Origin of the sequence: Pantoea sp. MT58, from assembly GCF_014495885.1 — a bacterium.
GTDB lineage: Bacteria > Pseudomonadota > Gammaproteobacteria > Enterobacterales > Enterobacteriaceae > Pantoea > Pantoea eucalypti.
The window spans coordinates 455,439-513,109 of the sequence record NZ_CP061084.1 but is presented as its reverse complement, the minus strand read 5'-3'; the positions used below and the strand labels follow the sequence as shown (position 1 = coordinate 513,109).

The window sequence follows — 57,671 nt, the reverse complement described above, 5'->3', positions numbered from 1 at the left end:
GCGAAGGGGTGGCGCTGGCACAGAACGTGCGCGTGGAGGTTAACTTCCAGCGTGGTGTGCCGCCATTAATGAATGACGATCGCCTGATTGATTCACTGGAAGAGATTCTGTCGCATCAGTTTGATAAAGCGATCATCGCGCAGCCCAGCGCCAGCTTTGGCGCCGAAGATTTTTCACTGTTCACCGAACGGGTTCCGGGTTGCCAGATCCATATTGGTTCGGCCACGCCAGGCCGGGACGATCATCTGCATAATTCCGATTATCAGCCTGATGAACGAAGCATTACCGCCGGGACGCAGGCGCTGACCCGCCTTGCAATTGATTTGCTCTCTTAATAATAAATAAATGAGGTTTCTATGATGATGCGCAACCGTCTGTTCACGGCTTCTCTGACCGTGACACTGCTCGCCACTTCCGCATTCAGCCAGGCGAAAGATTTCGGCACACTGAAGTTTGCTACCGAAGCGGCCTATCCTCCGTTTAACCAGACTACGCCGAGCGGTAAAATCGTGGGCTATGAACCGGATATGGTGGCGGAACTGGCAAAGCGTGCAGGCTTTAAATATGAAATCATCGCGCAGAAATGGTCGGGCATGATTCCTGGCCTGATCGACGGTAAATATGATGCAGTGGTCGACGCCGTGACTGTGACGCCAAAGCGTGCTGAAGCTATCGATTTCACCCATCAGTACACCGTCAGCGTCTCAAGTTTTGTGACCGCCAAAAAAAGCCCACTGGCCACGCTGCCAGGCAGTGGCACGGTTGTGACGGCGGATGATGCCGCTGGCATGAAAAAAGCGATCGACGATCTGAAAACCACCTTTAAAGGAAAAACGATCGCGGTACAGGTTGCCACCATTCAGGCGGACTTCCTGCAAAAATATCTGGGCGATGTCGCCACCATTCGCACGTATCAGGCCGGTCCTGAAACCTTCGCCGACCTGATGAATGGCCGCGTCGATGCCGTCATGGCTTCGCGCACCAACCTTAACGCCTTTGTGAAAAAAAACAGCGATGCGATCAGTAGCAGCGGCTACGGCTTCTCCGGTGGCGTGCTGGGTGCGGGATCGGCCATTGGTCTGCGTAAAGGCAACAGCGAGCTGCAGCAGGTGCTGAATCAGGCGCTGGATTCCATGATCAAAGACGGAACGCTGAGCAAACTGTCGATGAAATGGTTTGGCGAAGATGTCGCGCCAAAAGCGTAACCACTGATGCTGATGAATATTGACTGGCAGATACTGGGTTTCGGGGATGAGGGCTGGGGTGGCGTGCTGCTTAGCGCCGCCGCCGTTACTGTCAGCGTATCGCTCTGCGCCTGGTTGCTGGGAGCGATGCTGGGCAGCGTACTTTGCTGGATGCAGATTGCTGGATCGCGCTGGCAGCAGCGGCTTGCGGCAGGCTACATCACACTGTTTCGCGGCGTGCCGGAACTGCTGGTGATCTATCTGTTCTACTTTGGTGGACGCCAGGTGGTCTCCACCGTGGGCACCGCGCTGGGATTCCAGGGACCGTTCGATGTGAACGGTTTTGTCGCGGGTGCGATCGCTATCGGGCTGATCTCCGGCGCCTATCAAAGTGGTGTGTTTCGCGGCGCGTTCTACGCCATTCCGGGCGGTACGCTGGAAGCCGCGACGGTAACCGGCATGGGGCGGCTGATGATGTTTCGCCGCATTATCGTGCCGCAGGCGTTACGCACTGCGCTGCCGGGCATGGGCAACCAGTGGCAATCTGTTATCAAAGAGTCGGCGCTGGTCTCTGTCACCGGGCTGGTCGAAACCATGAATCAGGTTTCCACGGCAGCCAACTCCACCCAAATGTCCTTTTTCTTCTACAGCGTGGGTGCGGTGATCTACCTGATTATCACCACCTGTTCCGATATGGTTTTCCGCTACGTGGAAAAGTTTGCGATGCGCGGTCAACAGCGCGTGAAGGGGTAAGGAGTCCACGTGGATATCATGTTTTTACATCAGACGCTGCTGGCACTGCTGAAAGGATTGCCACTGACGATTAATCTGGCATTGCTCTCGCTGCTGGGCGGCGGCGTGCTGGCACTGCTGCTTAATCTGCTGCGCATGACGCGCACAGGGAGCTTTTTCTGTCGTTTTTACGTCTGGCTGTTTCGTGGTACGCCGTTGCTGATCCAGATTTTTATGGTTTATTACGGCCTCGGCAGTTTACCGGCGGTGCGTGATAGCCTGTTCTGGCCACTGCTACGTGACCCGTACTGGTGTGGTTTGCTGGCGCTGATTCTTAACGATGCTGCTTACACCTCAGAAATCCTGCGCGGCGGTTTGCGTGCCGTCAGCCAGCAGTCGCTGGAGGCCGCTAAAGTGTCGGGCATGTCGTCGTACAAAATCTTTACGCGCATCACCCTGCCGATAGCGATTCGTCAGGCGCTACCTGCCTACAGCAATGAAATCATCTCGATGATCAAAGCAACGTCACTGGTCAGCACCATCAGCCTGATGGAGATGACCGGCATTGCCGACTCCATCGTCTCTTCCACTTTCCGGGCCCTCGAAGTATTCCTGAGCGCAGCGGTGATCTACCTGATACTCACTATGCTGGTGAGTAAAGGCGTCTCGATGCTGGAACGACGCTTATCACCTTACTATTTTGGAGCACGATCATGACCGCACCTACCATCATGCTGAGTCATCTCAGAAAGAGTTATGCGGGACACGAAGTGCTGCACGATATCAGCCTGACCGCGCAGGATGGCGATGTGATTTCGCTGATTGGTGCGAGCGGGTCGGGCAAAAGTACACTGTTGCGCTGTATTCCGTTTCTTGAAGTGCCACAGGCGGGTGAAGTTGCGGTGGGCGACATTAACGTCACGCTGGATAACACCGATGAGAAACTGAGCCGCGAGCAGCGACGTCGCATCAAGCTGATGCGAATGCAGCTCGGCTTTGTGTTTCAGAGCTTCAACCTGTGGCCGCATAAAACCGTGATGCAAAATATCATCGAAGCGCCGGTTCATGTGCAAAAGCGCAGTCATAAAGAGGCGATTGAAGAGGCCGAAGCGCTGCTGCATAAAGTGGGACTCTATGCAAAACGCGACGCCTGGCCGTCGCAACTATCCGGCGGACAGCAGCAGCGCGTGGCAATTGCCCGGGCGCTGGCGCAGCAGCCGAAAGCGATCCTGTTTGATGAGCCGACCTCTGCGCTGGATCCGGAGCTGGTGGGGGAAGTATTACGAGTGATACGTAGCCTGGCAGAAGAGGGACGTACCATGATTATCGTGACGCATGAAATGGGCTTTGCGCGTGACGTGTCGAACAAAGCGGTGTTTCTGCATCAGGGCATGATTGAAGAGTCCGGTTCGCCGGAGCAGGTGTTCCTTGACCCCATCTCGCCACGCTGCCGAACCTTCGTGAACAGCCACTTTGAGCGTAATGCAGGCCAGAGTGACAAGGGCAACGAAATCTGACGGCGGCCCTGAGACTGCGCGTCTTAAAACCAGAAAACCCCGGAAGCATTTCCGGGGTTTTTTTCAGCCAGGCTGGGTGATTCAGATGAGCCTGTAAAGCAGTATCCTGAAATTAAGGATTGAAAACAGGGCGGCCCGCTTCAACCAGTGCCTGCCACTGCTGATAGCTGGGACGGCGCTGGATGTTTGAATACCACGCTTTCAGAGCAGTACATTCGTCAGGCACAGCAAGGTTCACCAGAGCCGCGAAGATCATGCCGCCTGTTACGGCGATATCGGCCATCGTAAACGTATTGCCCGCGACATAAGGCTGTGAGCGTAAAACGCCATCGAAATAGTGCATGCCACGGATGGCCTTTTCACGCATCTTCTCACCCCATTCCGCATTCTGATAGAGCTCAACCTCTGGCCCTAATCCTGCGGTGGCATGGTGGAAATAGACGCTGACCGCATCAAGAAATTCGATTTCAGCCCGTTTGGTCATCATATGGATAACGCCTTTTTCTACCGGCGTGACGCCCGTCAGAACAGGGTTTTCATCCAGCACGTCCAGATATTGCGTAATCGCGGTGCACTCTGCGATCAGCGTTCCATCTTTCAGCGCTAATACTGGCAGGGTTCCTGAGTAATTGATCGCTAAAAATTCAGGCTTTTTGTGCTCGCCTTTCCACAGATTGATCGGAATAAATTTCACCTGAGAAAGTAATCCTTTTTCCGCCAGGGCAATTCTTACCCGAGCAGGATAAGGGCCATCATACCAGTCATAGATTTTCATCGAGGGGAGTGAAGAAGCTGCAGATGCATTGTTGATATCAGTCATGATTAAGCTACCTACCTGTCAATTGGTAGATAGATAGTGGCGCCAGATTTTTATCCTGTCAAGACCTGTCTATCAGTTGGCAGGTAAAATTTTTTCTTTATAATGGGTTTAAACTTCAATAAGGAAAAACGACTGATGAGCCTGAACGCACGTGAAGCTATCCTGGCAGCCGCAAAGAGTGCTGCTCAGAATCATGGGTATAACGGGATTAACTTTCGCAGCATCGCTGATGAGGTGGGGATTAAGAATGCCAGTATCTATTATCATTTCGCCAGCAAAGCCAACCTGGGGGCCGCCGTCGCTAACCGATACTGTCAGGACACGGCGCAGAATTTAAAAACCATCCGCGAACAAAGTGCGTCACCGGATGAGGCGCTGCAGCGTTATCCGCAGATTTTCCGTATGTCGCTGGAAGATGCCAACCGGCTCTGTCTCTCCAGCTTTATGGCAGCGGAATATGACGATCTGCCGGAGGAAGTGAAGCGCGAGGTGCAGTGTTTCGTTGAGGCGAACGTTGAGTGGCTGACGCAGGTCCTTAATGAAAAGGAACCTGATAATACCGGGAAAAATGCTCAGCGCGGACTGGCGATCTACACCGCAGTGGCCGGTGCGCAATTAATTGCCCGCACGCGTCAGGATATTAACCTTTTCGATAGCCTGATTATGACCTATCAGGAGACCAGCCTGATTCCGCTGTCGCGATGAACATTATCCTTCAGGCACATAAATCGACATCTTCAGCGAGGGCGCATCATTCGACATGAAGCTGGAATAACTGAAATTTCGCTTCACGCCATCCTTGCCTGTCAGGCATTTTGTCCCGGAGACAGGAGCAGCTATCACATGCTCGTTCCACCATTCGCTGAATTCCTGACACTCGCGCTCAAGCCGGCTAATGAGTGATGGAAATGCGGGGTTATGCGCATTTCGATCGTAGTCAGCATGAAACAGGCCCAGCATTCTTTGGGCTTCTTTATGCCAGGTGTCTCCGAACAGGGCACGGGCCTCAGCTGTGGTCAGCATGAAAATCAGGATGTTCCTGTCTTTGACCGATAACTGGCCGAAGTCGGTGATCAGCTCTGCAGCAGCGCTGTTCCATATCAGCACATCCCAGTGTGCGTTAGTGACGTAGGCGGGCTCGGCTAAGCTCCGAATCAGTTTGATTACGCCCTCCGGAATAACGCCGTCGTTCTCAGTCTCTGTTTTCCGGCGAGTAAGCGACTGCAGATGCAGCACCTCGACCTTATCAAGCTCCAGCGCCCGGCCCAGCGCGCTGACGATCCGGTCTGAGAGCGTGTCTACCCGGCCCTGTTCGATTTTTGTATACCATTCTGTACTGATGCCAATTCTTGCTGCGACCTCTTCACGCCGTAATCCCGGCGTGCGACGCCTTTCACGGGTTCTTAAATCCCTGCTGTCAGGCCTGGTCCTGGCGCGGCGCGAACGCAGGAAATGACTTAATTCACTTTTTGGCTGCATGAGTTAACCTGGTCGTGATTTATACCCCTATAAAACTAGTCTATTTTCGCCACCGTTAAGCCCTTTTATAGTCGTGTTCTCTACAGCAGATGAGAGGTAACACTATGAAAGCAGCTGTACTCGAATCATTCGGTAATCCACTCAGCATTCAGGATGTCCCGCCGCCGATCCTCGGAACAGGGGAGGTGATCGTGGATGTTGTAGCCGCTCCCGTTCTTTCCTACGCCAGCGAAGTATTCAGTGGCGCCAGAAGATATCTTTTACCTCCACCGGTTATTCCTGGGTGTGGGGCCATTGGCCGGGTGCGCGAAACAGGGCCCGATGCTGCATGGCTTAAACCGGGTGACTGGGTTTTTTGCGATCCCACCGTCCGATCAAGAGATAACGCGCAGTCGCCTGAAATCGTGTTACAGGGCTGGAGTGCACGGGGGGAAGGCGGACAAAAAATCCAGCAATACCATCTGAATGGCAGCTTCGCTGAACAGATTCGTGTGCCCACTGAAAATGCTGTGGCAATGGGTGATATCGATCCTGCTGAAGCCGCTGCATGGTGCGCCATCAATACGTTACTGGTGGCCTATGGTGGTTTACTGGCGATGGAACTTAAAGCCGGTGAGAACTTACTGGTTAGTGGGGCCACCGGTAATTTTGGCAGTTCAGCCGTGCTGGCTGCCCTCGCCATTGGAGTCAGTAAAGTCATCGCGCCCGGACGCAACCCGCGGGTTTTGCAGGAGCTCAGGAAACGGTTTGGCTCGCGGATTGAAACCGTCACGCTCAGCGGTGTCGCTGATGAAGATATTTCTGCAATGAAAAGTGCTGCGGAGGGTCCCATTGATGCGGTGCTGGACTTGCTCCCGCCTTCAGCTCCGGCATCCGCGGCGCGCAATGCCATTATGTCGGTGAGACCCTATGGTCGCGCGGTGCTGATGGGGGGCGTCGGCATGCTGGGTGGGGATGATCTGGCGCTGCCTTATCCGTGGATCATGCGCAATCTCATCACCATTAAAGGACAGTGGATGTATGAACCTCAGGCTGTGTACACGCTCGTGGGGCTGATCCGGGCAGGATTACTGGATCTCAGCCATTACGCGGTTACGGAATTTGCACTGGGTGATATTAATCGCGCCATCACGCATGCCGCTGAAAATAGCGGTCCCTTTAAGCTGACGGTGATTCGCCCGTAACGGTTTCAGAGAAAGCCTGTTGCTTACTTTTAGCTGCGCTATTCATTTACGCTCAATAACGACGCCTCATGGACTAACCCATTAAATGTCGAGTGATTTATAATTTCTGGGCAACTGAATGCGACAGGCAATCCCGGTAAATAACAGAGTTATAATCGTGACTACCCATGGCAGCTAAATAACAGTAACAGGACATTCAGTCAGGTTCAGGCTTAATTACACTGAATCACTAAAATGTGGTTAGTCGAAGACACCATTGATGACGGCGGTTACGATAGCGGTGCTTAGAGCAATAAGCACCAGGTCATCTCCTACGGCTCGCCACTCGTAGCCAGGATAATAGGGCAGTTCATTTATCATTGATGGAGGCAACGTTTTTTTGGCAATACCCGGAGGCAAAGGTTTACCCCGCGTAACTTTTTTAGCTATTCCCGGCGGCAAAGACTGATAGCCGACAAGGCCATAATTGACGGCAAGGTTACGTGCAAGAGAGTAGTTGATATCTGACCCGACGTGATCGGGTCGTCCAGGGTTCTTACGATTTCCATGTTTGTCTTTCGCACCCGCATTCCCATGCCCCTTGTTTCCGTGCTCTCCGCTTTTGCCGTTATTACCCTGGGTTCCGCTATTACCATTACCCTGACCGCCACCACCGTTGCCGTTGCCCGGATTTGCAGAAACTGGTGCAGCAGGCACGGTACAGGATATAACCACCGCAAATGCGGCTTTTAAAGCGCGAGATTTGATCATGTTATCTTTCCTTAATATTATTCAATATTCTGAACCAGGACATTAAAAAGCGATGTAAGGAGATGAAATGAGTTCAACCTCATCACATTATTATTCCACCTGTTCATTATTACCCAGCATTAAACGGTCGACAAGCGCATAGCAATCTTAAGAATTATCTCAAAAAAAATCCTAAAAAGCTGTACCGTGTTTTGATATTTTGTATGAATTTCATGCTGAAGCCTTTGCTTGTAATAGATAAAAATCCGGCTTTAAGCGAGGCGGAATGCCTTTTCATTATTTTTATAATGCTGCAATTCATTGTATATATTTGCGATTACCTGAAATTACTACGACGCTTAATAACTCTGCAATATATGGCACCTTAAGCGAGGTAGAAAAGATGACGATTCATCGAGGCGGATCAGGTAATTTCCTGGAAAACCCGCAGCGGACTGAAGAAGCGGAAAGCAAAGGCGGCTCTGGCCGACACTTCGCACCTGCAAGTTTCATCTCTTTCTACCGTGATTGCCAGCTACCATTTCCTGTATTAAAAATCTGAACGGCTTTAGCAATACGCGAGTTCACGCGCGAACTGATACCTGACTTATTTCACTATCAGGCTGAGCTGAGTTTTCTGATACCGGTCTCCCCATAATATTCAGGAGTTCAAAATGAAAATTAATAAAAGCTATAAAGGATGGCTGGCTGTATCAGCCGTTGTCGCTCTCTTCAGCACTGCCAGCGTGCAGGCTGAGACGCAGACAAGCGCCCCGCAGGGTGGGAATACACCGCAGACCATTAAGAATGACAAGCTCAGTCCTGGTGACGAAAAAGCACTGAAGGATATGGCTCAGGCCAATATCAATGAAATTGCCGCCGCCAAAATTGCGCTGAACACGACACAAAGCGCAGAAGTTAAAACCTTTGCGCAGAAGATGGTTGAAGATCATGGCAGTGCCTTGAAAAAAGTTCAGGCGGTTGCTAAGCAAAAAGAGGTGGCATTACCTACTGCACCAGATGCTAAACATAAGGCCATGGCCGACAAACTGGAAAAGCAGAGCGGTGGTAATTTTGACAAAATGTATATGGAAAATGCCGGTGTAATGGACCATAAGAAGGTGCTGGCGACGTTGAAAAGTGACGCGACGAAGATAAAGGATCCCGATGTGAAGGCGCTGGCCGATGCACACACCCCTGTTGTAGAACAGCATCTGACGTCCGCCCAGCACATGTCGATGTAACGGGGCTGCCCGGTTTCCGAATTATCCGCCAGCGCTGTTACGGGATCAATTAAGCGGATTCACATCTACGTGGATCCCGATTTCGACAGCACGCATGAAGAGCGATTTTTGTGGCGTGCAGTGGATATGACTCGTTCAGGTGACCTCTGGATGATGAAGTGGCATGCGCTCAGACACTGACGTGGAAGCCGTCATTCACGCCATTCCGCTGCCAGCACTCAGTAGCCGGAGATCATTATGACGCGGTGCAAACTGCTATGTCTCTGGTCAACGATACCGGCTTTGAACCCGTGTACTCAGTGCCGATCGCGGAATCATGGCGTCAGCAGCCTTGTTACTGCTGTGACCGGGAAAGCATCCGTTATGCTGCGTACTCAGGTGGTAACCAACGAGGGAGAAGGTCAGGCCCGGTTGCCACTGCTTTACGCCAGCTTCGCAAAGCTGGGTAGTGCACCTTCTCCTCAGGATATTATCGAAAACAACCGCGCCATAAACTGGCCGGTTAGCCCGGTTCCGCTGCTAACATCCAGCCTGAATAAAGCCCCGAAACGAGGCTTAATGATTTTTATTTTCCACCAGGCTTATTCCTGCATGTCGCCAGTATATCGTCCGTCGCAACATACTCCCGAGTCTGAACGCCGGTAATACCCAGCATGGTAGAAAACAGATTGTCCTGAGAGTATTTTTGCGTCGAACCCTGATGGCTCAAACATGTGTAGTCCACGGCATAACGCTGCTGGTAATCGGGCGACAGCCAGATAAGCAGCGGCACGCGGGTCTGGACTTCAGGCGCGATAGCATAGGGCAGGCCATGCAGATAAACACCTTTTTCACCCAGTGACTCACCGTGATCAGACAGGTAAACCAGACTGGTCGTAAACTTCTCCTGATGGGCTTTCAGTAATTCAATCGCTTTATCGACGATATAGTCCGCATACAGGATGGTGTTGTCATAGGTATTAACCAACTGTTCCTGCGAACACTCCTGAATCTGATTAGTTTCACAGGTGGGTTTAAATTTGCCGAATTCCGGAGGATAACGGTGATTGTAGGTCGGGCCATGACTGCCGATAGTGTGCAGCACGATCACGCTACTGCCCTGAAGCTGGTTGATATACTCCTCCAGGCCATGGAAAAGAATCTCATCATAGCACTCGCCTTTGATGCACATTCCCGGAAGATTCAGCGCGGTCATATCCTGATTAGGCACGCGATCGCACGCCCCTTTGCATCCCGCATCGTTCTCATGCCATAGAACACTCAGACCTGCACGCTGAATCACATCCAGCAATCCTTCCTGATGACTGGCCAGGGCATCATCGTAATGCCTGCGTGGCATGTTCGAGAACATGCAGGGAACGGAGACCGCCGTGGAGGTGCCACAGGAGGAGACGTCATGAAAATAGACAACGTCTTCTTCTGCCAGTAAGGGGTTGGTCGGTCGTGGATAACCGCCCAGGGAAAAATTGGCGGCACGAGATGTTTCACCCACCACCAGAATGGTCAGATTCTTTTTGGGGCCATTAAGCATGATCGGAAGTTGACGGGCATCTTCGCCTATTTTCACCAGCGGAAGATTGGCCCGCTCGCGGTGATTGTAGTAAGAGAGCGAGGCGGCAATGAAATTCGATGGACTCAGGGATTTCACCAGCTCATGATTGTTACGAAACAGTGAGGCGTAATCCTTATAAAACAACATGGCTATGATGGCTATCAGTGCAACAGAAATCACCAGACTCACCGCGCGCTGAATCACGCCTTTCCATACCGGAACCGACTTTTTAAACGCAGGCCAGAAGGCCAGAGCAGCCATAAAAATACCGGTAAAAAATATCACCGCAATCATCTTTGGTGTCAGGAGCGCCATACTTTCTGCTGGCGTGGTATCCACCATATTGGTGATCATCGAGCGATCAAGGACGATGCCATAGTGCTGAATAAAGTACTGAGCCGCAGCGGAGACAATGACAAACAGTGCAATGGTTATCCTGTCCAGCCACAAAAATGAGGCAAGCGTCAGCACAATATTAATGACGCAGAAAGCGACGATTGGCATGGAGAGGAAAAAAAGATATTTGCTAAACCCGTTCATCTCTATAAGCGAGTAAGCCTGGCGGTAAAAGGCGAAATTGAGAAAAACAGAAATATAGAGTGAGAATAACAGGATGAATGTAATGCGGGGCAATACAGGCTGACTCATTCTGAAGCGTGCCATAAAGGTATTCCGTAACCTTGAATAAGTGGATCCAAAAAGATTGTTTTTAAAATTGATTAATAAAAATTAATAAAAACTATGTGCTGTATACCACAGATAGATGAAGCTCAGCACAGTAAATACTGAAATAACCAAAGAAAAACATTCGCTTAATGAAAATTTGAGCATGGCGGGTGCCTGAAAGTTTGCGTATTCACATTAGCTAATGTGAAGCTAAAATGAACTTATTGCTACAGTTTGTGCGGTATATCTTGGGTTTTTGTGATCTGTATCTCATTAATTAAACTGAGGTCCTGAAATTGATTAGTGTGGCTGGGGGATTACATAACAATTTGAGAGACGCTGAACGTCTGGTATCTGACAGGAATCTATAAAATAAAAAGAGTCAGCGCCCGTTCAGTCTATCCTCTGTAATATTAGCCCTGCGTCATACGCAATCGGCTTCATCAGAAAAGGCTCAATCCGGATAGAAAGCGAACGGGTTTCCCCGTCCGTTTTTACCAGGAACAGTTACACATCTTTTCGTCCAGAAAAACGCTCTTTCATCAGAGAAAACGCAATGCCGATATCCAGCGCCGGTGAGGGTGGCATAAAACTGGCTTTTCCCAGCGACAGCATATCCGCAATATGCGGGTTATCCTGCTTCATAATGAAATCTGCCAGCAGACTGCCCGCTACGGTCTGTTTAGAAACGCCAGCACCGTTACAGCCACCCGCTGTGCAAACAAATTTGTTCAGCATGCCCCATTCAGGCGCCCCGTTCCGCGTAACGCTGATGCAGTTGAGTTGCCAGGTAAGTCCTGGCGGTACTCACCTGACCTTTAAGCGCGGGTATTACATGCTGGCGAATCAGGAAGCGGCGATCTGTTGTGAAACGGAAGGTTGCTCCGGCAATGGCATTGACGGGCGTCAGCCCCCAACTCTGCATAGGAGGAAGGGTCGCGAGTTGTTCATCTTTCAGTGGATCGGTAATGCTGGCAAACGTGGCCATAGCGGCCTGACGCGAGAGTCCCGGACGCAGCTCTGGCGAGAGTGCATTGGTAGCCAGCATCACTTTTGGTGTTTTGATCACGCCAAATGGCGTCAGCACTTCAGCCACGCTGCCATAACGAATATCCAGTACTGGTGTATTATCGTAACGTTGAACATTTTCAGGTAAATAATGGTTCAGGCCAGCAATCAGCTGCGCCGGATTAACCAACACGCAAACTGGCGTGAATATTCCTTTGCTGTAAAAGCGCGTGCCGAGTTTAGGGTACAGCTCTTCACTGCTTAACATCTGCCACGGCTCATCCATTAAATCGAGATGGCTGGCGTACTCCTTCAATATACGATCATTGCCACGCTCCGCCTGGCAGTGATATTTACCGACCTGTTCCCAGTCGCACTGAAGATCATGCTCTGAAATGACCTGCTCCAGCTGACGAATGCCTTCCTGAAGCAGGTTACGGTAAGCGTTGGCCTTTTTTAATTCGGCCGTTGAGCTGCCAATATTATGAGGCAGCCCGATAACAAACCCGGAGTTGCGTGCGGATGCGCTTTCCCGTGTGGTGTACGCGTCGACGATGATGATTTTCAGGGTGGGATTAATTTCAGCCAGGCGGCGCGCAAAGGCGACACCGGCAAATCCCGCGCCGACAATGACCCAGTCGGCGGTGATATCCCCTCGCAGCATAGGTTGCGAGGGGAAACATGACTCACCCGCAGGTCAGCCTGAATGATTATGATTGAACGGTATTGATGAATAGCGCAATTCCCTGTGCCTTATTTGAAAAATAAAGCAATTTTTATAAGGGAAAGTGGGATAACTGTGCCAGCGGTAATCTGACTATTGTTGATTTCAGACAAGTAAAATTCCGGTGGATGATTATTACTCAACAGGTAAAGAGGGGGAGAGCATCGCAAAGATGCCTGTAGGGCGTCAAAGCACTCTGTTAATTTCAGCGACTACCTGCATTGTGGCCTCTTCAATGCTTCCTTCATTGCGGCATAAAAACCAGCCGTGCCTGGCAACCTCAAGCTCAAAAGCACGGGTACAGGCGACATGTTCTTCCAGGCGGTGAATCACCGTACTTCCCAGACCCCGCGAACGCGCTGCGGCTCTTTCCCATGATACCTCTGGTGCCGTGACCACCCCGACATGCAGGTCTGGTGCTCGCACGTTGTGCTCTATATTTAGCTGCACTATCTCCGCGAAAGGCACCATTCGTCGAAATGCGGCATCCGACGGATACCAGCGATCCATCAGAATAATGCAGTTCTCAGGCTGCTTAGTGAGTACGTTCTGTGAAATCCAGGCACGGCTTAAAGCAAAGCGTTCACAGATCTCCCGTTCCAGATCGACGGAGGGATCTCTGGCTAGCCGGTTAACCAGCGCCATGGATTCCGCCCTGAAGGGATCGCTTTTTTGCTCGCTAAGCCGGATCACCTTCCTGTTATCTGCTCTTAGCACTTGCGTAATGGACTCCAGCAGGGTGGTTTTACCGGTTCCCTTGGGCCCATCCAGAGTCACAAACAGCTGACGATTCATGATCCCAATGACATGGGAGTCGGGGAGTTTATATAGCGGGTACTTGCCAAAAGCATGTTTTTTACCTGATAAAGCTGAGCTTACGTCGTTCGCTGGGGGCCGTATAAGCGCATGGGTTGAGATCAGTACGGTGTAGTTTAAGGGAAGCGTCAATGAAACGGAAAAAATCCCGCGAGTGCCTGTCTCTGGTTTATCTATTCAAATTCACGCCTTCATTGGAAATAACAAGGTGTTAAAGGAAACCTCCAGCACAGGCTGGAGTCTGGTGAGCAATACGCGTCACGATTATGCTCATAGCGCCTCGTTAAATTGCTTCTATTCTAATCCTGCGAAAGGTGGCTTTGATGTCTTATGAAGAGGAAACCAAACTGGAGACCGCTTTAAAACTGGCAGCCGATCATCCAGCAGAACGACCTGGATTTTAACGGATACTTTTGGCGTCAACGCTTTACGTCCCTGGTATTTCCGTACGGGAAGCGGGTGAGGGTAAAGTCGAACTCAAGGCGGGTGAGCATATATCAATTCAGCATTGGGGAAAAACCGGATGGCACGCCAGTCATTCTGGTATTCAGGTCGCAGAGAAGAGAGCCGGGTGTTTGTACTTCTGGTTAATGAATTGCCAGCGACGTACAGGGTTTTAAATGCCGCGCGCGGAACAGAGCTAAAATTCAGTCAGACCCGTAAGCATCCCTTACCCTTAAGGCTGAATCACCTTACCCTGCTCATCAAGCAGATCTGTCAGGAGTGCCGTGCCATCGCTCCCCACCCGGAAGGCTCCGAAACGGGCTTGCGCAAAACGCTCGCCATGGCCTTCCTGAAAGAAATAAGCGTTAGTGCCGACGGTCAGCGAACCATAATGTTGATGGTATTTCACCCGCAGCTGATTTGGTTGCAGAGGTTCACCCTGATCAAACCGGGCCTGAGTCGCATGACGCTGTGCATCGAGATCCACAATCAGGGTTCCGCTGGTGGGCAGGCATGGCGCTGACAGTGTCGCACCGCAGGCCTCAGCCTGTTGATACAACATCACCTCCAGCGGTCGGGTAAGGGCATAATTCAGTGCCATGTAGTCGCCCTGCATCAGGGATCGAGGGTCAACCGGCGCAAGGGGTAGAATCATGACCGCACCCTGTTTCAGCAACTGCTCTTTTTGCCAGATGCTGACATTGACGGCCACCAGCGCCAGCGCTATTACTGCGCCTGCCAGCCATCGGCTCTGTTTACGCATTCTCACGGGCACCTCCAATCTGTGCAGGCAACACTTTTTTGACTCCCCATGCCAGCCCCAGTAAAACCAGACCGCCCGCCAGCAGCAGCAGGGATTTTTGCAACAGCGTCACTTCCATGAAGTAATACCAGCCAATGACGTACAGAACTAAGAAACCGCTACTGACCACCAGCAATCCCGGACTTCCCTGATAACGCGCCATCAGAATCAGCCACAAGCCCAGCCCGATACCCGGTGCGAAAAGAGCAGCAGCACCGCAGATCAGGGCCACGGGCAGTGTGATTATCGAAAACAGCGGCTGGCCGTTCCTTCTCTGACTGAGCACACTCAGCATTAAACCTGCCGCGATCCCTGTGCCCATAGCAGACTGAAGCGTAGCAAACTGCGCAGCGGACCAGAACAAATCCGTGATAAACGCCGCGTTTATTCCCAGGAAACTCAGCATCATCAGACCAGCCGGTATGCCATACAGCAGGGGATGTAGCGCGTCAGCATATGGCCCAGCCTGTAACCTCAGTTGATGGCTGACAATCCCTAGCCACAAAAATATGACCGCCGCCACCAGTATGGAAACAGCAAAGTGACCCGCCATCGGCGACAGGGTCAGCCGGGCCAGTGAATAGCCCGCCAGCACCAGAAAAAAGGTCATGGCCGTGATGGCCATAAAACGGTAGGTGCGGTCAGGCATCGACACGGCCATCACGGCAAGAATCGGCAAGGCAAACAATGAACCAGACATCATAAAGCTGAAGTCACTGCTCTGGATTTGCAGCAGAACGCCGAAGATCAGCCCGCACGTTGCCGCAATAGCCCACGCCAGCCCGAGGTGATGTTTACCATCACGCTCATTGCGTAACAGGCCTCGCGCAATGACGGCGAGCAGCAGTGAAGGCAGAATAAGGGTGGCAGAATTCGGGTCGTCGAGTAAGTCAGCGGCATAGAGCACCAGCGCCATCAGTAACAGAATGATGATGGCTGCGATCCAGCCTCCGACACTCAGCGCGAGCCTCAGATACCAGGGCAGATCCGATGCGTGACCGCGTTGATTAATTTCCTCAATCTGCGAGGCGCTCAGCAAACCCTGCTGACGCAAGGTGCTTGTCAGTAAGGTCAGCCTGGCAGAAACCAGATCGATTGGCCCCTTTTCAGCCAGTTTGCGTTGCCAGTTCAGCAGGATAGAACCATTGACCAATACCCAGCAAATCATTAGTGCACCGGTCAGAAACAGGTCACCCGTATCATAGGCCAGCAGGAATAGCTGCATGATCAGCGCGCAGCCCACAACGGTCAGACTGGCAACACCCAGCGTCAGCATGCAAAGGTCCACGTAGCGATAACGGTACAGGTAATAGCCTGCCAGCAGGGTGATCATCCAGCTGACCGTGACAGACGTAACGTGGTTAGCCCCTTCCCAGTCAGAAAGATTTCCGGCCACGATGGTGGTCAGCAGCAACAGTAAAAATCCTGCCATAACGCGTGATAACCAGCGGCTTGCCAGCCAGCTTTTAGGGCGATGGGTAATCGCCCGCCAGGCCAGCGCTTCCCGGACAATCAGGCAGGCTGCCAGCAGCGCCAGATAGCTGTAAAGCACAGCCGTCGGGAGCCGGGTAACGTTGTCAAAGACAGCGAGATCCAGCAGTGACGTGGGTAACGTGGTGTAATAGAGCTGAAACCCCAGGTTAGCGACCAGCCAGCTGCAAAACCACAGGCTGTTCTGCCGGGCAATCAGCGCCAGCGGCAAAAGAACGCATAACCAGGCCCTGAATAGCTCCCAGCTGTCAGCTCCGGTCTGGTAAATCTGCCCATAGAGTGCAAACAGGGCGCCGAACCCTAAACCTGCCGCCAGCAGTGCGCTGCGAGCCAGCGTGCTATACCATCGCCACCAGACCAACACCGAGAGCGCGACGATCAGCAGTTCGGCCAGGGCAAATTTCGCCATCTTCGGCAGCCAGACCCAGTTCCAGGCAATAAAGAACACCGCGCCAGCAACCAATGACAGTAAGCCCAGAAAGCAAAGCACCGGGATAAGAAACTGACGCCACTGATTATCTGACGGCCTGATACCACAGAAAGTATAGATACGCTGGCAGGTCTCCGGCGTAAGGCTTCCGGCTTTCACCAGGTCAGCGATCTGACGGCAAAGATACGCTGCCGTCCGTGACGGCATTCCGGTTATGCCATCGGGTGCAATCTCCCTCATACTTTCCCTGCCTCTGTTTGCGGTGTGACTTTGATGATGACGTTAACCACTGCTTTTCCCTGTGATCAATCCATGAGTTGCTCTGCTGAGCAGCAGATAATTTTGCAGAACAAATGTAAACATCTTTTCCGGGATATAACAGTGTAAATCAAAGGCGAGGCGTGAACTCTGCGCGATCCGCCGCATGCTTATGATCATGAGTATCGCAGACCAGAAACATCTACATTTACTGATGTAAAAATCCGGACCATTGTGTCTGAACAGACTGTTTTACCCTGCTTCAGTCATGGCGAATTAATCCATCTGATAGCAGCCCATGTTTCCCAAAGATTTCATTTTTCTGTCATTTTTATTCTTTACGATCGTAGCTTCTCTTCATGAATATAAAAATATGAAAATAAAAGCTATTTCTCTGGTTATCGGTTGTGCGATCTCTTTATCAACATTCGCGGCACAGCCAAAGGTCGAACACTATATCGTCAGTTTTCCCGAAGGGACGCGTGTGAGCTACTACGGTGCCTTCGCCAGCGCGTTTCCCCAGGGTTTGCCGGTGGGTATCGGCTCGGGTTTGCTTTTTACAGGCAGGCAGGGGATGCGCTGACCTTTGCGACCATCACCGATCGCGGACCGAATGCCGACTCGCCTGATAGGGGTAAGAAAGAGTCAAAAATTTTTGTCACGCCAGATTTCGCCCCATTGCTGATGAATATTCGTGTACAGAACGGCAAAGCCGAAGCCACGGATGCCCGACCGTTGCATGACGATAAGGGCAACGTAAACGGATTGCCGTTGCAGGATGGCGTCATCGGAGCAACCAATGAAATCGCATTAAGCGATACGCTGAAAGTGCTGCAGGGAGATAACCGCGGTCTGGATACAGAAGGCATTGCGCCGGATGGGAAGGGCGGATACTGGCTGTGCGATGAGTATGGCCCGTTCCTGATTAACGTTGATGAGCACGGTAAAATTCTGGCGATGCATGGCCCTCAGGCAGCAGACGGTGAAAAATCCATCACGGGCGGACTGCCGAACATACTCAAATGGCGTCAGCCTAATCGTGGTTTTGAGGGAATCACCCGCATGCCAGATGGGCGAATCATCGCTGCGGTGCAGTGCAGAGCACGCTGGATATCGACGGTAAAAGTAAAAAGCAGGCGCGCTTTACACGGCTGGTTAGCTTCGATCCGGCGACCGGAAAAACCGCGATGTATGGTTACCCTATCGACGGCGAGGCTTACAGTAAAAACAGTGATGCAAAAATTGGCGATATCGTGGCAATCGACAATCAGCATCTTCTGCTGATAGAGCAAGGCACCAACAAAAATGACGCGATGCGTAACCTTGTCTACAAGGTAGATTTGCGTCCGGCTACCGAGCTTTCAGCATTTGATAAGCCTGGCGACTATCCGGAGTTCGACGACAAGAAAACGCTGGCGCAGCGCGGTATTAAGCTCGCAGCGAAATCGCTGGTGGTCGATTTACGTCAACTCGGCTGGCAGCAGGAAAAGGCCGAAGGACTGGCATTGATCGATAATAGAATGCTGGCGGTCACGAATGATAACGACTTCGGTGTGAAAGCAGTCATGCAAAATCCGGTTGAAGGCAAGAAGCGCAAAGATTATCGGGTGACGGATCAGGGGACACTGACGGTAGATGATAAGCCGGTGGCCACGACAATCGGCCTGAAGCCGCTGAAGAAACCTGAGGTGGATAGCGAGTTGTGGATCGTAACACTAGCGGAACCGCTTAAATAAACGATATCCCTAACCCGGGCTGTGTTCCTTAATTGCATCACCTGCTGTAAAAGAGCCGGATGTAACAGCCCGATTTTAACACCGACAGATATTTCCCGGCCGTTTTGTCACAAGGTGTGGCAGTCCGCTAGTCATTTCTTACCATTCAAATGTTTCTCTGATGCTTTGTGGCGTTAATCTTCATGGGTGAGTTCTGTGCGCCTGCCCGAAACAGAGTAACTTGCAATTGCGAGCGCACTACGGCCATCTGTGAACCTGATGGCATCAGAAAAGTGGTCGTCTGCTGATAGTGCATTTAGTCATCTCAATTTCTCCTGTTAATGATGCTTCCTTCGTTATGTATCCCCCGCTTATCAGCGTATGAAGATGAAAAATTTTGAAAACGACATTCGTTCAGAAGTTTTCAAAAGGGTAATGCCTGCAATTGCCTTTCGGGAAATAACGTTGTTTTTCATTGAGTTGAACAGTAATCTCGATGGTTATTATTTATTGTTACATTATAACGTAACTAAAAATGTCGCATATTTGAACCCTTTCTTTAATCTGTCGTCTCAGGACCAGTGGGTAACTGACTGATTTTTAGAATTTAAGGACGAGGTGCATCATAATGTTTCAAAGGCAGTGGCTAAAGCAATTTTACATGCCAGCATTCATTTCATTTTATATTGGTGTTTTATTAAACACGCCTGTTTTTATCCGCCGTTATAATCAACTGCATTTTGATAATAAACTTGCGTTAACTTTCGAAGTTATAGCCGCCTTCTTTTTTGTCATGTCATTAACGCTGCTGATTTCCCTGACAGGAAAAATTCTGACACGCGTACTCCTGACGTTACTTGTTATTTTTTCTAGTGCTGCCAGTTACTACATGATATTTTATAACGTTGATATTGGTTATGGCATTATTGCTGCCGTTTTAGCAACTGACTCCTTAGATCTTTCAAAAGAGTCTGTTGGATGGCATTTTATTATCTGGTTAGTCTTTGTTAGCATCCTGCCCCTTTGGGCACTCTGGCGCGGATCGCGTACGCTTCCTGCTTCAAAAAATACAAAAAAGCGCGACTGGTATTGCAGAAGTGCAGTATTTTTCATCGCCGCTTTATGTTGCTGGCTGCCCTTAAATGTCATGGGGAAACTTCAGAACGAACAGGATAAAAAAACCAATCGAATGATGGCGAGTTATGGCGGCATTGTTGCAGGTACTTATTCTCCCTCTAACTGGTTGTCAGGCATCGGATTGCTGGCATACAGTTCGCTCAGTCAGGCTGAAGATAATCATAATCTTTTCGATCCTTCCGAACATTTCCGATATGTTGCACCCAAAAAATCAGATGATTTATATATTGTGTTCATTATTGGTGAGAGCGCACGGCGTGACCATATGGGGTTATACGGTTATGCCCGCGATAATACGCCTTATCTCGATCGTGAAAAAAATCTGGTTCACCTGCAGGGTTACTCATGCGATACCTCGACCAAGCTCTCGCTCCGCTGCATGTTTGTCAGAATGGGAGGCGCATCCGAAGCACCACAGCGCACCTTAAAAGAGATGAACGTATTTACGGTAATGAAAAAGCAAGGTTTTACTGAAGACCTATACTCCATGCAAAGTGAGGCATGGTTTTATAACAAGGTCATGGCGGACAGTTACTCGCTCAGGGAATCTATTCAGGCCGAGAAACGTCACACCGGTCAGCCGGTGGATGATATGGCTCTGGTGAGTGAATTAAAGGATTCAATACAACAGCATCCCAAAGGAAAACATATCGTCATTCTGCATACGAAAGGCTCACACTACATGTATACAGAGCGTTATCCGCGTGAATTTGCACGTTTTAAACCTGAATGTCAGGGGATCGATGATGCCTGCAGTACACAGGAGATGGTGAATTCCTATGATAATAGTCTGCTATATATGGACTACTTTATTAAACAGACACTGGACACCCTGAGGGATAAAAATGCCATCGTTTTTTACGCATCAGACCACGGCGAGTCGATTTCTGAGAATATGCATTTCCATGGTACACCGCGCGATCATGCACCCTTAGCTCAGCGCACTATTCCTGTGATGGTCTGGGCCTCTGACAAATTCCTTGAGGATAAAGATAACAACGCCTCTTTTGAAAAATTAAGACAACTGCAGGACAAAAAAACACCGGTATTTCATGAAAAGCTATTTGACAGCATTTTAGGTTGCTCTGGATTTACATCACCTGATGGCGGTATTAATCCCTTAAGAAACTGGTGTTCCCATTCGCAGTAAAAGGGTGGTCAGCGCTTATAAGATCTGACTAAAAATGAAATCATTACGAAAAGGTGAACTGAATACTTTCATTTCACCTTTTTTTACCTGCACTCACACTGTTCTTGCTCCCGGTGATCACCGACTCCACCAGGATTCAGAAGCGTCATCTTTCTCAGACTGCCTTTGTCCGTCATCCCTGCATCAGCATGCTTCAACACAGCCAGCCAGGAAATATCCCGATTACTGTGCTGCCGATCGCGTTATCAGCCATGGCAGCTAAGCTTAGTTGACAATCACCCGGCCGGAAGAGAGTCCACATCCGGACGCAAGCAGGAGAAGATCATGAAAGCAGTAATTTACAACGGTCCCTATGATGTAAAAGTTAAAGACGTACCTGATGCGAAAATTGTTCGTCCTACAGATGTCCTTGTCCGCATTACCACCACTAACATCTGTGGGTCTGACCTGCACATGTATGAGGGCCGGACCAGCTTTGAGCAGGGACGTATTCTGGGGCACGAAAACATGGGTGAGGTGGTTGAAATTGGCTCGGGCGTTGAGCGTATCAAGGTCGGTGACTATGTCTGTCTGCCATTCAATATCGGATGCGGTTTTTGCGAGAATTGTGAAAAAGGTCTGACGGGATATTGCCTTACCGCCAATCCAGGTACAGCGGGAGCGGCCTATGGGTTTGCTGAAATGGGCTCCTGGGAAGGCGGTCAGGCGGAACTGCTTCGGGTTCCTTTTGCAGATTTTAACTGCCTCGTGCTTCCGCCTGACGCAGCAGAGAAAGAAGATGACTATGTGATGCTCTCGGACATTTTCCCTACCGGCTGGCATGCAACAGAACTTGCCGGATTAAAGCCCGGCGAAAGCGTTGCCATTTATGGCGCGGGGCCGGTGGGTTTGATGGCTGCACACTCAGCCATCATAAAAGGTGCTTCACAGGTATTCGTTGTGGATACACATAAAGACCGTTTAGCGCTGGCAGAAAAACTGGGGGCAACGGCCATCAATGCTGTTGGTGATGAGGCCGTGCAGAAAATTCTCGACCTGACGGACGGGCGTGGCACCGACTGTGGCTGTGAATGTGTGGGTTATCAGTGCTGTAACAAACATGGCCATGAAGACAATTCAGTCACCATGAACAGTCTCGTTGCGTCAACGAAAGCAACCGGGGGAATCGGTGTCGTTGGCGTATTTGTCCCTCAGGATCCGGGAGCTTCTTCGGACCTTGCCAAAGAAGGTAAGATGCCCTTTGATTTCGGGAGTTTCTGGTTTAAAGGACAGGCAATCCGCACCGGTCAGGCTAATGTCAAAGCCTATAATCGTCAGTTGTCACGCCTGATTCATCAAGGTAAAGCCAGCCCGGGAGACATAATCTCACACCGTCTTTCGCTTGCAGAAGCGCCTGCGGGATATAAGCATTTTGACGACCGCGATGAAGGATGGACGAAGGTTATACTGAAGCCATAACATAAGTTGGCCGGTAAGCAAAAATCGTAGAAATGCTGAAGTGCCGACGGGATACCATTGCGTATCCCGTCATCATATTTTTCTGCAGCAACCAGCCGCTCTGACTCTCGTCAGCCACTTATTAAACAGGCATTCCGTTCTGTTTTTTTATCATCACATCACATCATGTCGTGTAGCCCTGGAATGCTTCTGTTCTCTGTTTTGAAAGAGACCGGCGCCCTATAACCGGGAGCAGCGTCGGGCCTTGCATTAAATCACCTGCAGCCCATGCCGCTAAAACAAACAATAGAAAATTTAACGATTTATCTCGCTTATATAAGCTGTGATATGGCCGATAACATGACTGTTATTTATTTTTTCTCACCGGGAGCCGTCATGTTAGGTAAATTATTCAAAAAATCACCCTCCGCCGCAGAGGTCATTTCATCCACAGTGCCTGAAGTGTTAATTGAAGAGTTCCAGCCACGTAGTCAGCTACCCGAACGTCTGGACAGCTTTTTGGCCCTGCTGCCAGAAGTGTTATGGATATGTGAGGGTAAAGACATCAACGAGAGCACGCCGCTATGGATTTCATCGGCAGCGTCGTTAGGTTTGTCACGCGGAAGCAGTAATACCACGACGCTCTCAGCGCTCTGTTCCCTTGTTCATGAAGAAGATAAAAGCCATTTCAGGCATCTTTTACGAAACCCGCAGGCCCCTGTTTCTCCCGACGTAAAGCAAAGATGCCGTTTCAAGACAGCGGGCGGAAGTTATGAGTGGTTTCAGGTGGCTATAAAACGTGAGCGCAGTCCGGACAGCCAGAGTCAAAGACTGACTGGAATGTTGCTGAACATTAACGATGATGTTGCGCACGAAAGTGAATACGACATTGCCATGACCCGTTTCAACCTGTCACGTGAAATGCTGAATGACGGCCTCTGGGATCTTCAGATTATTAATGATGACCCTTTACATCCGAAAAATGTGTTCTGGTGGTCTCCACAGTTCAGGAAACTGCTCGGATTCGAAACTGTTGAAGAGTTTCCTGACGTGATAGACAGCTGGGCTTCGCGTCTACACCCGGACGACAGCCATCACACGCTGGATGCCTTTATAAAACACCTTAACGATCATTCAGGCGCAACAGGTTATGACGTTGACTACCGCGTCAAACTCAAAAACGGCAATTACCGATGGTTCCGGGCCCGCGGTCAGACCCGACGCGACAAAGACGGCGTACCTTTGCGGGCGGTCGGGGCCCTGATTGATATCCAGACACTAAAAGACCGGGAAGCCCAGGCTGAGCATGAACGTCAGCGAAGACATGAGGCTGCAGCGTCTGTCAGTGAAATTGCTGATTTGGTCTCCGAAAATGCAAATATCGCTGCTCAGATCAAACTCATCTCATTGAACGCCAGCATTGAGGCCGCAAGAGCAGGGGTACAGGGGCGGGGCTTTTCCGTTATTGCCAGTGAAATTCGCGAACTGGCGGACAGAACCGCTGAGATAACCGAAAACATTAGCCGCCTGCAGGTCCGGCTGGAGGCTCTGTCGCATTAAGGAGCCGTCAGGTAACATGCTGTTTTTTTGTAATGTTGCCGAATATGTCCTTGATCCAAAAATGTTTCCGACGCCTCCATTATCCCGTTGATATTATCGCGCAGTGTGTCCGCTGGTATCTGGCGTACTCACTCAGCCTGCGCAACCTCGAAGAGATGATGGCTGAGCGGGGTATTATTGTTGATCACTCCACACTTCACCGCTGGGTCATCCGCATGGTACCCCGGCTGGACAGGGCGTTTCGCAGATGTAAACGCACAGTGGGTCGTCGATGGCGGATGGATGAAACCTCCATAAAAGTTAAAGGTGAGTGGAAATACCTGTACCGGGCAGTTGACACTGATGGTCAGACCATCGACTTTCTGCTGACGGCTAAACGGGATGCAGCGGCAGCACTACGTTTTTTCCGCAAGGCCATGCGCCACCACGGTGAACCGGAGGTTGTGACCATTGATAAAAGTGGCGCCAATACGGCAGCGTTGACCATACTCAACGCCGGTAAATCAGCAGATGGAAGCAGCAGGGTCAGACAGAGTAAGCACCTGAACAACTGGTGGAACAGGATCACCGAAATATCAAGCGCCGGATACGGCCCATGCTGGGATTCAAATCATTTCGGCGAACGCAGACGATATCGGCTGGCATTGAGTTAATGCACATGATACGCAAGGGGCAATTTCATCATTCAGCCAACAGTGAATTGTCACCGGCAGAGCAATTTTATCTGTTGGCTGTTTAATAAATCGGCAATGCCACTTTTGCTGACTTGTCTACGCTAATGCGACAGAGCCGTTAATACGGTAGAAAGATCAAAACAGATTAATGATCCTCTCTGTACTTTTGTGATGGACTTCATAAGACTCACTGGGCAGCGAGTTTTTCTATGTTGCCAGCGACATGCTTTATCTATCTCTGACCGCCTTGCTCTAATTTATCCGCTAAGCATTTACAATAAAAGGCGGTTCAAGTGGAGAAGTTACTATACGGTGTTGCTTACTATCGTGAATATATGCCCGAAGAAAGGCTGGATGATGACATACGCCTGATGAAGGCGGCAGGCATTAATGTGGTTCGTATTGCTGAAAGCACATGGAGTAGTTATGAACGACAGGATGGGGAATTTAACTTTTCCAGCGTACTGACCGTTCTGAACCGCATGCATGCTAACCATATCGCCGTCATCATCGGCACGCCAACCTATGCCATCCCTGCATGGCTTGCGAAAAAACATCCTTCGGTTATGGCCACCACCCCACAGGGAGTGAACAAGTATGGTCACCGTCAGAAGATGGATATCACCAGCCCGATTTACCTACGATACGCCGAGCGGGTTATTCGCAAATTGTTAGACGCCACTGCCAGCCATCCAGCCGTGATTGGTTATCAAATCGATAATGAGACTAAATATTATGATACCTGCGGAGAACCCGTTCAGCTTGGCTTTGTGGAGCATCTGAAAAAACTGTTTGATAACAATGTTGAAAAAATGAATGCCGAGTATGGACTTGATTACTGGAGTAACAGGGTCGACGCCTGGGAAGATTTCCCACCGCTTGAAAGTACTATTAACGCAAGCCTGGGTGCCGCTTTTCAGCGCTATCAGCGCGGATTGGTCACGGACTTCCTGGCCTGGCAGGCAAAACTTATCAATGAGTATCGTCTCCCTGGTCAGTTTATTACGCATAACTTTGATTTTGAGTGGCGGACCTGGTCCTTTGGCGTTCGTGGTGAAGTTGACCATTTTACGGCCTCTTCAGTGCTGGATATTACAGGGGTAGATATTTATCACCCAGGCCAGCATCAGCTTACCGGTGTGGAAATAGCCTTCTGCGGTGACATTGCGCGTACGACAAAAGACTCGAACTATTTTGTTCTGGAAACGCAGGCGCAAGCGTTTAAGAACTGGACCCCTTACCCCGGCCAGCTCTTTCTCCAGGCTTTCAGCCATATTGCATCTGGTGCCGCGATGATAAGCTACTGGCACTGGCACTCTCTGCACAACTCATATGAAACGTACTGGAAAGGACTGCTCAGCCACGATCTCGAGCCAAACCCTGTCTATAACGAGGCTAAAAACATCGGTCAAACCCTGGCTCGTCTTTCTCCGCAGCTCACGGGCCTGAAAAAACATAATCGTGTCGCACTGCTCGTCAGTCAAGACTCATTGACGGCTATTGACTGGCATCCTCACAAGGGGCACCAGTTTGGCCGTCATAAGGAGCATCAGTATAACGACACAGTACGCGCTTATTATGATGCCCTTTACCGCCTCAACATTGAGGTGGATATTCTTGCGGTTGACGATCCCCGGCTGTCCCGTTATCAATTGCTGATTGCCCCCCTGCTTTACGCCGTTTCTGAATCATCTCTGCAACGTCTGAATCAGTTTACCCAAGAGGGCGGACACATCCTGTACGCCTTCAGATCTGGCTTTGCCAATGAACACCTCAAAGTCAGACATGTCAGACAGCCAGCCGTCATCAGGGAAGCTGTTGGCGCAAATTATCAGCTATTTGTTGAGCCGCACGAAGTGACGCTTCAGTCCGATCAGCTAAACATCCCTTCCGGACAAGCCATTGTGTCTGACTGGATGGAGCTGCTGGAAGCCGATGCCAGCGCTGAAGTCTGGGCCAGTTATAGGCACCCCTACTGGAATAAATATGCGGCTATCGTTCACAACCAGTATGGTGCCGGAACGACAACCTACGTTGGCTGCAGCATCAGTTCTGAAGCCGTGGAAGCGGTGCTTCTCCGACTGATTGAAAAAACAACTCTGGATGTCGCCACTATATCGCTGGACTATCCGGTAACGGTGAGACATACGGTTAACCGTTCAGGCAATACCGTTCTTTTCTTCCTTAACTACTCCAGCCAGCCTCAGACCATGACCCTCACGTTTAATGCTGACGAGTTATTGAGCGGACAGCATTACTTGCAGGGGCAGTCGCTCAACCTGGCGGATTGGGGCGTGGCGATTTTTGAAGTGGAGAAACAATGATGACCTCTAACTCATCAAGTCATGATCTGCAGCGTATTAGCATACGGGAACGTCTGGCCTTTGGCGTGGGTGATTACGGCACCAATTTAACGTATACATTAATGGTGACCTTTCTGGCGTTTTATTACACCGATGTTGTAGGCATTTCTGCTCTGCTGGTTGGATCACTGATGTTCTTTGCCCGTGTTCTGGATGCCATTATCTGTATTTATGTAGGTATACGCATTGATAAAACGCGCTCCAGCCTAGGCAAAGCCCGGCCCTGGGTGCTGTGGACCGCCGTTCCGTTTGGTCTGTCAGCCATTTTAATGTCGACCGTCCCGAACGCCAGTTACACACTGAAAGTGATATACGTCTGCATTACCTATCTGCTAACCAATATTATGTTTACCGCGAATAACATTGCCTACGGTTCGCTCCTCGCTTTAATCACGCGTGATAATTATCAGCGTGGCATGCTGAGCGTCTTTCGGAAGGGATTTTCAACCTGTGGTTCACTTACTGTAGGGGTATTAACATTGCCGCTGGTAGCATTTTTTGGGAACAGCAGCACGTCTTGGATGATCGTATTCGCTATTTTTGGCATATTTACCTCCGTATTTTTGCTTCTAACCGCGCTGGGTACCCGGGAGCGCGTAGAGCCGGTGAACAGCAATAACAGCCAAAGAATTAATGCCAGGCAGGTCACGCGTTCAGTAATGGCAAATCGCTACTGGCTCATCATTTTTTTCTATCTGATGATCACGTTCACCAGCCTTACGGCATTGTCAGCAGTGGGGGTGTATTATTCAAAATATGTTCTTGCCGATATATCACTGATTGCATACATCAGTATGGCCCAGTATATACCAGGGTTGCTTACGCTGATGATCATCCCCGCGCTGCTTAAAAAACTGGGGAAACGGCGCCTTGCCATGCTCGGATTAACCATTTGCTGTGTTGCTTACCTGCTCCCATTGTTCGACAAGCAAAATGCGTTGTTTGTGATAGTGGCAACGGCGGTACGTAGCGTGGGATTTTGCGGCATTGGTGCCACTATGTTCGCCCTTCTGGCAGACACTATCGACTACGGTGAATGGCGAACCGGGTTACGTATTGAAGGCATTCTCTTCAGTGCAGGTACGCTGGGTCAGACACTTGGTATGGGGCTGGGTACGGCAAGTGTAGGCTGGATACTGGGTGCGGCCGGGTTTGTTAGTGGTGGTGGAGCCCATCAGTCTGAAACCGTCATCAACACTATCGAATTTTTGTTTATCTTTTTCCCGCTAATCCTTGCGGCGCTAAACCTGGTACTACTCTGGTTCTACAAGCTCGATGATTTCTATCCCCAGGTAGCACAGGATTTATCTGCCGGCCGTTATCAGCAATCTGAGGGAGCGAACCCTGCGGCCATGAGTGACGGTTTGCTAAATCCGAAGTGATTTCTGCTGCATAAGATTACATCTCCCCTTCAGCAAGGGGGACAATATAGTATCTAAAATTTTGAAACAGGAACGGGTGAAAATGGAAGAAATGAATGAAGCAGATTTGTTAAGCTTTTCGCCGCTAATGAAAAGATTCTCTTTTAATGCATTCATGGTTTCCGGATTCACCCCTATAAACCCTGGCAGTAAACTCGATTTTTTTATCCATCGCCCTAACGGAATGAAAGGTTACATGATTAATCTGACGTTGAAAGGCGAAGGGATTATTTATCATGCAGATGGAGAATTTTATTGTCAGCAAGATGAGATGCTGCTATTTCCTCCTGGTGTTATTCATCACTACGGCCGGGCAAAAGAGAGTATTGCCTGGGATCATCTTTGGATCTATTTTATCCCCCGCCCTTACTGGACTGACTGGCTGCGCTGGGACAATAAACAGGGAGACATCGGCCGCATGAAGCTTCCTGATAATTTGCACAGCAAGGAAATGGTTCAGCTCTTTAAGGAGGTTATATCGGGTAATGCAGTAGGAGCATCCCTGCCGGAAGCACTGGCCATGAATGCGCTTGAGCGTATCATCTTAAAGGCTTTCCAGCTTCAGCCGGCCAGCAACCAGCATAATCGGGATCCGCGTGTTCTGATTGTCTGTGATTACATCAATAAGCACCTGTCCGAAGATACCCGTATCGAAGCGCTTGCGCGCCTGACCTTCCTCTCAGCTTCACGGCTCACTCATATATTCAGAAAAGAGATGGGCAATACCATTTACGGCTGGCGTGAACAACAGCGTATTTCTCGCAGCTGTGATCTCCTTCGATATACCCAGCTGAATATCACTCAGATTGCTCGCGCGGTAGGCTATGAAGACCCACTTTATTTTTCACGCGTGTTCAGTCAGCATAATCAGCTGAGTCCACGCGATTACCGAAAAAATTTTGAAAGAGCTTCCCTATTTTAGCAATGCAGAGCCTTTATGCTCTTCAAGCGTGGCCACAATTTTGCCCTGTTTTAATTAAGGGGTGCCAGTAAGTATTGGAAGCAATAACGAACTCCTGCTTCTCGCTTCTGGAAGACATCAGCTTAGTGCCAAAAGCGGACCTTCATCCGATAAAAACACATCACAGCCGCAAAAGAGCAGGAATGTCATAACAAGCAGACGGTCTGAACAATGATTAATATCCCAGCGTCCGGTCCACTTCATTGACAAGAGGAGTGCCGTTCCTCATCCATTGCAAGTTATCAATGAACTGGTCCACAACCGGCTCTGTTGATGGTTGCGCGGCAATATGAGGTGTCACCAGAATTTTCATGTGGCCCCAGAATGGAATATCGGGGCCTAACGGTTCCGCGGCGAAAACATCCAGTGCAGCGCCGCTGATGTGTCCGTTCTCAACGAGCTCAAGCAGATCCTGCTCTACCAGAATTCCCCCGCGGGCCACGTTGATGACATAACAACCCTTATGCAGCCTGGAAAGCATATGTCTGTTCAAAAGATGACGCGTCTCGTCAGTCAGCGGAAGCAGACATACCAGAAAGTCACACTCTTCCAGAAAGGCGACCAGGTTCTGCTGTCCGACAAACCGCTCAACACTGACATTACGTGATGCAGTGCGGGTCCAGCCGATTACCCGGAATCCGAGCGCAGCGACGGCTTGAGCGACCACCACGCCTGTCTGACCAAGCCCCATGATCCCCACGGTTGACTGACTGGCGCTGGCAACAGGTAAGCGCGACCACTTCGCAGAAGCGTGCTGCCGCTCAAGCGTTCGCAGATCGCGAAAGTGACGCAAAATCTGCATTACGACATACTGAGACATACTGTATCCCAGCCCGATGTCACAGGCGCGGGTCACTTTTACCTCCGGAGGGAGATCGCGTGCCTGAAGTATTCCGTCAGCCCCGGCCCCCACCGACGCCACCAGTCTGAGCTGCGGCAACCGCGGTGCTGTTCCTTCAGGCAGGGAAAAGGTAAAGATGGGGCTCTGTCGCATTAAGGAGCCGTCAGGTAACATGCTGTTTTTTTTGTGATGTTGCCGAATATGTCCTTGATCCAAAAATCTTTCCGACGCCTCCATTATCCCGTTGATATTATCGCGCAGTGTGTCAGCTGGTATCTGGCGTACTCACTCAGCCTGCGCAACCTCGAAGAGATGATGGCTGAGCGGGGTATTATTGTTGATCACTCCACACTTCACCGCTGGGTCATCCGCATGGTACCCCGGCTGGACAGGGCGTTTCGCAGATGTAAACGCACAGTGGGTTGTCGATGGTGGATGGATGAAACCTCCATAAAAGTTAAAGGTGAGTGGAAATACCTGTACCGGGCAGTTGACACTGATGGTCAGACCATCGACTTTCTGCTGACGGCTAAACGGGATGCAGCGGCAGCACTACGTTTTTTCCGCAAGGCCATGCGCCACCACGGTGAACCGGAGGTTGTGACCATTGATAAAAGTGGCGCCAATACGGCAGCGTTGACCATACTCAACGCCGGTAAATCAGCAGATGGAAGCATCAGGGTCAGACAGAGTAAGCACCTGAACAACCTGGTGGAACAGGATCACCGAAATATCAAGCGCCGGATACGGCCCATGCTGGGATTCAAATCATTTGGCGAGCGCAGACGATACTGGCTGGCATTGAGTTAATGCACATGATACGCAAGGGTCAATTTCATCATTCAGCCAACAGTGAATTGTCACCGGCAGAGCAATTTTATCTGTTGGCTGTTTAATAAATCGGCAATGCCACTTTTGCTGACTTGTCTACGCTAATGCGACAGAGCCGTCACAGCGGCGCAGCCATTACCCATGCCTTTCTCATTTCGCTTCTCATAATGGTCGCCTGCCTGACTATCGGGGCAGCACTGTGTACCCGGCTTATCCGGCTCGGATCGCTCCGCGAGCCCGGCCCGCGTATCCCAACGGTAACTAGCAGGCTCAGCTGGCTGCGTTGCAGCGGCCAGCAGATAGACTCTCTGTTTTCACTTAAGTGGTGCACAGCCTATGCATGGGAATCTGATCGCTTCTTCAGTCCGGAACGACAGAAGAGTGGCCACTATTTCAGCAGTCATCGATCAAGCAGACAGGGCAACAGACGCAGTTCGCATTAAGTGAGCAGCAGATGCGCCATCACTGATATCAACCTTACTGACAGGCATCACACACTTATGGAAGGAATTGCGCCGCGAGGCCCGGAGTAATGGTGCATTTCAGAGCCCTGATCGACAACATTGCGTCATCGTCCATTACAGAGCTGGTTAAAAAGCATGCTAAAGCGGGGTTGGTTAAGCTGGCGCAGTAACAAAGCTAACGGGGTGCTTTAATCGGTCAAATGAACTGCACCTCATCAGTCAACAAGGCTTGTAAAAATTTCACAGGATTACGGCCAAAACGCAGTTAAATGGTCTGGTTTTAACAGGCACGTGATGCCTGGACGAAAAAAAATGGGGCCCTGAGGCCCCATGCTACTTAGCGTTTCTTCGGCGTCTGTTATTCAGGCAGGGCGTAAACCACCACCTGATCACCCACCTGATCTTTCAGGATGGTATTACCACCCGCGACAAACGCCACATACTGACGGCCTTTGTACTCGTAGACCGATGGGTTAGCTACCGCAGGGGCTTCTGCCTGATCGGACCATAATTCTTCGCCGCTCTCAACAGAGTAGGCGCGAACTTTTGCATCCATTGAAGCACCGATGAAAATGACGCCACCTGCCGTTACAGCCGGGCCGCCAATCGTCGGGGAGCCCCAGCTTTCTGGCATAAAGAAGCCATACTGCTGTGATGCGCCAACAGGACGACGCCATTTCACGTCACCGGTGTGCATATCAATTGCGACGATTTCACCAAATGGCGGCTGCCAGCACGGCATACCCAGCCAGTTGTTTGCAACCATCAGGCGCAGGCCGTAGGGCGCGCCTTCCTGAGGGGCAAAACCGCTTTCATTGCCGGAACCGTTATCCGCTTTTTCATAATCTTTGCGGCTGTAAAGTTTCACATACTGCACAATGTGAGAGGTGTTAACGATAGCAATCTGTTTTTGTGGATCGAACGCCACGCCGCCCCACTGTACGCCACCGGCACTGTCCGGGTAGGTCAGTGCACCTTCGCCTTTGGTCGTTGGCGGCGTATACATACCCTCATAGGTCAGCTTATCCCACAGTCGTGAACACTGACCGGCACCCACCACATCCGCCAGTTTCCAGATCGCTGGTTTTTTCGACTGATCGAGCAGCGGCGCAGGTTTGGTTGGGAATGGCTGGGTTGGCGAGAGCACTTCACCCTCTACGGATCCATCACCCTGAGGCACCGGTCGCTCTTCAATCGGCCAGACATCCTCGCCGGTCAGACGGTTAACCACAAACAAAAAGCCCTGCTTGGTGGCCTGAATCAGTGCCGGGATCTGTTTACCGTTGACGGTGATATCCATCAGCGTTGGCGCAGAGTTGATGTCGTAATCCCACACATCGTGATGTACCCACTGGCGGGACCAGACAACTTTACCGGTATTAATATCCAGTGCCGTGGTCGAAGTACCTAGTGGAATAGGCGCGGTGCGGTTACCGCCCCAGTAGTTAGGAGACGGCGACGAGACAGGCAGATAGACCAGACCGTGCGCTTCATCGGCAGACATATGGGTCCAGACGTTAGCCGTACCGGTGCGTTTGCGAACCTCCGCCGGAATGGCTTCAAATGTCCATTCACGTTTGCCGGTCTGCGCGTTGACGGCAAAAACGGTGCCTGGAGGGGCTTCAGCATAGGCCCAGTCTTTACCTGCCCAGCCAATCAGAAGATGGTTACCGACAACCGTGGGTGGCTGTAGCACCGACAGCGGGTATTTGGCATTCACAGTGTTCCACTGATTAAGATCTAATATGCCATTTTCCGCAAAATCGCTGCACGGCTTACCGGAATCCGCATCCAGCGCAAAAAGTTTGCCATCCACGGTTCCCATGTAGACGATCTTCTGACAGGCCTGGCCGGCAACCGGATTTTTAGCCTGCCAGTAGGAGACGCCACGGTTTTTCAGAACCGGCTGAGTCAGCGCTTTACGGGATGATTTAGTGTCATAGTGCCACTTCTCTTTACCTGTGCCTGGGTCAAGCGCGATCAGGCGATCAAACGGTGTACCGATATAGAGTGTCTGATTGGCAAAAATGGGTGTTGCTGACCAGACGGTAGCGGGTGTATCGCCTTTACCATCGGAGACATCGCCGGTATGAAACTCCCAGACTTTCTTCAGTTTGCTGACGTTGTCAGCGGTAATCTGTTTAAGAGGACTGTATTTCTGCGCATTCAGCTGACCATGAAAGCTATCCCAGGTGGCAGAGGCGGGAACCAATGGGGTGGCGGGATTATCCGCAGAGACGACATTTTCTGCACTATGCGTACCGCTTGATGCTTCATCAGTCGTTTTTGTCGTGCCTGGCGACTGTTGATTGGCCGCCTCAGCATCGACTTTTTCGCGCGCGCCCATTGAGGCTTCTGCGGCTTTATCCTGCGCATGGAGAGTGAGCGGCGCAAGCAGCAGCGCCAGTGCCGTCATACTGACTTTCATGAGTGGAGAATAGTGATTGTTTTGCACAGGGGGTTCCTCAGGCGTTGACGCGATGGCGGGCGGAGTGATTGTTAAGTGTAATCAGGCCAATCAGGCCGATCACCATCGCTGCGGTAATGATGTACTGATGCAGCAGCGCAGCAGCAAAACCGATACCGATCAACAGGAGTAAAGTCAGCACCATTAACGTAATGCGCGCACCACGCCTGGATGCGCCACGCAAAAGAAACGTCAGCAACGCCAGTACTACGCTGGCAATAGCCACACCCAGCGCTCCGATGGTGCCAGTCACGCCGGTCAGTGGTGTGAGCCACGCATACAAAGCGACCGCGAAGCCAATCACGGCGGCGAGTAGCATGAGTAAGCCGCCCAGGCGGGAAGGTTGAGAGTGCATCATACCGGTAAATCCTTTTTGAATTCGATCAGTCATTAAATATGGCGCACTGACGTAATTTTGCGGATTATTTTTCCTGAACCCGGTAAAGGGAACTATTCACGCAATCCACACAACGATTATTGGTCACTAAACCTCCTGTCGGAAGGTGAGCGCCCAACTGTTTTCCCCGTTCTTCTGTCTTTCAGCCCAAAGCGGTCAGAGAGTACGGGTATCGACGCGGAATTGCGCGTCTTGAGAAGGCGTATATGAAAACTATGCTCATCACCACAGTCGTAATCAGTTAATGCAGCCAGCAGTGTTTTATTTCGACAGGAGAAATGATGTTATGCAACGGATAATTAAGACATCGCTGTGCCCAAATACAGGACGTGCAGGCGCATGACATCTTAAATAAAGGGCAGCATAAAGATCAGTAAAGCGCCGCAGTGAAATGGCCGCTGGTGCGAGCGGCCATCATTATTCAGGGAACGCTTTGTATCAGTAACGGTTTACCCATCCGTTGAGCGGGTGAGGTTTTCCCATTGATCTATTTCCCGACCTAATGCAGCGAGATCCTGCCGTACTAACGTTAATGCATCACTGCCTAATAACAAATGCCTGGGTGGATTCTGACTGTTAATCAATGTCAGGATGGCGTGAGCAGCCTTGACGGGATCACCGGGTTGCTTACCACTTTTTTCCTGACGTGCCTGACGAATGGGGTCGAATAAAGCGTCATAGTCCGGGATACTGCGGTCGCTGCGCACCATTGAACGCCCGGCCCAATCCGTGCGAAACGAGCCGGGCGCCACGGCAGTCACATGTATATTAAAGGGTGCCAGCTCTTTGCTTAATGTCTCCGATATTCCTGCCAGTGCAAATTTGCTGCCACAGTAATAGCTTATGCCGGGCAGGGTAATGAAACTGCCCATTGAGGTGATATTAATGATGTGTCCACGGCGCCGATGGCGCATTCCCGGCAGGACAGCTTTGATCATCGCGACTGCGCCAAACACATTCACGTCAAACTGCCGTCGCATCTCAGCGAGCGGTGATTCTTCCAGAATGCCCTCATGGCCATAACCGGCATTATTTACCAGGACCTCAATGGGCCCGACGTCGGACTCAATCTCATTGACTACTTTATCAATACGCTCAACGTCCGTGACATCAAGCAGTCGTCCAAAGGCGCGCTGTGCATCGAGCGCCTCAAAAGCCTGTCGGGCTTCGCGGTTGCGCACAGTACCGATGACGCGATGGCCTGCGGCAAGTGCTTCCCGTGCCAGCGCGAGACCAAAGCCACTGCTGACGCCGGTGATTAAAATGGTTTTTGCAGATGTCATAAAAAGAACTCCCATACAGTGTGAAGGTTGCATGGTATTCTCAGTATCGCCGCATTCTTAGGCCGTATCTTCTCTTTTTCTTGCCTGATTTTATGAGGTGGCGGGATGTCAGGAATCATTTCTCTGGTGAAAACACTTGCGGTGCAGGAGGGATACAACCTCACTGCCTTACCCGATGTGCGCATTTTGCGCTCCGACCGACCGCTTAGGAGAACGCCTGTCCTTTACGATCCGGGCATTGTGATCGTCTGCCAGGGCAGTAAATGCGGTTATTTCGGTCAGCAGACTTATCTATATGATGAGCAGCACTATCTGGCGGTTTCAGTGCCCGTACCCTTTGTGATGGAAACCGACGCGTCGGCAGAACATCCGTTACTGGCGATGTATCTGCATCTGGACTTTCAGCTTGCCGCTGAACTGATGCTGCAGATTGAGAAGCATGGCACCCCGCATCCCTCGGCAGTGCCGCAAAGCATGATGTCGAGCATGATGGATGACAGGGTAAAAACGGCTGTGCTGCGCTTGCTCGAAGTCCTGAATGATCAGCTTGAGGCGGAGATCCTGGGTCCTGCACGCCTTCGTGAACTCTATTTTCGCGTGCTGACAGGCGCACAGGGCAATGCAATGCGTGCCGCGCTGGCCTTACAGGGCCAGTTTGGCAAAATCGGCAAAGCGTTACAGCGCATCCATGCCACTTACGCTGAGCCGTTAACGCTGACACAACTGGCGATGGAGACGGGAATGAGCGTACCGACGTTCCATCATCATTTTAAAGCGATAACCCGGATGCCGCCGATGCAGTATGTGAAATCGATACGCCTGCATCAGGCGCGCATGCTGATGGTACGCCAGCAGATCACCGCGGCCGCCGCGAGTTATGCCGTTGGTTATGAAAGCCCGTCGCAATTTAATCGCGAGTTCAAACGCCTGTTTGGCTTGCCGCCAGCAGAGGAGATAAAACGTATGCAGCGTCATTTTGTTGTCCCGCCTCCGCAGCCAGCGTCGGTATTCATTTCATCGCATTAAGCTTTCTCAGTTTCGCGGAATAGGGCGTGCGGATTGGCACGCCAGTGATCTCATGTGGATTAATGGCCACCCATTATCCGTTCAACCTCTTCAGGTTTGTCATGCACACCAAAACGGTCAATGAGCGTGCGGGTTGCGTCGTTCATGCCCCGGATTTCCACTTTGGCACCCTCGCGGCGGAATTTAATCACGATGCGGTCCAGCGCGTTGATCGACGTAATGTCCCAGAAATGCGCGAACGTTACGTCAATCACCACTCTTTCCTGAGTTTCCTGAAAATCAAAGTGGCGGGTAAAACGATCTGCTGAGGCAAAAAAGACCTGGCCTGTCACTGTGTAGGTTCGGGTATCACCCTCCATTGACGACCTGACTGTCATAAAATGGGCCACTTTTGTGGCAAAGTTCAGTGACGCAATCAGCACGCCGGTCAGCACACCAAACGCAAGATTGTGGGTTGCCACCACCACGACAACGGTCGCCAGCATTACGATGCTGGTTGAAACCGGATGGGTCCGCAGGTTCGTAATTGATCGCCATGAGAAGGTGCCGATGGAAACCATAATCATCACCGCAACCAGCGCCGCCATGGGTATCTGAGACACCCAATCGCGCAGGAAGATCACCATCAACAGTAGCACCACGCCGGCCGTGAGAGTGGAAAGCCGCCCCCGTCCACCCGACTTCACGTTAATCACTGACTGACCAATCATGGCGCAGCCCGCCATGCCGCCAATAAATGCCGTACAGACGTTGGCAATACCCTGCGCCTTGCACTCGCGGTTTTTATCGCTCGGGGTGTCGGTCATATCGTCCACAATAGTGGCGGTCATCATGGATTCCAGCAGCCCTACAACGGCAAGGCCGGCGGAGTAAGGCAGGATTATCAGCAACGTATCCATGTTCAGAGGAATGTCCGGGATAAGGAACACCGGCAGGCTATCCGGTAGCTTGCCCATGTCGCCTACGGTGCGCACATCTAAATGCAGCCACATGGAGATGGCGGTCAGCACCACGATGCAGACCAGCGGGGAGGGAAGGGTTTTATTGAGGTAGGGAAAGAGGTAGATGATTGCCAGGCCTGCGGCGGTGAGCGCATAGACGTGCCAGGTGACGTTTGTGAGCTCTGGCAGTTGTGCCATAAAGATCAGTATTGCCAGCGCATTGACGAAGCCGGTCACGACCGAACGGGATACGAAGCGCATCAGGCTGCCGAGTTTCAGGTAGCCGGCGAGCAGCTGCAATATGCCGGTCATTACCGAGGCAGCAAGCAGATACTGCAGCCCGTGGTCCTTAACCAGCGTGACCATCAGCAGCGCCATTGCGCCGGTTGAAGAAGAGATCATCGCCGGACGGCCGCCAAAGAAAGCCATGACGATGGGGATACAGAATGCGGAGTAGAGTCCAACCTGCGGATCTACGCCAGCGATAATAGAAAAGGCGATCGCTTCTGGAATGAGTGCGAGCGCGACAACAATACCAGCAAGGACGTCACCACGGACGTTGCCCAGCCAGTCCTTACGCGTCGAGGACAGCAGCATTTTAATTTCTCAGATTTTGAATACAGTCAGCCCGGGAGGGCAAAAAGTTTCAGGTACAAAAAAGCACATCCGCAGACAGGATGTTTTCGAGTGTGCGACTGAGATTACTCAGTGCGACAGGGGAGGGTGAAGACTCAGGGTGGCGTAAGACGCATGATTTTTGAGTTCTCCTTTAAGGCAAAAAGGTGCCTACAGGACTGAATTTAGCCAGCAGAGACGGTGGAGGCTGCGCTGACGGTGATGTCCGTTCTTATCCGGACAGGCAATCAACTATAAACGAAAGGGATGTGAGGTCAACATTTGAGCGCGCAGAAGGGTGTCGGTGACAGCCGCAGAAACGGGCATGCAGGTACGCGCCATCCGGGGCATAGCACAGTAATATGTGAAACCAGCTGAACAATATATATGTGGAATGATGCATGTGTGTTGACGGCACAGAGATAGAAAGTCACACTGTTTTTTTACCCCTGTTATCGGGAGCTCTATCATGCCCCAGCTTTCTCCTCTTCAGCTCTTCAAAGGGCTGTCGGACGAAACGCGTTTAAACCTTGTCCTGCTTTTGCGCGAAAAAGGCGAACTCTGTGTGTGCGAGCTGACGCTTATACTGAAAGAAAGCCAGCCCAAGATATCGCGGCATCTCGCTTTACTCAGAGATACAGGCCTGCTGATTGACAGGCGAGAGGGCAAATGGATTCATTACCGGTTGTCACCTCACATGCCCGCCTGGGCGGCAGCGGTGATTGAACAGGCTTATCTTTGTCAGCGGGATGACATTTTGGATCTCAGCAAGCAGGCTGAACGGGACAACGTGACCACTAACGGCAAATCTGTCTGCATTTAAAAATTTTATACATACACATATGTTTTTTCATATGTATTTTGAATTGCTGTGCCCGTTATGACAGGCGCAGTATTAAAGGAGAGTGTATGTTTCTGGCGGGTGCAGTTTTTATCCTGACACTGGTACTGGTTATCTGGCAGCCGAAAGGGCTCAGTATTGGCTGGAGCGCCGTTATTGGTGCTGCGCTGGCACTGCTCACCGGCGTGGTGCATATCGATGATATTCCGGTTGTCTGGCAGATTGTCTGGAATGCCACGGCCACGTTTATTGCGGTCATCATCATCAGCCTGCTGTTAGATGAGTCTGGCTTTTTTGAGTGGGCGGCTCTGCATGTTTCCCGCTGGGGAGGCGGCAGAGGCAGACTGCTGTTCACCTGCATTATTTTGCTGGGCGCGGCGGTGGCGGCGCTGTTTGCCAATGACGGTGCTGCACTTATCCTGACGCCCATCGTCATCGCTATGCTGCTTGCGCTGGGTTTCAGCCCGGCTGCCACGCTGGCGTTTGTCATAGCGGCCGGCTTTATCGCGGACACGTCCAGCCTGCCGCTTATCGTGTCGAACCTGGTCAACATCGTGACGGCGGATTTCTTTAAGCTGGGCTTTAGTGAGTATGCGTCCGTCATGGTACCGGTGAATATCGCCTCTGTTGCCGCCACGCTGGGAATGCTGCATCTGTTTTTCCGCAAAGAGATTCCGGTCACCTATGACCTGACCAGACTGAAGCTTCCACGGGAAGCTATTCGTGACAGGCGAACCTTTAAAGCCGGCTGGCTGGTTCTGCTCCTGCTGCTGGCCGGCTTTTTTGGTCTGGAGCCACTCGGCGTGCCGGTTAGTCTGGTTGCGGCGGTGGCGGCATTTATCCTCTGGCTGGTTGCCCGAAAAGGGGCGGTTATTGATACCGGTAAAGTGCTGAAAGGTGCGCCCTGGCAGATAGTCATCTTTTCGCTGGGCATGTACCTCGTCGTGTATGGCCTGCGCAATGCCGGACTCACGGATTACCTATCGGCTGCACTGAACCGGTTTGCGGAGCACGGCGTCTGGGGTGCGACGATGGGTACCGGTTTTCTCACAGCCTTTTTGTCATCAGTGATGAACAACATGCCAACGGTCTTAGTCGGAGCGCTCTCCATTGACGGCAGCACCGCTCAGGGTGTGGTGAAGGAGGCGATGATATATGCCAACATCATTGGCTGCGACCTCGGCCCGAAAATCACTCCGATTGGCAGCCTGGCAACCCTGCTGTGGCTGCACGTTCTGGCACAGAAAAACATCAGCGTCAGCTGGGGCTATTACTTTCGCGTGGGCATTATCATGACCCTGCCGGTGCTTTTTGTGACGCTGGCCGCGCTGGCCCTGCGTCTCTCTGTTTAACCTTAATCTGGCGCTGCGTGCACGCACCGTCTTAAAGGAACATCGCTAATGACTGACATAACTATTTATCACAACCCGGCCTGTGGGACGTCTCGTAACACCCTGGCGTTTATCCGCAACAGTGGTGTAGAGCCTTTAGTGATTCTGTATCTGGAGACGCCGCCGACCCGCGACGAGCTGCAAAAACTGATTGCAGATATGGGAATAAGCGTGCGCGAATTACTGCGCAAAAACACGGAACCGTATGAGCAACTGGGGCTGGCAGAGGACAAGTTCAGCGATGATGAACTGCTCGATGCCATGCTGGCTCATCCTGTCCTGATTAATCGTCCGGTGGTGGTGACGCCGCTCGGCACAAAACTTTGTCGTCCGTCGGAGGTGGTTCTGGAGATTCTGCCGGACCCGCAGCAGGGACCGTTTACCAAAGAAGAGGGTGGGAGTAATCAGTGAAACATCAACGCGTCTGATAACGTCAATGTGGGCATCTTCGGTTACGCTTCCGGCAGACCTGAGAACACCTTGTGGGCATGCAAGAGGGCGGATACGGCAGGGCCGCAGAGAGCGATGTTATCCGCAGCGGATAAAAGCGCGAAGGTAACCTGACCGTAAAACGGCTGGTTACTCTCAATTTGATTGTGAAAGGTTCTCAGCTAATGATAAAAAACCCGCCATCTTCAGCGGGTTGAACAGTTAAGTCGTTCAAATTCTATTGCAGACGCCAGCTCCAGCAGTGAAGTGGCACATTTCAGCCTGGAAGAAAACGCAAATTCTGCAAGACGAATTAATAATAAAACAGATTAAAGCGCTGACTCATCAAAAGCTTTGCCAGTTCTGATCACCTGCTGCCGCGACGGCAGGACCCGTGCGCAAAACGGGTGCGGCCGGTACCGGGCGGTTTACATTGCTGTGTGATGGCGACGCAGGGACAGACAATGAAGCGAGCGTGAAAGTATTGACCAGCTGGTTAAGTGACGCTGCCTGCTCCATCAGCGAACGTGAGGCTGCAGAAGCCTCTTCAACCAGCGCGGCGTTTTGCTGTGTTACATCGTCCATCTGATCCACGGCTTGATGAACCTGTCCGATTCCCTGAGACTGCTCACTGGCCGCCACGGATATTTCATCGACCAGATGAGTAACCTGACGAACGGCATCGTTCATTCTGGCAATATTTTCGCCCACACCTTCTGCCTGTGCTGAGCCAGCCTGAACAAAGCCCATAGACGATTCGATAAGCGCCTTGATTTCACGCGCTGAAGACGATGAACGCTGCGCAAGATTGCGGACTTCACCGGCCACGACGGCAAAGCCACGACCCTGCTCACCAGCACGGGCAGCTTCTACAGCGGCGTTGAGGGCCAGAATATTGGTCTGAAAAGCAATCCCCTCGATCAGTGAAATGATATCGGTGATTTTCGATGAGCTTCCCCGGATATCGCTCATTGTTGACAGCAGAGTGTGCACACGACCTGCACTGTCTTCTGAGATTTCATGCGCATTTTTTGCCAGCTGGCTGGCAAGACGCGTGTTTTCTGCGGTCTGACGAACGGTCTCACTCAACTCAGACATGCTGGCAGCCGTTTGCTCCAGTGAGGCAGCCTGCTCCTCAGTACGGGATGAGAGATCTTCGTTACCGGCAGATATCTGCGCCGAGGCTGAGCTGACCGACTGAGCAGAAGCTTCTACTTTTGAAAGCGAGGCTGAGACATTGCCGATGAGCTGATTGAAGGCCTTCGCGGTCATGCCGATTTCATCCCGGCGTGACTCGTCCACCCTGAGGGTAAGGTCAAGCTTCTCGCTGGCTGTTTCCATGGTCTTCCGCATACCATTCAGCTGACTACGGATGGCGAAAATAGTTTTCAACGCAAAGAATGCAAGAATAGTGATAGCCAGCGCGGAGCCACCCATCAGGCTCCAGAGTGTCACCTGATAACTCCGGTCGTTCTCTTTTCTCAGGGCTTTACTGATGTCCACATTAAGCTGAAGCTGTTTCTTGTAACCTGCAATCAACTGGCGTGCCCATTCGCCAAGGCCGTCATTACTTTGAAGCGCGCCTAGCGCAACAGCGTCATTCTGTGCGCGTGAGCCAGCAAGAAACTCCGGAAGTGAGGCGTCATTTTTTTTATGGTAGAGAATGCATCCTCAGTTAACTGCCGGTCTTCCTCATTGGAAATGTCGTTGCTGAGGTAAAACTGATTCATGGATTTGATATTGCTGATAGTTTCATCAATTTTTTTTTCAACTTCAGCCTGGCGCCGGGGTTCTGTTGCACTCTGGTGGCGGTACAGCCAGATAATTAGCGTATTACTGTCGTCAATCAGTTTGCTCAGATCCAGAATCGATGGAACCGTGTTTTCCTGCACATACGTAAAGCGGGACTGAAATCCGCCAGCGACATCGACGGCCACGATAACCATCGCGACCAGCGCGGTAGAGAGAAGTGAAAAGGTGAGCAATAATCGCTGTGTAATTGTCATCTTTATTCCTGCTATTTTAAGTGGTTAATGATCTGGGCTGTCTATTTGAAAATATTCAGCACATCTATCGGCATAAAGATGAACTTAATTAGAAAAAAACTGATGTTTCAGGTAACTGAATTGCAGTGTCTTGACTGGCATAGTCGTCGTCAGGATCAGAAATACAGGTTGGGAGTAACGTCTGCTTCTGGCACAAAGCGAACATTGATGGCATTAGCCATGAGAGGGTGCAATTGTCATACTGGACACAATTATAATTCTGTCCAGACCATGCAAATTGAAATCACAGGAAGAATTATGGACATCCAATTCACAAGCGTTACCCCGGACAGCCCAGGATTTGCTGAGTTAAGATCGCAGAGCATGGCTGAAGGATTTAACATGTTACGCCGACTGCAAGATAACTGGCTTAGCGGACAGAATCGCTTTGATAGACCAGGAGAAAAACTAATTGGGGCATCTATAGATGGATTAATGGTTGGCGTTTGTGGACTTAACATCGATCCATTTACCTCAGAAACTGGCATCGGACGTCTGCGACATCTCTATGTAGACTCAGGATGGAGAAAAAGGCAGATCGGCAGTGCCCTGCTCAGTGAGATAATTAAGGATTCTGACCGCTGGTTTGATTTTATCAACACAAACGCTCCTCCATTGGCATTCATTTTTTATGAACGAGCTGGCTTTGTTGCTTTAACTGGCATAGAAAAAGTCACCCACCATCTCTGCCTCAGAGACCCAGCGCGTTAATACAGTCATCTTGTGGATTGACCACATATTCTGTCCAGTGAACCTTTTTTACAGGAATGCCGGCCAGGGTATAGTCCTGGCGTAATCAAACCGTAAATCAGAGACATTACATTAAATCCATGCCGCCTGGACACACTGCGTTTCTGAGCAGGTTTGCAGAACGGCGACTGGAAAATCTTCAGGATATCAAATGAACTGACTGGCAGCTTTGAGCGAAGAGCGGACCTGTAGGCTAAGAATGTAGGCTGCAATACCATTATGCTGATTTATTGTGCAGTGAGGTATCCTGCATCCTGCATCATGTTAATGAAGACAATATTCATAGCGATTAGCCAATCGGCATTTTTTCTGAAAGAGAGTATGTTAAACCGTCTGCTTTGATTAGAGTTTCAACATTCATAAGGTCCTCTGTTCTCTGCCAACCAGTTTGTCACCTGAACATTCAATCACCGTCGTACTGTTCTCTTGCTACCCGAAAATAGCTGGAGGAGGTGATAATCCAGGACCATAAAGGTAACATCCGCATAAGCATTTCTTTTCCCATATGGGTAATCGCATAAACCACCCGGGGCAATTTTTCCTCGTAATCACAGCGGGATATAAGCCCGTCCCGCTCCAGATGGCGTAATGTTCGCGTCAGCATTCTTTGAGTGACATCCGTAAGGTAGCGGCGTAACTCACCATAGCGAAGAGGTCCGCTGGTACCAAGAATATGCAGCACGCCCAGCGACCAGCGATTACCTGCATGCGCCAGGATCTCACGTTTCAGTCCCTCATCATCGTTGCTTAATTCTTCACAAAACTCCTTTGAAAATTGCAACAGTGCTTCCCGTTCAGACTCCATATCACCTCCGGTATCATGTGTGTGCCTAATTGAACCAGGCTATGTCAGCTGTCAGGATGACGTTTTAATACAACAGGAAGCAAGAATGAATTTCGACATAAAACCTATAAACACTGTTCTTATACTGGGTGCTGGAGAGCTTGGTATTCAGGTACTGAGAGCGATGAGCAATAAAGCGCAGGCGCATACTCATGTAAAAATTAGTGTGTTACTCAGACGCGAAGCCGCTCATGCAGTTTCTGGTTCACGCAGGGCACGGCTGGATGAACTGATGAAGCTTGGGATCGCTGTGGTGGAGGGCGATCTGCAGGAAAACAGTATTGATGAACTGAGTGAGCTATTTGCTTCTTTCGACGCCGTCATCAACTGCAGTGGTTTTGTTGGCGGCCCGGGAACGCAGATAAAAATTACGCAGGCGGTATTGAAAGCGGCTGTAGCTCGCTACTTTCCATGGCAGTTTGGCGTTGATTATGACGTTGTGGGTAAAGGCAGCGGGCAACAAGTCTGGGATGAACAGCTTGAAGTTCGCCACCTTCTCCGCCAGCAGAATGTGACAGGATGGGTCATTGTATCTACAGGTATTTTTACCAGCTATCTGTTTGAGCATGATTTTGGTGTGATTGACGCAAAAAGTAAAACTGTCTGTGCTCTGGGAGACTGGCAGCACGCCGTAACGCTGACCACACCTGAAGATATCGGCCAACTGACAGCGGACATTTTCTTCCATCAGCCCACTTTCCAAAACGAGATTATCTATATTGCAGGTGATACGCTTACTTATAGTGAACTTGCTGATTTAATGCGTGACCACTGGGGTGCTGAAGTAAACAGAAAATTACTGGACAGGCAAAAGCTCCAGGATGATGTGCAACATAATCCGCAGGATGTCGGGGCAAATTACCGACTTGCTTTCGCACGGCCTGACGGAGTAGCCTGGAATAAGAGCGATACTTACAATCAACGTCAGGGGATTGCAACTACAACGGCCCGTCAGTGGCTTGCAAAACAGCATGGAATGTAGCAGTCCGGTACTGACAAAAGCACAACATTACGCGGTGCATGCCAAAGTCTGATACCGATGTCGTTAATATATTGCTCTATATTTCACCGAAAAAAATTTCCTGGCAGTTTTGCTGACAAGACGATTGGCCCACGTATGCTAAAAAGGCCAGAACGTAAAGTGATGGCCCTAACTTAGTTAGGGAGGGCCTTTGTATTGGATCAAGGTTTTAATGTCCGCTTCTGGCACAAAGCGGACTGATGCATGGCCAACGTCCGCTTTAGGCGAGGAGCTGACGCTAACGTTATTTTTTAAAAATTTGGTTTGTATCTTTTTGCATTAGTCTGTAGTCGAAAAATATTGCGTCGGTTATTTACCCTATGTTTTCTGAACATTGTAATAAACGCGCTGCCTGAGCCGTTTTCTATGGGGAAAACTGCTTTTCACCTGCGCCTTCGTTGAAAAGCCCGGCGACCCAGTCAGCAAAAGCACGCACGGCGGGAGAGAGAAAACGCTGATGCGGATAGAGCATCGTCACCGGCACGGAGGGTGGCTGCCAGTCCGCAAGAACCTCGACCAGTTTGCCTTGCTGCAGATTCTTTGAAATCACATTCTCAGCAAGCTGCGCCAGACCAAAACCCTCAAGACACAGTCTGATGTAAAGTCCCGTTTCGTTGACGGCTGTATCCCCCTCAACCGGAACAGAGAAGGCCTCAGCGCCTCGTATAAAACGTAGCTCATTAGTGCGTCTTCCCGAACCGGAAAAGTAATGAATCGCCCTATGCTGCGATAACGCCTCCGGCGTCTCAGGAATACCGTATTCCCTGAGATAGTCCGGCGAGGCGCAGGTCAACCAGCGAAAACGGCCAAGCGGACGTGCAACCAGTGTGGAGTCAGTTAATTCACCGGTTCGTATGACGCAATCCACACCTTCCTGCACAAGATCGACTTGCCGGTCGCTCACACCAATCATCAGGTAAATATCCGGATAAAGTCGGTAAAAGTCTTTCAGGTTGGGCAGGACGATGAAATGCGCGATCCCACCGGGCATATCAACTCTCAGGCGCCCACGGGGCCGCCTGTTCGAATCAGCCAGACTGGCTTCAGTATGTTCAATTAAGGCCAGAATCTCCCGGCATTGCGCCAGATACTGCAGGCCTTCAGGCGTAAGGCTGACCCGTCTTGTCGTGCGGTTCAGCAGACGCACCTGCAGGTATTTCTCCAGGTTTTTAATAGTACTGGTAACAGTGGAAGAAGGCAGTGACAGCGTTTCTGCCGCGCGTACAAAGCTCCCGGCCTCAGCAACCCGTATGAAAATCTGCATAGCCTGAATCCGATCCATCATCCTTCCCATGGGTAAAAATTGAGTCTGATTATTCGCAAATTATGAATTATGAAAACGGTTTAAGCACCTTTTTCAGGATAATGGCGTGGCGTATCGTTTCCACATTGATCAGGAAAGAGGGAAGTTAATGACCGGGTATATCAGAAATATTGTTAGCAATCAGAATGTCACTTCACAGGCTATGTTGATTCGTGGTGCCACGATACTGAGCATGGACGAGAGCGTCGGTAACATTGAGCGCGGTGATATTCTCATCAACGGTTCAACGATTAACGCTGTGGGTCAGAACCTTGACGCTCCGGGCGCTCACGTCATTAATGCCAAAAATATGATTGTCATGCCGGGTATGGTTGATTCCCATCGTCACGCCTGGGAAGGTCAGCTGCGCCGCATTAACCCTAACGCCACCTGTCTGGACGACTACAGCAACGCCACGCACTTCTCGTTCGCTAAATATTACCGCCCTGCAGATATCTATGTCGGTAACCTGCTGACGGCGCTGGGTGCGATTGACGCGGGCATTACCACGATGATTGATAATTCGCATAACAGCCGCACCGCAGAACACGCCGATGCCGCAGTCGAGGCCCTGTTTGATAGCGGTATTCGCGCTATCCATGCTTCCGGCGCACCGGTTGCGGGTGAATGGGATAATGCGCACTGGCCTTGCAACTGGCAGCGTCTGCAGGAAAAATATTTCAGGGATAATCCAGAGAGTCTTGTGACGCTGGGCGTCATGGCTCAGCTGGATCCGGAATTGTGGGCTGAGGCCCGCAGACTGGGGCTGCCGATTGTCACCGAGTTCTTTGGTGCTGAAATGGCCTCCGAGCTCGAATCACTGCATCAGCAGGGTCTTCTTGGCCCGGACAATATCTTTAACCACTGCACAGCCCTGCCTGATGAGGGATGGGAAATCCTGCGCGACGCCGGTGTCCGGGTCAACGTCTGCCCGCGCTCAGATTCGCACTATGGGATCGAAAGCGGGATGTTCGCCATTGAAGCCGCGCAGCGTCATGGCATCAATCCTGGACTTAGCGTGGACAATGAAACGTCTTACAGCACCGATATGTTTACAGAAATGCGCGTGGCGTTCTATCTGCAGCGTGTGATGGGTATGCATAAGCAGCACTGCTGTAATTCAGAGCATTCGCTGACAACGCTTCCGGCTGCTAAGTTGCTGAAATCGGCAACCGTTGATGGCGCGTTTTGTGCCGGACTGCAGGACAAAATCGGGAGCCTGACGCCAGGCAAACAGGCTGACCTGATCCTGATTAACGCGACTGACCTCAACCTCTATCCAAACGGGAATGCGTTTGGCACGGTGGTGCATGCTGCTGAACGCAGCAACATCGATACCGTGATGATCGGCGGTCGCATCGTCAAGCAGAACGGCAAAGTGCTGGGTGTGGACAGCGAGCGCCTTCGCGCAGCGATTGACGAATCACGTGAGCACCTTTTTGCGGCATCAGGGTATGAACCAGACATCTTTGCGGAAAAATTCCTGCCACCTATTCAGTCTGACTGATAGAGACGATCAGCATGATTAATCGCCGGCTTGCAGCATTGTGTCCTGTGGAGTTTCGGATCAACCAGAACTATCACCAGGCCAGCGAAGTGCTGGGCGTTGAACCGAATATTGGGGACAAACTTGTCAGCCCGCAGGTACGACAGTGCTAAAGACCTGAAACCTCACACTTGACTTACAAGACTTCATATTTTTGATTAATTGTCAGAACTTACGGATCAGAGTCATCTGAAGTGCCTCCCTGGCAAGTATGGCTTCAGCGAGCAGCTTCCTGAGGCGTGTATTCTCCTCTTCAAGCGACTTGAGCTGCTTCACTTCAGGAACCTCCAAGCCGCCAAACTTCTTGCGCCAGGTGAAAAAATGACGTCGGAAATAGCTTTTTACGGCAGAATTCACCGGAAGAAAAAACAGCCTCATCTGAGCGGAGGATACTGATGATCTGTTCGTCGGAAAAAGCTTCCTGGTAGGGGTGTACGCAGGTGGCTTATGAGGACATCACTTACATCGCCTGTGTTAATCAGCGGAGGGCAGGTCAGCCTGTTTATGCAGGAGGTTATATTACAAAAGCTTTTCTGGTTTAAGGATAAGGGATGTAAATCAGAACTGCTAATTTGACCTTTATCAGCTAATACAAAGCTGGTGGCGGGGTAGATAGTTAAGCACGGGATTTTGCCTGCGATGTTCATGGCCGTACGGTGTGTTGTTAACCAATCGGCCAGAAAGTATGCAATTGACGCACTTCCTGACCGGCTTAATCATTAAATTACAGGCTGTTTTGCAGGAAATTATTATGTCATCAAACCTTTCTGATGACGTTAAAATACCGGCAACAGATCAAACTCCCTCAGCGCCCATGAAAGGATGTTCAGGGCGGCGAATACCATAATCATGCACAACTGAAGCCCGTCCCACTGGCTGCGCTGATAGCCTGAGTAATGAAGGGATCGCATTTTCAGATGAAGTAATCCCGGAACAATCACTGCCCAAATTGTCGCGATTAGCCCGGCATAACCAATCGCGCTAACAAACCCATCCGGAAAAAGCAGAGATAAACTCAATGGCGGCAGGAACGTGATCGCTGTGGCTTTGAGGCGGCCCGTTCTGGTCCTGGGAAGAGTCAGGCGGTCACTGATGTAATCCACAAGGCCCGCTGTCACCCCAACGAACGAACAGATAACGGCAAAATGCGAAAATATCGAGAACAACAGCGACATTCCGGCCGTATAACCGCGCAGACTAAACGCGTGCATTAGCGCGGCAATGTCGCCGCCCTGGCTGGCAATTTCCGGAAAGGCTGAGCGCGGAAGGTTACCCATCGTGCAGATTATCCAGAAAAGATAGATAACCAGCGCCACGGCGGTGCCTGTGTACAGGCATATTTTCACACGTCGATGATCGCCATTGTAATAGCTAATCAGACCAGAAATGTTTCCATGATAACCGAATGAAGCAAGGCAGAATGGCACGATGCCTAACATATAGGGCCAGTAGGATGCTGCCGAATTCTGACTGTCCAGCAGGTAGTCGACATTCACGGTGGTAAGTAATCCACCAAACAGGATAAGTAACAGAACAATTTTAGTGATGAGCAAAACAGACATTATCCTGCCAATGCTGCTGGTGCCTAACCAGACGATGGCAGCCACGGTCAGGCTTAACATAACTTTGGCTTCGGATGATGAAACCGTTTTGCCGGTCAGTCTGCTCAGTGAGTGATCATAAACAGGCCCGACCGCTGAAATATAGGCGTATGTCAGAATGCCCAGCACGAAAACCAGGCTCAGGCCATTTACTTCAGCCCAGTTACGGCCTAATACATCACGGACGATTTTGTCATAGCCGGTTTCCAGAGGGTAATGCTGGCTCACACGGTGAAACATCAGACCACTGATTAACATACAGACCCAGCTAAACGTCAGTATCAGTAACGCCCATCCAAACCATGCCCCGGCCATCACGACCGGCAGGACGAACATGCCTGCACCCACCACGGTGCCGCAAATGATGGTCGCTCCCCAAAATACCGAAGGAGAACGCCTTGAAATTGCAATATCTGACATAGGGGTTCCTGAAGTGAAAATTTAGCGCTGAAGGATAGCCTCTATAGCCAGGGCATGGCTAATTAACTGACGATCTTCTTTCGGCAACCCATCTGACGATAATCCTACTGACAAATGTCCCCGGCCAGTAACCGGCATTTTATGCTGGGCACACCTGTGCTGCTGGCAATGTCGGTGTTACGAATAAGTTTATTGGAAATATCAGGTAGACCGGCATTACCGATTCGTGGCACTTCACACCACAGAGTCGGATAGACTCAGCCGGTAGCCCTGATCATGCAGGCAGACGAGGGATAACAGCGGGTTCACCCATCACTGCTGCGTCGGGTAGCGACAAGTTGCTGACTGTCGGGGCAACAAATCCAGGGGTATCTTTGGTGAGGGATATAGGAACAATACCCCGGCTGAATAACTTCCCTGCGAAAATGCGCACATACCGGCAGCTACCGATGCGATACTTCCGCCGCTGCTTATAACTACCCGCTCCCGGAGAAATCAGCGACAAAGAGCACCTAAGCAACAGGTTTCACGGCGGGACTGAGCGCTGATTTCAGGCATAGATTATGCAAAATCTGTGGGGTTCAGAGGCGGGCAGGGGGAGTTTAACAGGTTTAATACTTGTTTAGAGAAAGTGTGCTGCTCCGAAGGTCAGGGTTCGCTTTGAGCGATAAGCGGACGTGAAATAGTATCGATAGGGACGTTCTGCTATATCAAATATAACGATACGCTCGCGAACCCTTGTTGGTGTTGATTTTTCAGACAGAAGTGCAGGGCAATATAAACCCCAGGTTTTTAATGCAACCAGCCTATCCACGTTTTACTTTTTTAATTGCCATTTTTACTAACCAATACATGGCTAAAGCGTAAAAAGCGATAACGGTCACAAGGGAAAAGAACGTAACCGGATCCGTACCGGCTTCGTATACGTCATCCTGATAACTGCCGAAAATTTGATGAGAATGTTCAACGAGCCACGCCGTCAGCGGATAGAGTGGCATCCCGTAACGCGATACCATAAAGGCCGCAATAAAGCAGACGAAAAACCCGCTGCTTTTCTAGCGAATTTTGCTGTTTGCAAAATTACTTTCTCCCTGAACGTCAACGTAGCCGTATGCCATTAAGCTGTTTCGCGAACCCGGCACGCGAATTGTTTTTCTCCGGAGCAGTGGCTGTCTTACCGTATAGAAATCAGTGCGCCGCACGAAGGTGATACACCCTTCACTTTCTCCGGAGCCGTCTGGCCGAAGAGGATGCAGGCGGAAACCGCCGCGGGCAACGCCATTGATGAAGATGGAAACACTCATCGTTTCCGAATTAAAGAGCGCAAACCATTCAGAATGATTTGAGTTGTTCCAGGTGTCGACGGCCTATCCTCTGATCCGGTTAGCGATACTGCCTTCAGGACGCGGAACAATCCAGTAGCGCCCGACCGGAATGGCACTGTTAGGCTTGTAAGTACAGTTTGGATCATTGGTATAAGGCTTTTGGCCGGAAAATACCGGGAAGGTACCCACGCCGTAAACGTGTAGCTTTGCTTCGCCGCCGCCCTTTGTCAGATCGTCGTAGGTCATTCTCTTTAACTGCATTAAACGCTCCCTGCAGGTTATAAGGCATGCCAGTGAACCGGGCAATGCTACCATTCATTCATAGAGAAGTTAACGGGCAGGCGGGCGCTTGACAGCCAGTGTTCTTCTGCGAGCCAGACAGCATTATTTATCATAAGACTATTTGCCGCATCCCGTCATAGGCATTCGGCGCGATCCTTCAGCACAAATACGTATGTCCGCTCCTGGCACAAAGCAGAAGTGCGTCTTAGGCAAGGTCCGCTTTTCAGCAAGTCGCGGACGTTGCTAAAAGCGTTCTGTATGAATTAACAGGGAGCAGGTCAGTCGCCTACATCACTTTTACGCATAAAAAGATAAAGTCTGAGGCATGCATCTGCGCGAGCATCCAGATGCGGTTTTTCTCACCTCCTCCAGCCAACTAACCCCCACACGCCGACTTCGATAATGACGTCGCGTAGCCCCGCACCGGTTAAATCTGACGATAGAGAAAGTAATGTTTTTACTGATGATATGCCCTAAAATCATGATCGTTCAGTCAAAGCGATGGCTGCAATCAGTTGCATAGAATCATAAGCCGTGAAACCGTAAAGCTGCATTGCAAATATTTCTACAAAATGAGGTCAAATTGAGGCCTGAAGACAAGCAGCTACGGAGTGACTGGCATGAGTGAATTAGTGACAATGGCTTTGAGGGCCCCACTTAATGACGAATAAACAGGGTGTTTTGATTGTTAACCTTGGAACACCAAATGAACCAACGCCTGCTGCGGTTAAGAAATTTTTATCTAAATTTCTGCATGACTACAGAGTGGTCGACTTACCGAGAATCATTTGGTGCCCCATTCTACATGGCGTGATTATCCCATTACGTGCGAAGCGAGTGGCGAAATTATACTCTTCGATTTGGATGGAGGAAGGTTCCCCTCTCATGGTTTACAGCGTCAGGCAAGCCCGTGCGCTTGAAGAAGTGACAGGTTTGCCCGTCGAGCTGGGGATGAGTTATGGCGAGCCGGGTATAGGTAGTGCAATTGACAGGCTACTGGAAAAAGGCGTCGATAAAATTATCGTCATTCCTTTGTATCCCCAGTTTTCATCTTCGACCGTTTCTTCTGTTTGGGATAGCGTGAGCCGTCACCTGCAGACAATGAAGAACCGCTATACACCCTCCATAAATTTCATCAATGACTATGCCGATCTTCCTGCCTACATTGAAGCGTTAAAAGCATCCGTTCTGGCATCTTTCGAAGCTAACGGCATTCCAGATGCATTGTTGATTTCATATCATGGTATACCGGTAAGGTTTGTCAAAGAGGGGGATCAATACCAGGAAAGATGTGAGTTAACGACAAAGTTACTCATTGAAGCAATCAATATGCCGTCATTGAAAATATTGATGACGTTCCAGTCAAGATTCGGCAGAGAGCCATGGTTAACGCCTTATACTGATGAGACAATTAAAAATCTGCCGAATGAAGGAATAAAAAGCCTGCATGTAATCAGCCCGGGGTTCGCATCAGACTGTTTAGAAACGCTTGAGGAGCTTGATGAGCAGAACAGGGAGATTTTTATGCATGCGGGTGGTAAATCGTTTACTTACATACCGGCGCTTAATGATAAACCGATTCATATCGAGATGCTGCGACAACTTGTGAACCTTAATCGGTTTCAGGCATGATTTTCACATTCTTGTGAGCAGGATGTTGCAGGTGTCAACATTCATAGTGAAACCAGAAGTGGGCCCTCCCGGACATGTATTTGATACGTGCCGGGACGGCCTTATAGGGGCCGCCTGGAAAACCCGCTACGCCAGCTGCAAGCAACTGTCTTATACGTGGGTATGAGTCGAAGATTATTCGAGGGCAGGTCAGCTATAAGCGAGGAGCGGACATTGCTAAAAGCGTTCTGTATGAATCAGCGGGGAGCAGGTTAAACATCGCCTGCTCCCCGTTAATTAATCCTGAGCTTCGTTAAAATTGCGTCCTGTTCAGGCAAACACCCGCGCCATTTACTCTACTAGCGCCACTGCCCGGATTGGCGAAGCCGATGCCCCCTTAATCCTGAGCGGAAATGCCATGAAAATAAATTCGGAAGGCAAGGCTTGAAGATTAGCCAGATTCTCAATGATCAGGCAATCAGAGCCGAGAACGGCAAGGTGAGCCGGGTATGCTTCATTATTATATCTGTCCAGCGACATGGCATCTGTACCGAAAACAGTAACGCCTTTTTCAATCAGATAATCTGCTCCTTCGCCTGATAAGCCTGGCCAGTTTTGCAAAAATGGCGCCTGGTTTGGACGACAGCTCCACTTCTCATCATAACCCGTTCGAAATATCACAATATCTTCTGCAATGATTTTTCCTTTATCAGCTTCCCAGGACTGGATCATTTCTACAGTGATGTCACTGTTCTCTGCCAGATGCGACATATCCAGGCAGCGACCCCGTCCGGTGAGCTGGCGCACGTCAATCTGCTCTATAGTTTTTCCACCTTCAATGAAATGAACAGGCGCATCCACATGAGTACCGCAATGATCGCCGAGGCTAAGTTGACAGTTATAATTGCCATCACCAGCAATGTAGTCTTCGGCACGGCTGCAGAAGAATTTTCCATGGGTTGGCCAGACTGGCATGAACTTTTCATAGAGATGGTTTAACTCAATGAGTTTATGGTGACGTAATAAAGTGATCAGATCACTGGTCATATCAGGCCTTTTTCAACGTTACTGTTTCTTTAATGAACCAAAGTGGAACACCTGAGATAAGTAATACCGCGACAATAACCAAATAGTGCACGGTGAAACCGTAGTTGTGAATAATCCAACCACTAATGGGTGCGACCAGAATACCAGCGATGCCAACTGCGAGGCCGATCATCAATCCCATGCTGGACGCTGCAGCACGAGGAGATGAGTCGATAAGTAAAGCATAAGCCACAGGGTAAGGTGAGTTGCGGAACAGGCCCCAAAAGATAAGAATGGCCCAGCCAAGTGTTGCGGAATGGATGAACATGCAAAGCGCCGCTGCCAGAATCCAGCCCGTAATAATGATGCCCAGAGAGCGTTTACGCCCTTTCAAATCCGAGAAGCTGCCCCACAAAATCTGCCCAATCCAGCCAGTCAATCCGGATGCACCAGAGATGATTGCTGCGGTCGAGAGGTCGAGTCCAACTTCACGCGTCAGTTGCAGCGTCAGAAAGTTAGCTATCCCCATCTCTGCCCATGTAAAACCAAAAATCAGCAGAATACTTAATTGGCAGTTGCGGTTTTTCAGGCAAGAAGCGGCATTAGCCCATACCGAACTCTTTTCAATGGTGTTCTGCAATGATTCCGTAACGGGCGGGGTCAGCTTGTTATCAACAATCCAGTCATTAACTCTCTGATGATTTTTACGTGTACCAACGATTAACTGTGCCACCAAAATAACTAAGCCAATCAGTGGAATAAACAGAAATGCTTCACGCCAGGTCGCAAAAGCCAGAATGGCTGCGATCAGGATAGGACCAATAAATTGTCCTAGCGGAAATCCGGTATGATGTACTCCAATAGCAAATCCACGGTTCTCTTTCTGCCACCACTCTCCGAGCAGAGCAACGTTTATCGGTTCCGACCCCCCGGTTCCCATGCCCATTGTGACACGCAGAACCTGGAACGCTCCCAGCGTCTTACAAAAGGCAGTCGCAACACCTGAGATAATTTCCACAAGCACCGTTACGCACCAGCTGTAACAGCGCTTATGCCCGGCACCTAACCAGTCTGAGAACAAACCGAAAACCACAGCGCCAGCTAAGGTTCCAACAAAGCTAAGTGAGTTGAGCCAACCTGCCTGAACTTCGGTCAGGTTAAATGACTGCATTATTGCCGGAAGCAGAGTAGGAAGAATAATCCTGTCAATTGAGTTCATCAGGATCGCAAGAGTCGTAATGACCAGCATCCACCAGGAGAGAGGATGCGCTTTAGGGAGAAAACGATATAGCCCGGTGCGCGGAGCGTGTTCACCGTCAGTCCAGGTCTCTTTTGGCGACTTTTTCGTCTGTTCAGATGTGGAAGTTGTCATATCTGGTGCCTTAGAAAAATATTTATTGTCAGCAGCCCTACTGATGCCGCTGGCGAGCCCAGCCCCTATTTGTAGTTATTATTGTTATGTTTAAGGAAACAATAGATCAAAATTTAAACACCTTGGTAACATAGCTATCGCGGCTACTACCATACAAGTGACTTGCAGTTGATACTTGACCTTGATCACGGTTAATCAATGATTAAATAAAAAAAGCATTAAAGAGATCACATAACTGGACTGATTTGTCGGGTGATTTATAACCAGGCAGGCTGTTCAGGTATTAAATTGAGTTTAAAGCAGTAAAATCCGAGTGTCCGCTTCTGGCACAAAGCGGACTAAATGCTGCCAGGTCCGCTAAGAGCGAGAAGCGGACATTTGTTTTATACTGATAACATCAAGTGATTGTAATATGTTACGATAATAATCGGGTGTAAATATGTATAATTAGTTATTTTGAATATTGATTCACAGTTGGCATTTTTACTTATCGGTTAATAAAAGGATTTTATAATATGAATTTACAGCTAAATGAGAAGCTGGGTGTTTTATTAAATGAAGTTTGTGATGATGAACCGGGTGTCGTTCTCATGGCCAGATTTGATGACGGCAATGAGTATTATCTGGGGCGCGGTAAGGCTGATGTAGAAAAAGGTATTGATGTTAGTAAAAAAACGGTGTTTAACATCGCCTCACTTTCAAAGCAATTCACTGCTTTTTGTATTCACTTATTAGAAAGCGAAGGTCGAATTTCTTTAAATGATACTATAAAAAAATTCATACCGGAACTTCCTGACTATGCCAGCCTTATAAAAATCGACAATCTAATTCACCATACAAGTGGATTAAAAGATTATATCGACATAGCGGAAGAAAGAGGTATTTCACTATCTGGAAGCTTGTCTCCAACAGAAAGTTTGAAAGACGTCTGCGATTGCAGTAAGCCAGATTTTATCGCAGGGCATAAATTCGCTTACTCCAATACGAACTATTTTCTCCTTTCGATTATAATTGAAAGAGTTACAGGCAGAAAAATATCACAATTTGCGCGTGATATGATTTTCACACCCCTCAATATGAATGATACGTTTTATAACGAATCGTACCCTATCGAAATAGAAACAGCTAAAGGATATAGCCCTTCTGAGTTGACAGGATGTTATGAACATAATGAAAGTTTATGGACACAAACTGGCGATGGGGCTGTTTACTCTACACCAGAAGATTTGATGAAATGGGGTGGGAATTTCTCAACTGTTAAATCAGGAAATAGCAAGATAATAGACATGATTTCTGATCCTTTCAATGAACTGATAGCTGATGTTAATTGTAGGGTTGCGAGTTATCAGGCTTATGGGTCTGGTTTATTTGTTCAGCATGATTTTAAAGAAAAAAGCCTGTTGCACTCAGGAAGTTGGATAGGCTACGCTTCATTTTTCGTTAGACATGTTAATTCAAAGTTAACAGTAGTTGTGCTTTCAAATAGAGATGATTTTAACGC

General features: G+C 50.2%; 43 protein-coding genes and 5 pseudogenes (2 of these 48 cut by a window edge). 27 read left to right on the top strand and 21 right to left on the bottom strand.

The window, feature by feature from the left end; all coding sequences use genetic code 11:
* The 5 genes in view from IAI47_RS21285 to IAI47_RS21265 are tightly spaced (at most 21 nt apart) and all read left to right on the top strand, a layout consistent with a single transcriptional unit that may run on beyond the window.
* Positions 1 to 335, top strand: the end of a protein-coding gene (locus IAI47_RS21285) for a M20 family metallopeptidase (protein WP_008924454.1). Its footprint begins 853 nt before the window's first position; only the last 335 of its 1,188 coding nucleotides appear in the window; the start codon falls outside the window, past its left edge; the stop codon is at positions 333 to 335.
* Between the two features lie 21 nt (positions 336 to 356).
* A complete protein-coding gene (locus IAI47_RS21280) occupies positions 357 to 1,205 on the top strand; it encodes a transporter substrate-binding domain-containing protein (protein WP_008924453.1) in 849 nt (282 codons plus the stop codon).
* A 6-nt stretch (positions 1,206 to 1,211) separates the two neighbouring features.
* Positions 1,212 to 1,937, top strand: coding sequence for an ABC transporter permease (locus IAI47_RS21275; RefSeq protein WP_187513384.1), 726 nt, complete (start codon positions 1,212 to 1,214; stop codon positions 1,935 to 1,937).
* A gap of 9 nt (positions 1,938 to 1,946) precedes the next feature.
* Positions 1,947 to 2,633, top strand: coding sequence for an ABC transporter permease (locus IAI47_RS21270; protein ID WP_008924451.1), 687 nt, complete (start codon positions 1,947 to 1,949; stop codon positions 2,631 to 2,633).
* Positions 2,630 to 3,433 carry an ABC transporter ATP-binding protein gene (locus tag IAI47_RS21265; RefSeq protein WP_008924450.1) on the top strand — a complete coding sequence of 268 codons (804 nt, stop codon included), beginning with the start codon at positions 2,630 to 2,632 and terminating at the stop codon, positions 3,431 to 3,433. Before IAI47_RS21270 ends, IAI47_RS21265 begins: the two co-directional genes overlap by 4 nt.
* Positions 3,434 to 3,545: 112 nt before the next feature.
* Here IAI47_RS21265 and IAI47_RS21260 read toward each other — a convergent pair whose 3' ends face one another.
* A complete protein-coding gene (locus IAI47_RS21260) occupies positions 3,546 to 4,208 on the bottom strand; it encodes a glutathione S-transferase (protein ID WP_187513402.1) in 663 nt (220 codons plus the stop codon).
* A 180-nt stretch (positions 4,209 to 4,388) separates the two neighbouring features.
* On the opposite strand from IAI47_RS21260, the gene IAI47_RS21255 reads away from it, so the two are divergent.
* Positions 4,389 to 4,958 (top strand): TetR/AcrR family transcriptional regulator, encoded by a 570-nt coding sequence (locus IAI47_RS21255; RefSeq protein ID WP_008924448.1) that lies wholly within the window; start codon positions 4,389 to 4,391, stop codon positions 4,956 to 4,958.
* Between the two features lie 3 nt (positions 4,959 to 4,961).
* On the opposite strand, the gene IAI47_RS21250 is transcribed toward IAI47_RS21255, so the two are convergent.
* Complete coding sequence (locus IAI47_RS21250) at positions 4,962 to 5,732, bottom strand: helix-turn-helix transcriptional regulator (RefSeq protein ID WP_008924447.1); 771 nt, start codon at positions 5,730 to 5,732, stop codon at positions 4,962 to 4,964.
* 104 nt (positions 5,733 to 5,836) lie between these two features.
* Here IAI47_RS21250 and IAI47_RS21245 point away from each other — a divergent pair, with 104 nt between their 5' ends.
* Positions 5,837 to 6,916, top strand: a complete 1,080-nt coding sequence (locus tag IAI47_RS21245) for a zinc-binding dehydrogenase (protein WP_008924446.1) — start codon at positions 5,837 to 5,839, stop codon at positions 6,914 to 6,916.
* Positions 6,917 to 7,156: 240 nt separating this feature from the next.
* Here IAI47_RS21245 and IAI47_RS21240 read toward each other — a convergent pair whose 3' ends face one another.
* Positions 7,157 to 7,666, bottom strand: a complete 510-nt coding sequence (locus IAI47_RS21240) for an anti-virulence regulator CigR family protein (RefSeq protein ID WP_008924445.1) — start codon at positions 7,664 to 7,666, stop codon at positions 7,157 to 7,159.
* A gap of 382 nt (positions 7,667 to 8,048) precedes the next feature.
* On the opposite strand from IAI47_RS21240, the gene IAI47_RS21235 reads away from it, so the two are divergent.
* Positions 8,049 to 8,207, top strand: a complete 159-nt coding sequence (locus IAI47_RS21235; protein ID WP_167518484.1) for a general stress protein — start codon at positions 8,049 to 8,051, stop codon at positions 8,205 to 8,207.
* A 112-nt stretch (positions 8,208 to 8,319) separates the two neighbouring features.
* Positions 8,320 to 8,889, top strand: coding sequence for a DUF4142 domain-containing protein (locus tag IAI47_RS21230; RefSeq protein WP_008924444.1), 570 nt, complete (start codon positions 8,320 to 8,322; stop codon positions 8,887 to 8,889).
* 565 nt (positions 8,890 to 9,454) lie between these two features.
* Here the strand turns inward: IAI47_RS21230 and eptA are convergent.
* From eptA to IAI47_RS21205, 5 genes and pseudogenes are all read right to left on the bottom strand, one after another.
* The gene (gene eptA / locus IAI47_RS21225; protein ID WP_008924442.1) at positions 9,455 to 11,104 is read right to left on the bottom strand and encodes a phosphoethanolamine transferase EptA; all 1,650 of its coding nucleotides are present in this window, start codon (positions 11,102 to 11,104) and stop codon (positions 9,455 to 9,457) included.
* 510 nt (positions 11,105 to 11,614) lie between these two features.
* Positions 11,615 to 12,857 (bottom strand): annotated as a pseudogene (locus IAI47_RS21220) (NAD(P)/FAD-dependent oxidoreductase).
* A 168-nt stretch (positions 12,858 to 13,025) separates the two neighbouring features.
* Positions 13,026 to 13,634 carry a dTMP kinase gene (locus tag IAI47_RS21215; protein WP_008924439.1) on the bottom strand — a complete coding sequence of 203 codons (609 nt, stop codon included), beginning with the start codon at positions 13,632 to 13,634 and terminating at the stop codon, positions 13,026 to 13,028.
* A 697-nt stretch (positions 13,635 to 14,331) separates the two neighbouring features.
* Positions 14,332 to 14,862 carry a GDYXXLXY domain-containing protein gene (locus tag IAI47_RS21210; protein WP_008924438.1) on the bottom strand — a complete coding sequence of 177 codons (531 nt, stop codon included), beginning with the start codon at positions 14,860 to 14,862 and terminating at the stop codon, positions 14,332 to 14,334.
* A complete protein-coding gene (locus IAI47_RS21205) occupies positions 14,855 to 17,062 on the bottom strand; it encodes a DUF4401 domain-containing protein (RefSeq protein ID WP_187961293.1) in 2,208 nt (735 codons plus the stop codon). The genes IAI47_RS21210 and IAI47_RS21205 overlap by 8 nt, the downstream gene beginning before the upstream one ends.
* Before the next feature lie 391 nt (positions 17,063 to 17,453).
* Here IAI47_RS21205 and IAI47_RS21200 point away from each other — a divergent pair.
* The 8 genes and pseudogenes from IAI47_RS21200 to araC all read left to right on the top strand — a co-directional run bounded on the left by IAI47_RS21200 (position 17,454) and on the right by araC (position 29,459).
* Positions 17,454 to 18,816 (top strand): annotated as a pseudogene (locus tag IAI47_RS21200) (esterase-like activity of phytase family protein).
* Positions 18,817 to 19,423: 607 nt separating this feature from the next.
* Positions 19,424 to 21,082 (top strand): kdo(2)-lipid A phosphoethanolamine 7''-transferase, encoded by a 1,659-nt coding sequence (eptB, locus tag IAI47_RS21195; RefSeq protein WP_008924433.1) that lies wholly within the window; start codon positions 19,424 to 19,426, stop codon positions 21,080 to 21,082.
* 324 nt (positions 21,083 to 21,406) lie between these two features.
* Entirely contained in the window at positions 21,407 to 22,540 is a 1,134-nt protein-coding gene (locus tag IAI47_RS21190; RefSeq protein ID WP_008924432.1) for a glutathione-independent formaldehyde dehydrogenase, read from the top strand.
* Between the two features lie 327 nt (positions 22,541 to 22,867).
* Positions 22,868 to 24,079, top strand: coding sequence for a PAS domain-containing protein (locus tag IAI47_RS21185; protein WP_304622252.1), 1,212 nt, complete (start codon positions 22,868 to 22,870; stop codon positions 24,077 to 24,079).
* Between the two features lie 44 nt (positions 24,080 to 24,123).
* Positions 24,124 to 24,818 (top strand): IS6 family transposase gene (locus IAI47_RS21180; protein WP_187961292.1). Its coding sequence is split into 2 segments (ribosomal slippage): positions 24,124 to 24,631 and positions 24,631 to 24,818, totalling 696 coding nucleotides; the frame shifts between segments, so codons are not numbered across the junction.
* 228 nt (positions 24,819 to 25,046) lie between these two features.
* A complete protein-coding gene (locus tag IAI47_RS21175) occupies positions 25,047 to 27,077 on the top strand; it encodes a beta-galactosidase (RefSeq protein WP_008927170.1) in 2,031 nt (676 codons plus the stop codon).
* Positions 27,074 to 28,498 carry an MFS transporter gene (locus tag IAI47_RS21170; RefSeq protein ID WP_003848210.1) on the top strand — a complete coding sequence of 475 codons (1,425 nt, stop codon included), beginning with the start codon at positions 27,074 to 27,076 and terminating at the stop codon, positions 28,496 to 28,498. The genes IAI47_RS21175 and IAI47_RS21170 overlap by 4 nt, the downstream gene beginning before the upstream one ends.
* 82 nt (positions 28,499 to 28,580) lie before the next feature.
* Positions 28,581 to 29,459, top strand: a complete 879-nt coding sequence (araC, locus tag IAI47_RS21165) for an arabinose operon transcriptional regulator AraC (RefSeq protein ID WP_008927169.1) — start codon at positions 28,581 to 28,583, stop codon at positions 29,457 to 29,459.
* A 214-nt stretch (positions 29,460 to 29,673) separates the two neighbouring features.
* Here the strand turns inward: araC and IAI47_RS21160 are convergent, their stop codons facing one another.
* On the bottom strand, positions 29,674 to 30,555 hold the full coding sequence (locus tag IAI47_RS21160; RefSeq protein WP_255527176.1) for an NAD(P)-dependent oxidoreductase: 882 nt from the start codon (positions 30,553 to 30,555) through the stop codon (positions 29,674 to 29,676).
* Between IAI47_RS21160 and IAI47_RS21155 the strand changes: the two genes are divergently transcribed.
* Positions 30,541 to 31,235 (top strand): IS6 family transposase gene (locus tag IAI47_RS21155; RefSeq protein WP_143756088.1). Its coding sequence is split into 2 segments (ribosomal slippage): positions 30,541 to 31,114 and positions 31,114 to 31,235, totalling 696 coding nucleotides; the frame shifts between segments, so codons are not numbered across the junction. The two genes, IAI47_RS21160 and IAI47_RS21155, sit on opposite strands and share 15 nt — an antisense overlap.
* A 757-nt stretch (positions 31,236 to 31,992) precedes the next feature.
* Here IAI47_RS21155 and IAI47_RS21150 read toward each other — a convergent pair.
* From IAI47_RS21150 to IAI47_RS21140, 3 genes are all read right to left on the bottom strand, one after another.
* Complete coding sequence (locus IAI47_RS21150; protein ID WP_255694450.1) at positions 31,993 to 34,050, bottom strand: pyrroloquinoline quinone-dependent dehydrogenase; 2,058 nt, start codon at positions 34,048 to 34,050, stop codon at positions 31,993 to 31,995.
* Between the two features lie 49 nt (positions 34,051 to 34,099).
* Positions 34,100 to 34,459: a hypothetical protein gene (locus tag IAI47_RS21145; protein WP_008924819.1), complete on the bottom strand. Its 360-nt coding sequence runs from the start codon at positions 34,457 to 34,459 to the stop codon at positions 34,100 to 34,102.
* Positions 34,460 to 34,947: 488 nt separating this feature from the next.
* Positions 34,948 to 35,781: an oxidoreductase gene (locus tag IAI47_RS21140; RefSeq protein ID WP_008924818.1), complete on the bottom strand. Its 834-nt coding sequence runs from the start codon at positions 35,779 to 35,781 to the stop codon at positions 34,948 to 34,950.
* Between the two features lie 105 nt (positions 35,782 to 35,886).
* Here IAI47_RS21140 and IAI47_RS21135 point away from each other — a divergent pair, with 105 nt between their 5' ends.
* Positions 35,887 to 36,807 (top strand): AraC family transcriptional regulator, encoded by a 921-nt coding sequence (locus tag IAI47_RS21135; RefSeq protein WP_008924817.1) that lies wholly within the window; start codon positions 35,887 to 35,889, stop codon positions 36,805 to 36,807.
* Positions 36,808 to 36,866: 59 nt separating this feature from the next.
* Here the strand turns inward: IAI47_RS21135 and IAI47_RS21130 are convergent, their stop codons facing one another.
* Positions 36,867 to 38,345 (bottom strand): SulP family inorganic anion transporter, encoded by a 1,479-nt coding sequence (locus tag IAI47_RS21130; protein WP_187961291.1) that lies wholly within the window; start codon positions 38,343 to 38,345, stop codon positions 36,867 to 36,869.
* Positions 38,346 to 38,832: 487 nt separating this feature from the next.
* Between IAI47_RS21130 and IAI47_RS21125 the strand changes: the two genes are divergently transcribed.
* From IAI47_RS21125 to arsC, 3 genes are all read left to right on the top strand, one after another.
* Positions 38,833 to 39,186: a metalloregulator ArsR/SmtB family transcription factor gene (locus tag IAI47_RS21125; RefSeq protein ID WP_008924815.1), complete on the top strand. Its 354-nt coding sequence runs from the start codon at positions 38,833 to 38,835 to the stop codon at positions 39,184 to 39,186.
* Positions 39,187 to 39,272: 86 nt separating this feature from the next.
* Positions 39,273 to 40,556, top strand: a complete 1,284-nt coding sequence (locus IAI47_RS21120; protein ID WP_008924814.1) for an arsenic transporter — start codon at positions 39,273 to 39,275, stop codon at positions 40,554 to 40,556.
* Between the two features lie 48 nt (positions 40,557 to 40,604).
* On the top strand, positions 40,605 to 41,006 hold the full coding sequence (gene arsC, locus IAI47_RS21115) for an arsenate reductase (glutaredoxin) (protein ID WP_008924813.1): 402 nt from the start codon (positions 40,605 to 40,607) through the stop codon (positions 41,004 to 41,006).
* A gap of 363 nt (positions 41,007 to 41,369) precedes the next feature.
* On the opposite strand, the pseudogene IAI47_RS21110 reads toward arsC, so the two are convergent.
* Positions 41,370 to 43,030 (bottom strand): annotated as a pseudogene (locus IAI47_RS21110) (methyl-accepting chemotaxis protein).
* Positions 43,031 to 43,327: 297 nt separating this feature from the next.
* On the opposite strand from IAI47_RS21110, the gene IAI47_RS21105 reads away from it, so the two are divergent.
* Positions 43,328 to 43,780, top strand: coding sequence for a GNAT family N-acetyltransferase (locus IAI47_RS21105; RefSeq protein ID WP_033742876.1), 453 nt, complete (start codon positions 43,328 to 43,330; stop codon positions 43,778 to 43,780).
* A 442-nt stretch (positions 43,781 to 44,222) separates the two neighbouring features.
* Here IAI47_RS21105 and IAI47_RS21100 read toward each other — a convergent pair whose 3' ends face one another.
* Positions 44,223 to 44,624, bottom strand: a complete 402-nt coding sequence (locus IAI47_RS21100) for a helix-turn-helix domain-containing protein (RefSeq protein ID WP_008924809.1) — start codon at positions 44,622 to 44,624, stop codon at positions 44,223 to 44,225.
* An 85-nt stretch (positions 44,625 to 44,709) separates the two neighbouring features.
* Here IAI47_RS21100 and IAI47_RS21095 point away from each other — a divergent pair, with 85 nt between their 5' ends.
* The gene (locus tag IAI47_RS21095) at positions 44,710 to 45,645 is read left to right on the top strand and encodes an aromatic alcohol reductase (protein ID WP_008924808.1); all 936 of its coding nucleotides are present in this window, start codon (positions 44,710 to 44,712) and stop codon (positions 45,643 to 45,645) included.
* A 403-nt stretch (positions 45,646 to 46,048) separates the two neighbouring features.
* Here the strand turns inward: IAI47_RS21095 and IAI47_RS21090 are convergent, their stop codons facing one another.
* Complete coding sequence (locus tag IAI47_RS21090; protein WP_008924807.1) at positions 46,049 to 46,966, bottom strand: LysR family transcriptional regulator; 918 nt, start codon at positions 46,964 to 46,966, stop codon at positions 46,049 to 46,051.
* Positions 46,967 to 47,096: 130 nt separating this feature from the next.
* Here IAI47_RS21090 and IAI47_RS21085 point away from each other — a divergent pair, with 130 nt between their 5' ends.
* On the top strand, positions 47,097 to 48,494 hold the full coding sequence (locus tag IAI47_RS21085; protein WP_008924806.1) for an amidohydrolase family protein: 1,398 nt from the start codon (positions 47,097 to 47,099) through the stop codon (positions 48,492 to 48,494).
* A 178-nt stretch (positions 48,495 to 48,672) separates the two neighbouring features.
* Here the strand turns inward: IAI47_RS21085 and IAI47_RS21080 are convergent.
* The 3 genes and pseudogenes from IAI47_RS21080 to IAI47_RS21070 all read right to left on the bottom strand — a co-directional run.
* Positions 48,673 to 48,933 (bottom strand): annotated as a pseudogene (locus IAI47_RS21080) (transposase); the annotation flags it as partial.
* Between the two features lie 376 nt (positions 48,934 to 49,309).
* On the bottom strand, positions 49,310 to 50,554 hold the full coding sequence (locus tag IAI47_RS21075; RefSeq protein ID WP_008924803.1) for an aromatic amino acid transporter: 1,245 nt from the start codon (positions 50,552 to 50,554) through the stop codon (positions 49,310 to 49,312).
* Between the two features lie 1,055 nt (positions 50,555 to 51,609).
* Positions 51,610 to 52,140 (bottom strand): annotated as a pseudogene (locus tag IAI47_RS21070) (DUF2778 domain-containing protein).
* A 681-nt stretch (positions 52,141 to 52,821) separates the two neighbouring features.
* Here IAI47_RS21070 and hemH point away from each other — a divergent pair.
* A complete protein-coding gene (hemH, locus tag IAI47_RS21065) occupies positions 52,822 to 53,793 on the top strand; it encodes a ferrochelatase (RefSeq protein WP_008924801.1) in 972 nt (323 codons plus the stop codon).
* A gap of 330 nt (positions 53,794 to 54,123) precedes the next feature.
* Here the strand turns inward: hemH and IAI47_RS21060 are convergent, their stop codons facing one another.
* Positions 54,124 to 54,819, bottom strand: coding sequence for a cyclase family protein (locus IAI47_RS21060; RefSeq protein WP_187961290.1), 696 nt, complete (start codon positions 54,817 to 54,819; stop codon positions 54,124 to 54,126).
* A 1-nt stretch (position 54,820) separates the two neighbouring features.
* Complete coding sequence (locus tag IAI47_RS21055; protein ID WP_008924800.1) at positions 54,821 to 56,170, bottom strand: MFS transporter; 1,350 nt, start codon at positions 56,168 to 56,170, stop codon at positions 54,821 to 54,823.
* Between the two features lie 515 nt (positions 56,171 to 56,685).
* On the opposite strand from IAI47_RS21055, the gene IAI47_RS21050 reads away from it, so the two are divergent.
* Positions 56,686 to 57,671 carry the 5' portion of a serine hydrolase gene (locus IAI47_RS21050; RefSeq protein WP_008924799.1) on the top strand. The gene runs 85 nt beyond the window's last position, so only the first 986 of its 1,071 coding nucleotides appear in the window; the start codon lies at positions 56,686 to 56,688; the stop codon falls past the right edge of the window.

What these genes read in the sequence shown, in the direction of transcription:
- IAI47_RS21280 (WP_008924453.1), top strand. Translation starts at nt 357, where the DNA reads ATGATGATGCGCAACCGTCTGTTCACGGCTTCTCTGACCGTGACACTG.
- IAI47_RS21275 (WP_187513384.1), top strand. Translation starts at nt 1,212, where the DNA reads ATGCTGATGAATATTGACTGGCAGATACTGGGTTTCGGGGATGAGGGC.
- IAI47_RS21265 (WP_008924450.1), top strand. Translation starts at nt 2,630, where the DNA reads ATGACCGCACCTACCATCATGCTGAGTCATCTCAGAAAGAGTTATGCG.
- IAI47_RS21260 (WP_187513402.1), bottom strand. Translation starts at nt 4,208, where the DNA reads ATGAAAATCTATGACTGGTATGATGGCCCTTATCCTGCTCGGGTAAGA.
- IAI47_RS21255 (WP_008924448.1), top strand. Translation starts at nt 4,389, where the DNA reads ATGAGCCTGAACGCACGTGAAGCTATCCTGGCAGCCGCAAAGAGTGCT.
- IAI47_RS21250 (WP_008924447.1), bottom strand. Translation starts at nt 5,732, where the DNA reads ATGCAGCCAAAAAGTGAATTAAGTCATTTCCTGCGTTCGCGCCGCGCC.
- IAI47_RS21245 (WP_008924446.1), top strand. Translation starts at nt 5,837, where the DNA reads ATGAAAGCAGCTGTACTCGAATCATTCGGTAATCCACTCAGCATTCAG.
- IAI47_RS21240 (WP_008924445.1), bottom strand. Translation starts at nt 7,666, where the DNA reads ATGATCAAATCTCGCGCTTTAAAAGCCGCATTTGCGGTGGTTATATCC.
- IAI47_RS21235 (WP_167518484.1), top strand. Translation starts at nt 8,049, where the DNA reads ATGACGATTCATCGAGGCGGATCAGGTAATTTCCTGGAAAACCCGCAG.
- IAI47_RS21230 (WP_008924444.1), top strand. Translation starts at nt 8,320, where the DNA reads ATGAAAATTAATAAAAGCTATAAAGGATGGCTGGCTGTATCAGCCGTT.
- eptA (WP_008924442.1), bottom strand. Translation starts at nt 11,104, where the DNA reads ATGGCACGCTTCAGAATGAGTCAGCCTGTATTGCCCCGCATTACATTC.
- IAI47_RS21215 (WP_008924439.1), bottom strand. Translation starts at nt 13,634, where the DNA reads ATGAATCGTCAGCTGTTTGTGACTCTGGATGGGCCCAAGGGAACCGGT.
- IAI47_RS21210 (WP_008924438.1), bottom strand. Translation starts at nt 14,862, where the DNA reads ATGCGTAAACAGAGCCGATGGCTGGCAGGCGCAGTAATAGCGCTGGCG.
- IAI47_RS21205 (WP_187961293.1), bottom strand. Translation starts at nt 17,062, where the DNA reads ATGAGGGAGATTGCACCCGATGGCATAACCGGAATGCCGTCACGGACG.
- eptB (WP_008924433.1), top strand. Translation starts at nt 19,424, where the DNA reads ATGTTTCAAAGGCAGTGGCTAAAGCAATTTTACATGCCAGCATTCATT.
- IAI47_RS21190 (WP_008924432.1), top strand. Translation starts at nt 21,407, where the DNA reads ATGAAAGCAGTAATTTACAACGGTCCCTATGATGTAAAAGTTAAAGAC.
- IAI47_RS21185 (WP_304622252.1), top strand. Translation starts at nt 22,868, where the DNA reads ATGGCCGATAACATGACTGTTATTTATTTTTTCTCACCGGGAGCCGTC.
- IAI47_RS21170 (WP_003848210.1), top strand. Translation starts at nt 27,074, where the DNA reads ATGATGACCTCTAACTCATCAAGTCATGATCTGCAGCGTATTAGCATA.
- araC (WP_008927169.1), top strand. Translation starts at nt 28,581, where the DNA reads ATGGAAGAAATGAATGAAGCAGATTTGTTAAGCTTTTCGCCGCTAATG.
- IAI47_RS21150 (WP_255694450.1), bottom strand. Translation starts at nt 34,050, where the DNA reads ATGACGGCACTGGCGCTGCTGCTTGCGCCGCTCACTCTCCATGCGCAG.
- IAI47_RS21145 (WP_008924819.1), bottom strand. Translation starts at nt 34,459, where the DNA reads ATGATGCACTCTCAACCTTCCCGCCTGGGCGGCTTACTCATGCTACTC.
- IAI47_RS21140 (WP_008924818.1), bottom strand. Translation starts at nt 35,781, where the DNA reads ATGACATCTGCAAAAACCATTTTAATCACCGGCGTCAGCAGTGGCTTT.
- IAI47_RS21135 (WP_008924817.1), top strand. Translation starts at nt 35,887, where the DNA reads ATGTCAGGAATCATTTCTCTGGTGAAAACACTTGCGGTGCAGGAGGGA.
- IAI47_RS21130 (WP_187961291.1), bottom strand. Translation starts at nt 38,345, where the DNA reads ATGCTGCTGTCCTCGACGCGTAAGGACTGGCTGGGCAACGTCCGTGGT.
- IAI47_RS21125 (WP_008924815.1), top strand. Translation starts at nt 38,833, where the DNA reads ATGCCCCAGCTTTCTCCTCTTCAGCTCTTCAAAGGGCTGTCGGACGAA.
- IAI47_RS21120 (WP_008924814.1), top strand. Translation starts at nt 39,273, where the DNA reads ATGTTTCTGGCGGGTGCAGTTTTTATCCTGACACTGGTACTGGTTATC.
- arsC (WP_008924813.1), top strand. Translation starts at nt 40,605, where the DNA reads ATGACTGACATAACTATTTATCACAACCCGGCCTGTGGGACGTCTCGT.
- IAI47_RS21105 (WP_033742876.1), top strand. Translation starts at nt 43,328, where the DNA reads ATGGACATCCAATTCACAAGCGTTACCCCGGACAGCCCAGGATTTGCT.
- IAI47_RS21100 (WP_008924809.1), bottom strand. Translation starts at nt 44,624, where the DNA reads ATGGAGTCTGAACGGGAAGCACTGTTGCAATTTTCAAAGGAGTTTTGT.
- IAI47_RS21095 (WP_008924808.1), top strand. Translation starts at nt 44,710, where the DNA reads ATGAATTTCGACATAAAACCTATAAACACTGTTCTTATACTGGGTGCT.
- IAI47_RS21090 (WP_008924807.1), bottom strand. Translation starts at nt 46,966, where the DNA reads ATGGATCGGATTCAGGCTATGCAGATTTTCATACGGGTTGCTGAGGCC.
- IAI47_RS21085 (WP_008924806.1), top strand. Translation starts at nt 47,097, where the DNA reads ATGACCGGGTATATCAGAAATATTGTTAGCAATCAGAATGTCACTTCA.
- IAI47_RS21075 (WP_008924803.1), bottom strand. Translation starts at nt 50,554, where the DNA reads ATGTCAGATATTGCAATTTCAAGGCGTTCTCCTTCGGTATTTTGGGGA.
- hemH (WP_008924801.1), top strand. Translation starts at nt 52,822, where the DNA reads ATGACGAATAAACAGGGTGTTTTGATTGTTAACCTTGGAACACCAAAT.
- IAI47_RS21060 (WP_187961290.1), bottom strand. Translation starts at nt 54,819, where the DNA reads ATGACCAGTGATCTGATCACTTTATTACGTCACCATAAACTCATTGAG.
- IAI47_RS21055 (WP_008924800.1), bottom strand. Translation starts at nt 56,170, where the DNA reads ATGACAACTTCCACATCTGAACAGACGAAAAAGTCGCCAAAAGAGACC.